Source organism: Halomonas daqiaonensis, from assembly GCF_900109725.1.
Classification (GTDB): domain Bacteria; phylum Pseudomonadota; class Gammaproteobacteria; order Pseudomonadales; family Halomonadaceae; genus Halomonas; species Halomonas daqiaonensis.
Genome location: NZ_FOBC01000006.1, coordinates 170288 through 212923, shown reverse-complemented (window position 1 = coordinate 212923; position 42636 = coordinate 170288). Strand labels below are relative to the sequence as shown.

37 protein-coding genes and 2 pseudogenes (1 of these 39 running past the window's edge) are annotated in these 42636 nt (G+C 65.4%); 13 read left to right on the top strand and 26 right to left on the bottom strand.

Features of this window, described 5'->3' with window-relative positions:
* A pseudogene (locus BMY30_RS17965) lies at positions 1-270 on the top strand (IS1634 family transposase); the annotation flags it as partial.
* A 66-nt stretch (positions 271-336) separates the two neighbouring features.
* Here the strand turns inward: BMY30_RS17965 and BMY30_RS06930 are convergent.
* Positions 337-495: pseudogene (locus BMY30_RS06930) on the bottom strand (IS5/IS1182 family transposase); the annotation flags it as partial.
* 247 nt (positions 496-742) lie between these two features.
* Between BMY30_RS06930 and BMY30_RS06925 the strand changes: the two are divergent.
* Together BMY30_RS06925 and BMY30_RS06920 are read left to right on the top strand one after the other, a co-directional pair.
* Positions 743-973, top strand: coding sequence for a hypothetical protein (locus tag BMY30_RS06925; RefSeq protein ID WP_089711924.1), 231 nt, complete (start codon positions 743-745; stop codon positions 971-973).
* A 161-nt stretch (positions 974-1134) separates the two neighbouring features.
* Positions 1135-1350: a hypothetical protein gene (locus tag BMY30_RS06920; RefSeq protein WP_139195488.1), complete on the top strand. Its 216-nt coding sequence runs from the start codon at positions 1135-1137 to the stop codon at positions 1348-1350.
* 104 nt (positions 1351-1454) lie between these two features.
* Here the strand turns inward: BMY30_RS06920 and BMY30_RS06915 are convergent, their stop codons facing one another.
* From BMY30_RS06915 to BMY30_RS06885, 7 genes are all read right to left on the bottom strand, one after another.
* On the bottom strand, positions 1455-2483 hold the full coding sequence (locus tag BMY30_RS06915; protein ID WP_089711921.1) for a hypothetical protein: 1029 nt from the start codon (positions 2481-2483) through the stop codon (positions 1455-1457).
* 91 nt (positions 2484-2574) lie between these two features.
* Positions 2575-3660, bottom strand: coding sequence for a porin (locus BMY30_RS06910; RefSeq protein ID WP_089711919.1), 1086 nt, complete (start codon positions 3658-3660; stop codon positions 2575-2577).
* A 407-nt stretch (positions 3661-4067) separates the two neighbouring features.
* On the bottom strand, positions 4068-5195 hold the full coding sequence (locus BMY30_RS06905) for a ProQ/FINO family protein (RefSeq protein WP_244516139.1): 1128 nt from the start codon (positions 5193-5195) through the stop codon (positions 4068-4070).
* A gap of 93 nt (positions 5196-5288) precedes the next feature.
* Positions 5289-5822, bottom strand: coding sequence for a dihydrofolate reductase (locus tag BMY30_RS06900; RefSeq protein ID WP_425283425.1), 534 nt, complete (start codon positions 5820-5822; stop codon positions 5289-5291).
* Between the two features lie 14 nt (positions 5823-5836).
* On the bottom strand, positions 5837-6610 hold the full coding sequence (locus BMY30_RS06895; RefSeq protein WP_244516142.1) for a thymidylate synthase: 774 nt from the start codon (positions 6608-6610) through the stop codon (positions 5837-5839).
* 169 nt (positions 6611-6779) lie between these two features.
* Positions 6780-7568 carry a prolipoprotein diacylglyceryl transferase gene (lgt, locus tag BMY30_RS06890; protein ID WP_089711914.1) on the bottom strand — a complete coding sequence of 263 codons (789 nt, stop codon included), beginning with the start codon at positions 7566-7568 and terminating at the stop codon, positions 6780-6782.
* Between the two features lie 17 nt (positions 7569-7585).
* Entirely contained in the window at positions 7586-8725 is a 1140-nt protein-coding gene (locus BMY30_RS06885; RefSeq protein ID WP_170840092.1) for a response regulator, read from the bottom strand.
* Between the two features lie 105 nt (positions 8726-8830).
* Between BMY30_RS06885 and BMY30_RS06880 the strand changes: the two genes are divergently transcribed.
* The gene (locus BMY30_RS06880) at positions 8831-9592 is read left to right on the top strand and encodes an NRDE family protein (RefSeq protein ID WP_089711910.1); all 762 of its coding nucleotides are present in this window, start codon (positions 8831-8833) and stop codon (positions 9590-9592) included.
* Positions 9593-9676: 84 nt separating this feature from the next.
* Here BMY30_RS06880 and ptsP read toward each other — a convergent pair whose 3' ends face one another.
* Positions 9677-11938, bottom strand: a complete 2262-nt coding sequence (gene ptsP / locus BMY30_RS06875; protein ID WP_089711908.1) for a phosphoenolpyruvate--protein phosphotransferase — start codon at positions 11936-11938, stop codon at positions 9677-9679.
* 83 nt (positions 11939-12021) lie between these two features.
* Positions 12022-12513 carry an RNA pyrophosphohydrolase gene (locus BMY30_RS06870; protein ID WP_089711970.1) on the bottom strand — a complete coding sequence of 164 codons (492 nt, stop codon included), beginning with the start codon at positions 12511-12513 and terminating at the stop codon, positions 12022-12024.
* A 201-nt stretch (positions 12514-12714) separates the two neighbouring features.
* Here BMY30_RS06870 and BMY30_RS06865 point away from each other — a divergent pair, with 201 nt between their 5' ends.
* The gene (locus tag BMY30_RS06865; protein WP_089711906.1) at positions 12715-13371 is read left to right on the top strand and encodes a histidinol-phosphatase; all 657 of its coding nucleotides are present in this window, start codon (positions 12715-12717) and stop codon (positions 13369-13371) included.
* Between the two features lie 238 nt (positions 13372-13609).
* Here the strand turns inward: BMY30_RS06865 and BMY30_RS06860 are convergent, their stop codons facing one another.
* Positions 13610-14584 carry a malate dehydrogenase gene (locus tag BMY30_RS06860; protein ID WP_089711904.1) on the bottom strand — a complete coding sequence of 325 codons (975 nt, stop codon included), beginning with the start codon at positions 14582-14584 and terminating at the stop codon, positions 13610-13612.
* Between the two features lie 228 nt (positions 14585-14812).
* Between BMY30_RS06860 and BMY30_RS06855 the strand changes: the two genes are divergently transcribed.
* Together BMY30_RS06855 and BMY30_RS06850 are read left to right on the top strand one after the other, a co-directional pair.
* Positions 14813-15934, top strand: a complete 1122-nt coding sequence (locus tag BMY30_RS06855) for an efflux RND transporter periplasmic adaptor subunit (protein WP_089711902.1) — start codon at positions 14813-14815, stop codon at positions 15932-15934.
* A gap of 1 nt (position 15935) precedes the next feature.
* The gene (locus BMY30_RS06850) at positions 15936-18989 is read left to right on the top strand and encodes an efflux RND transporter permease subunit (protein WP_089711900.1); all 3054 of its coding nucleotides are present in this window, start codon (positions 15936-15938) and stop codon (positions 18987-18989) included.
* Between the two features lie 83 nt (positions 18990-19072).
* Here the strand turns inward: BMY30_RS06850 and rsd are convergent, their stop codons facing one another.
* Positions 19073-19573, bottom strand: coding sequence for a sigma D regulator (rsd, locus tag BMY30_RS06845; RefSeq protein ID WP_089711898.1), 501 nt, complete (start codon positions 19571-19573; stop codon positions 19073-19075).
* Positions 19574-19857: 284 nt separating this feature from the next.
* On the opposite strand from rsd, the gene BMY30_RS06840 reads away from it, so the two are divergent.
* The 5 genes from BMY30_RS06840 to BMY30_RS06820 all read left to right on the top strand — a co-directional run bounded on the left by BMY30_RS06840 (position 19858) and on the right by BMY30_RS06820 (position 24429).
* Complete coding sequence (locus tag BMY30_RS06840; protein ID WP_089711896.1) at positions 19858-21000, top strand: ABC transporter substrate-binding protein; 1143 nt, start codon at positions 19858-19860, stop codon at positions 20998-21000.
* Positions 21001-21069: 69 nt separating this feature from the next.
* Complete coding sequence (locus tag BMY30_RS06835; RefSeq protein WP_089711894.1) at positions 21070-21990, top strand: branched-chain amino acid ABC transporter permease; 921 nt, start codon at positions 21070-21072, stop codon at positions 21988-21990.
* A complete protein-coding gene (locus BMY30_RS06830) occupies positions 21983-23011 on the top strand; it encodes a branched-chain amino acid ABC transporter permease (RefSeq protein ID WP_089711893.1) in 1029 nt (342 codons plus the stop codon). Before BMY30_RS06835 ends, BMY30_RS06830 begins: the two co-directional genes overlap by 8 nt.
* A complete protein-coding gene (locus BMY30_RS06825) occupies positions 23004-23747 on the top strand; it encodes an ABC transporter ATP-binding protein (RefSeq protein WP_089711891.1) in 744 nt (247 codons plus the stop codon). The genes BMY30_RS06830 and BMY30_RS06825 overlap by 8 nt, the downstream gene beginning before the upstream one ends.
* 1 nt (position 23748) lies before the next feature.
* The gene (locus BMY30_RS06820; protein WP_089711890.1) at positions 23749-24429 is read left to right on the top strand and encodes an ABC transporter ATP-binding protein; all 681 of its coding nucleotides are present in this window, start codon (positions 23749-23751) and stop codon (positions 24427-24429) included.
* Positions 24430-24598: 169 nt separating this feature from the next.
* Here the strand turns inward: BMY30_RS06820 and BMY30_RS06815 are convergent, their stop codons facing one another.
* From BMY30_RS06815 to yrfG, 9 genes are all read right to left on the bottom strand, one after another.
* Positions 24599-25498, bottom strand: a complete 900-nt coding sequence (locus tag BMY30_RS06815; RefSeq protein WP_089711888.1) for an alpha/beta hydrolase — start codon at positions 25496-25498, stop codon at positions 24599-24601.
* A 9-nt stretch (positions 25499-25507) separates the two neighbouring features.
* Entirely contained in the window at positions 25508-26044 is a 537-nt protein-coding gene (locus BMY30_RS06810; RefSeq protein WP_089711886.1) for a disulfide bond formation protein B, read from the bottom strand.
* Positions 26041-27672 (bottom strand): glutamate--cysteine ligase, encoded by a 1632-nt coding sequence (gene gshA, locus BMY30_RS06805; protein WP_425283424.1) that lies wholly within the window; start codon positions 27670-27672, stop codon positions 26041-26043. Before gshA ends, BMY30_RS06810 begins: the two co-directional genes overlap by 4 nt.
* Before the next feature lie 75 nt (positions 27673-27747).
* Positions 27748-30141, bottom strand: coding sequence for a Tex family protein (locus BMY30_RS06800; protein ID WP_089711884.1), 2394 nt, complete (start codon positions 30139-30141; stop codon positions 27748-27750).
* A gap of 80 nt (positions 30142-30221) precedes the next feature.
* The gene (gene msrB / locus BMY30_RS06795; RefSeq protein ID WP_089711883.1) at positions 30222-30719 is read right to left on the bottom strand and encodes a peptide-methionine (R)-S-oxide reductase MsrB; all 498 of its coding nucleotides are present in this window, start codon (positions 30717-30719) and stop codon (positions 30222-30224) included.
* A 148-nt stretch (positions 30720-30867) separates the two neighbouring features.
* Positions 30868-32436 carry a phosphoenolpyruvate carboxykinase gene (locus BMY30_RS06790; protein ID WP_089711881.1) on the bottom strand — a complete coding sequence of 523 codons (1569 nt, stop codon included), beginning with the start codon at positions 32434-32436 and terminating at the stop codon, positions 30868-30870.
* Positions 32437-32706: 270 nt separating this feature from the next.
* The gene (gene hslO / locus BMY30_RS06785) at positions 32707-33582 is read right to left on the bottom strand and encodes an Hsp33 family molecular chaperone HslO (protein ID WP_089711879.1); all 876 of its coding nucleotides are present in this window, start codon (positions 33580-33582) and stop codon (positions 32707-32709) included.
* 66 nt (positions 33583-33648) lie between these two features.
* Positions 33649-34035: a ribosome-associated heat shock protein Hsp15 gene (gene hslR, locus BMY30_RS06780; RefSeq protein ID WP_089711877.1), complete on the bottom strand. Its 387-nt coding sequence runs from the start codon at positions 34033-34035 to the stop codon at positions 33649-33651.
* Entirely contained in the window at positions 34028-34744 is a 717-nt protein-coding gene (gene yrfG, locus BMY30_RS06775; protein ID WP_089711875.1) for a GMP/IMP nucleotidase, read from the bottom strand. The genes hslR and yrfG overlap by 8 nt, the downstream gene beginning before the upstream one ends.
* Positions 34745-34905: 161 nt before the next feature.
* On the opposite strand from yrfG, the gene nudE reads away from it, so the two are divergent.
* The gene (gene nudE / locus BMY30_RS06770) at positions 34906-35511 is read left to right on the top strand and encodes an ADP compounds hydrolase NudE (RefSeq protein WP_089711873.1); all 606 of its coding nucleotides are present in this window, start codon (positions 34906-34908) and stop codon (positions 35509-35511) included.
* 27 nt (positions 35512-35538) lie between these two features.
* On the opposite strand, the gene BMY30_RS06765 is transcribed toward nudE, so the two are convergent.
* From BMY30_RS06765 to BMY30_RS06745, 5 genes are all read right to left on the bottom strand, one after another.
* Complete coding sequence (locus BMY30_RS06765) at positions 35539-36627, bottom strand: oxidoreductase (RefSeq protein WP_089711871.1); 1089 nt, start codon at positions 36625-36627, stop codon at positions 35539-35541.
* Positions 36628-36700: 73 nt separating this feature from the next.
* Positions 36701-38545, bottom strand: coding sequence for a dihydroxy-acid dehydratase (ilvD, locus tag BMY30_RS06760; RefSeq protein ID WP_089711869.1), 1845 nt, complete (start codon positions 38543-38545; stop codon positions 36701-36703).
* Between the two features lie 110 nt (positions 38546-38655).
* Positions 38656-41088 (bottom strand): endopeptidase La, encoded by a 2433-nt coding sequence (gene lon, locus BMY30_RS06755; RefSeq protein ID WP_089711867.1) that lies wholly within the window; start codon positions 41086-41088, stop codon positions 38656-38658.
* A gap of 86 nt (positions 41089-41174) precedes the next feature.
* Positions 41175-42437 (bottom strand): DUF945 family protein, encoded by a 1263-nt coding sequence (locus tag BMY30_RS06750; protein WP_342027775.1) that lies wholly within the window; start codon positions 42435-42437, stop codon positions 41175-41177.
* Between the two features lie 75 nt (positions 42438-42512).
* Positions 42513-42636: the 3' portion of a phosphatidylglycerophosphatase A family protein gene (locus BMY30_RS06745; protein WP_089711865.1), read on the bottom strand. 350 nt of this gene lie beyond the right edge of the window; the window shows 124 of its 474 coding nt (coding positions 351-474); its start codon lies off the right edge, out of view — the gene reads right to left on this strand; its stop codon occupies positions 42513-42515.

Here is a 42636-nt window from a genome sequence, read left to right as displayed (position 1 = left end):
GTGTATCACCGGCTACCGGATCGCATCCGCGCCCACGCGCTGATTTGCTTCCTCGCCCTGGTGCTTTACCGCGTGCTGCGAATGCGCTTGAAGGCCAGTGATAACCCACTGTCACCGACGCGGGCGCTGGAAATTGCCCGCAAGATCCAGTTCCACCAGGTCCTGCTTCACCGTCGCGAGACGGCGAGCGGCCTAACCAAATTGAAGCCTGAACAACGCGACCTTTTCGAGGCGATTGGGCTACCGGCACCTGCCGCATCCCGCTTGTAGTGCCAATTTTCGAAATGCGTATCCAGGCTAATCAATAGTTTACGCTTCTATCTGTCGAACTCGGGGGCCCCGCTTGCCTGCCGAATTCGGAAAGTAGGACGGCGACAGTGCGTCGATCAGTCGTTGCCATGGCACCAGGGCATTCATCTGGGCCAGGAACCGCTCTCGGCGGGTAACCTTCTTCTTGTTCTGGTGCTCAGCCTGGGCGAACGAGATCTGCTTCATCGGGTGGCTCTGTCAGAGGGTGGCAGGAGGGTCAGATTATACCCCGCCGGTACCCATCAGGCAGCTGCGGCGAGATTTGTGCAGCGTTTCCCTAAAGCCCCGTCTCACGCATTCAAGACGGCATGCCGGCCAGCGCGCTACATAACCCGGTCACTAGATATGTAAGTTTTCCTTGCCTCGTACCACCAAACTCTAGACCTGACGGCAGGTCTCGACGACCCACAAGACGGTATTTCGAGGTGAAAACATGAATATGAAGCTGATGAGCGCCGGCTTGTTCGCTGGCTTGATGATGGCAGGTTCCGCCTTGGCCATGGACTCCGCTGTCGTAAAAGAGCATATGGAAAAGATCAACGAGGACTACATCAAGACGTCCGAAGAGGAAGGGAAGGTCCAGGCGCTTGAGGAGAGAATCAAAGAACTCGAGGAAATGATCCAATCATTTTCGAGGACCATGAATCCTAAACAATATCAGTAGCTTGGTTGATTTCAGCGAGACTACCTAACAACTAAATGTGCGGTAGCGCACAGACGACTTGTTGATTTGCTTCCATAGTGGATAAAGTTTCCACGCACAGGGAACTGCACTCTAGACCCGAGAGGGTCCAATAGCTTGCCGTTAACCGAGGAGAAACAATGATGAAAAAATTGCTTACTGCCGGCCTGCTCGCCAGCCTGATGATGACCGGTTCAGCCTTGGCTATGGAATCCCAAGCCATCGAGGAACACAGGAACAAGATTCAGGAAAACTACATCAAAACGGCTGAAAAGGAAGGTAAAGTCGAGGCGCTTGAGGAGAGAGTCGAGGCAATAGAGGAAATGATCCTGATGATTGTTAAGGAACAGGAATCTTAATAGCCACCAGGTCATTGATACCTTAAAGCTAGCCCCCGGCGTATTCGCGCCGGGGGCTCGTCGTATCGTGGCCTCACTCACCACCCACACCGACCAGCGCAGGCTTAGCGTTGATTAAGCTGCTGCACCTTGAGTTCGTAGTTATTGACGCCAGTCATGGATGACCCGAACTTCTGGCCCTGCACGCGAATGCGATAGCGGCCCGGCGCCAGTTCGGTTGTCATGTCGACGTCACCATCGAACCCCTGGCCAGCGCCTTCGGCGACTACTCGACCGTTTTCGTCGAGCACGTCGAGTTCGACCCGGTAGGTATCCTCGTACCCGGTGGGATAAGTCGAGGTGGTGATGGCGATGGTGCCGCGCTCAGCGACCTCGAAGGTCAGCACTTCCCCGCTCGCCCGGATCTTGACATCGGTGACGATGGTCTCGAAACGGCGGGGCGACGCATCCTCTGACTGGATCCGGGGCTCTTGTGCCGCCTGGACCGTGGATCCCGCTGCCTCGGACGCCACTTCTGCGGCAGCTGCAGCGCCTGTCGCCGCCTCTCCGCTCGGCGCGCCAATGGTGGCCACCTCGTTTTCGCTGCGCACGAAGACACTGCGACTGCCCTCACGCCCGCTACCGATGAAGGCCAGCCCTTGGCCGTCGCTTACGCCGTCTTCAAGGCGGCGGCCCTGGTCATCCAGGCCCGAGACGGTGATATAGAAGCTGCTGCCCGCCTTACTGCGGGTGCCGAACTTGCGGCCTTCCACGCGCAGCGTGTAGTCACCCGGCTGAAGGCGTTGACGCATGGCCAGCCCACCGTTCTGCCCCAGCGCTTCGCCGCGGGCGATCTCTCTTCCCTGGTCGTCCAGCAGGACAGCGGCCACACGGTAATCCTCGGAAAACCCGCCCGGCACGCGGCTCTCGAAGAGATACTGTCCAGCCTCGGTGACCGTGAAGTCATGCTCGTGGGGGCTGCCGTAGAGGAAGCTGCGGCTGCGGGCATCGTTATCGGACTGCAGGAAGCCGGTGAGATCGAGCTGCTTGCCCTCCTCGCGGAAACGTTCCTCCCTTTCGCTGGCCAGCAACGGCGTAATACCGAGGGAGAGACCCAGCACCAATAGGCTGACGGTGATAATCGGCTGTTTCATGGAACCTCGCATCAGACAATGAAAAAAGCCGACCCCTGAGGATCGGCTTTCGGTGTTCCACCCTTCAAGCAGGAGAGCCCTGCGAGAGGATTTAGAACAGGTAAGTCACACCGACGCCGACGCCGTCGCCATCGTCACCTTCGCGATCATACCAGGCCGCCTCGGTCCAGACATACATGGCATCGGAGATGTTGTAGTTGGCGCCGAGGATGACCTCGTTGTAGGTCTCGCTACGATCCTGCTCGTCCTGGAGAGTCTCATCCAGCTCGGACAGGAAGGTACCCGCACCCACGTCGACGTACTGGTAAGCGGCGTAGATATCGCCGTTACCGTAGCCGTAACGCGCACCCAAGCCATAGAAGTTGGTGCTGTCGCCATCGGTGATTTCGGAATCGAAGCGCTCGAGCTTCAGGGCCACGCGCAGGGTATCGACGGTGTACTGGGCGGTCACGCCATACTGGTCACCCACGCTATCGACATCACCATTGCCGTCGATGTACTGGACGTTGTCTAGGTTGTCGTAGACGGCAGCGATGGAGAAGGGACCAGCGGTATACTTGGCGCCACCGAAGAAGGAAGCGTTTCCGGAGTCCTCAAGGTTCTCAATCTCGGAATCACCCTTGTACTGAGTACCCACGGCGAACTGCATGCCGCTGAAGGAGGGCGAGGTATAGGTCACCTTGTCGGTTTCCTGATTGGCACCGCCACCGTGGGCACGGGTGGAGTCGGAGACGTCGAAGCCTTCGTTGCTGGTGACAGGATCCTGGATCCAGTCGTCAATCAACTGGTCGTAGGAACCCAGTCGCACATCACCGAAGTTGCCCTTAAGACCGACATAGGCCTGGTCACCGGAATCGGTGGCATCAGAAGCCGTCTTCATCTCGTCGGCCTTGATGTCGTCAAACTCGAGCTTCATGTAACCGGTCAGGCCGTCGTAGATGACGTGCTCGGCGGCGAAACCAAAGGTGGTGCCGTTATCGGCAATTTGGTCGGCGGAATCAGTACCTGTCAGTGTGCCGTCGTTATCAAAGACAGCAGAATCGGTGTTGAAGTAGGCAATCTGGATATTGCCGTAGATGTCGAGCTTGGTGCCGTCCTGGTTGTAAACGGTGGCGGCCTGGGCGCCGGAAGCGGCCATGGCACCGGCGATAGCAGTCGCTAACAGTGTCTTTTTCATTGCGATGGTTCCTTATTGACTAGTTTGCTGTTTCGATCGTGACTGCCCGTTCTTGATGAGCGGGTCAGCGGACTTGGCCGGTCTTGGTGCCGGTTCTCGTTCCTGCGCGCCCCCTCCCGGGAGGTGGCAGGACGCGAGCCAGACCTCGGCAAAGCCTTGTTATAGTCCAATGCTCGCAGGAGGAACTCTATACCGGGATATACGGGAACGCAACAAGAAAAAAACACTGTTTTCCTTCGCTGCGTCCTGCCCTCCCTGGCGCTTCCCCCTGCCCTTGCGATTCGGGCGCCATCCCGGCGAGTCCGGTGCCCGTTCGGCCGGCCATGACGATCCAACAAGCGAATCGGCCACCTGACGATGAGCGGCTACATCATGCCCCGCGAATATGACGAAGACAAGTCAGCAGATCAATGCTGGTTGTGCTTGGAGAGTAGCGCGGAAAGCTTCTCCTCCAGGGTGGCAGGCTCCCTGCCTGGCGGGACGCCAAGCCCGGCACTTTCGGCCGGGGCGGGTTCCGGGCGCGAAGAGGCGGTGGCCTTCCTGGCGGCGTCGTGCCGTGTCGCATCGGCCCTGGGTTTGCCGCCCTTGGCGGTATCGCCCTTCTTTCCGCTGTTCTGCCGCGCCGGACGGCCCTTCTGCCGGCGGTCGGCCTGCAGCCGATCGAGCTTCTTGCGGGCATGCTCGGCAGCTGCGGCATCTACAAGTCCGGCAGGCTCGCCAGTCAGGTCGAGCCGCTCGGCTCGCTCGCGCACCGACTTGAGGTAGCGTGGCAGATTGACATAGCAGGCCAATGCTCGGCGCACCAGCTTCTCAGGCCAGGGTTCAAGTTGGGCCAGCTCCTCATGGATACCGACCTTGAGCGGCCGGGTATGGCCCTTGAAGAAGGTCGAGGAGTAGCGCTGGTACCACTGGTCGAGCAGCGCCTGGGGCGATGGGGCGTCTTCGGGTGCGGTCTCTTCAACAGAGGCCTCTGCAGCGGGGGGCTCGCTCGGCACGTTGGCTTGCGGGACTGGCTCGGCGGCCTCCAGAGATGGTTCAGGCACTGAGAGGGCGTTCGGCGCCGCCGAGGCAGGTGGCTCGTGGGCAGCCTCAGCATCTTCCGGTTGCCTGGGGCGATGACCGATCAGCGCAGAGAGTCCCTGGGCGCGGCGAGCCTGGCGATGAAAGAGCGCTCCCCCGGCCTCGGCGGGTTCGCGCTCGAGAAGGCGACGGTTGTGCGCCTCGAGCTCACGGTTCTGCTCGTCGAGCTCACGGTTCTCCTCGGCGAGCTCCAGGCGGGTGGCCTCCAGCTCGGCGAGACGCGCCTCGAGTATCCCGCAACGCTCCGCCAGAGCCGCCCTGCCGGCCTGCTCCTCGCGCATCTCGGCGGCCAGCTCGGCATTGCTCGCCTCCAGTTCGACGCGACGGCTTTCCAGCTCGGCCAGCCGAGTGTGCAGGGCATCCTGCTGGACGCGGGATTCCCGCAATGCGGCCAGCAGTGCAGCGGCGCGGCGCTCCAGCTGTTCCAGCAGGCGGGTTGAGCGTTCCTCGATCACGTCCTGGTCCTCCAGTGCGCCTTCCCGGTGATTGCTAGACTCAGTCTGTGCCAGGCGTGGCGTGGTGACAAATGTCGCCGGCCGGCGACGCTTTCAGCGTCGAGCCTCTGAACATCGGTGGTACTGCACGAAATGGTAGGCCGGCTGGCCTTCGGCGGTTTCGCCGGGCACACGCTGTACCTCCTGCCATTCGGCCATGTCGAGCTCGGGGAAGCGGGCGTCGCCCTCCACCTCGATATCGACCTCAGTGAGGTAGAGCCGGCTGGAGTAGGGCAGCGCCTGAGTGTAGATCTGCGCGCCGCCCATCACCATGATCTCCTCGACGCCGTCGATGGTGGCCTGCTGGTCGGCCAAGCGCAGGGCAGACTCGAGATCATGACAGACGCGGATGCCGTCATGCTGGAAGCGGGGGTCTCGAGTCGCCACGATGTTGAGCCGCCCGGGCAGCGGCCGTCCGATCGACTCGAAGGTCTTGCGCCCCATCACCAGCGGCTTGGCCTGGGTCATGCGCTTGAAGAACTTTAGATCCTCCGGCAGGTACCAGGGCAACTGGTTGTCCACGCCGATCACCCGATTGCGGGACATGGCGGCGATCATGGCCACGGGGATGAGGGTTTCGTCGGTCATGTCATCGGCTTCGCTCATACCGCCACCTCGGCCTTGATATGGGGATGCGGATCATAGCCTTCGATGGCGATATGCTCGAAGCGGAAATCGAAGAGGTCGTCCACGTCCGGGTCGAGCGCCAGCCGCGGGGCGGCGCGCGGCGAACGCGAGAGCTGCTCTTCGGCCTGCTCGAGGTGGTTCAGGTAGAGGTGGGCATCACCCAGGGTATGCACGAAATCGCCGGGCTCGAGACCCGAGACCTGAGCAATCATCTGGGTGAGCAGCGCGTAGCTGGCGATATTGAAGGGCACACCCAGGAAGATGTCGGCGCTGCGCTGGTAGAGCTGGCAGGAGAGCCGCCCCTCGGCCACGTAGAACTGGAAGAGGCAGTGACACGGCGGCAGGGCCATCTCGTCCACCAGCGCCGGGTTCCAGGCAGAGACGATCAGCCGCCGCGAGCGCGGGTTGGTGCGGATCTGCTCGAGCACCTTGGCGATCTGGTCGACGTGACCGCCGCGCGGGTCTGGCCAGCTACGCCACTGATAGCCGTAGACCGGACCGAGATCGCCGTTCTCGTCGGCCCACTCGTCCCAGATGCGCACCCCGTTCTCCTTGAGGTAGGCGATGTTGGTGTCACCGGCCAGGAACCACAGCAGCTCGTGGATGATCGAGCGCAGGTGCAATTTCTTGGTGGTAACCAGCGGGAAACCGCGGGAGAGATCGAAGCGCATCTGGTGACCGAACAGCGAGCGCGTGCCGACACCGGTGCGATCGTCAAGCTCCACGCCGCGGTCAAGCACCTGGCGCATCAGGTCGAGATAGGGCTGTTCGAGGGCGGGCAAGGAATCGTCGGTCACGGCATCGCCTGGCTGAGGGCTGGGATAGAGGGGACGAGAATTCTACACACCCATCGACATCGAGCCAACGCGATGCAGCCCACTACAAAATAGACTAGTTACGCTCCTCACTCTTCACCACTCACACTTCCGCATCCACCGGCTGGCGACGCGACCAGGCGATCAGCGCGATACCGGCGGCGATCATCGGCAGGGTCAGCAGCATGCCCATGGTCACCCAGCCGAAGGCCAGGTAGCCGATATGGGCGTCGGGCAGGCGCACGAACTCCACCAGGAAGCGAAAGGTACCGTAGAGCACGAGGAAGAGCCCGGAGACCAGCCCGCGACGTCGGGGCCGGGCCGAGACCCACCACAGCACCACGAAGAGCACCGCACCTTCCAGCAGCGCCTCGTAGAGCGACGAGGGGTGGCGCGGCTCCGGGCCCATGTGGGGAAAGGGCATGCCCCAGGGCAGGCCAGTAATGCGGCCCGGAAGCTCGTGATTGATGAAGTTGCCGATGCGCCCGGCCCCCAGGCCGATGGGCACCAGGGGAGCGACGAAGTCGGTCAAGGTGATGAAGGCGAGCCCTTTCTTCCTGGCGAACCAGAGCGCGGCGAGCAGCACCCCGACCAGGCCGCCGTGAAAGCTCATGCCACCGTCCCAGACGCGGAAGATCCATAGCGGGTCGGCGAGCCATTGGGACATACCATAGAAGAGCGCATAACCCAGCCGGCCACCGACCACCACGCCGATGGCGGCATAGAAGATCAGATCTCCGATATCATCCCGGGTCAGGCCGATGCGCTCGGCACGCCGGCGCCCCAGGAACAAGGCGGCAACGAAGCCGACGACATACATCAGGCCGTACCAGTGAACCTGGAAGGGGCCGAGGGAGATGGCCACGGGGTCGATATCGGGATAGGAAAGCATAAGAGTCCTCTAAAGCGTCAATCGCGCGATGAATCGCGCTCCTGCAAGACCAGGGGCAGCCAGCGGCGCACCAGGTCGACCAGCTCTTGGGGGCGATAGGGCTTGGCCAGGTAATCATCCATGCCGGCCCCGTGAAAGCGGCGACGATCCTCGTCCCCGGCGTTGGCCGTCAGCGCCACCAGGATGCTGCGCTGGTGAGTGGCCTTGTCAGACTCTCGGTCACGCCAGTGACGGCTGGTCTCCACGCCATCCATGCCGGGCATGAAGATGTCCATCAGCACCAGGTCGAAGGGAGCGCTCTCCAGCTGTGAAAGGGCCTCCTCGCCGCTGGTGGCAGTCTCGACGTCGAGCCCCTGGCGCTCCAGCACCTGACGCGCCAGGGTCAGATTCACCGGGCCATCATCGACGATCAGCACCCGCCCTTTCACGGAAGGAACCGGACGCGGAGACGTCACGGACGTGCCGGCGGACTCGCCGAGATTCTCCAGCAGCACCACGGCATCGGCCAGGCGCTCGCGTAACGCCAGTGCGGCGGCATGGTCGCGCTCGCCGCCGCACTGGCGCAGGGCATCGCTCTCGAGCACCTCGGACAGGGAGCTCATCAGCGGACCCAGCGACTGCTGCAAGTGGGAAAGGTAGTCGGACTTGAGGCTCGATTCCTCGCGGGCCCGCACCCGGCCGGCCTCCAACCGCTCGAGCTGGCCTCGGCTGGCCTGGAGATCGCTGGCCAGGTCTCGCTCTGCAGCTCGACTCTTCTCGAACTCGCGTTGCCACCCCTCGACCAAGGCCTCGCAGGCGGCCGACAGGGCCTCGAGACGCTGGGGTAACGGCAGCTCATCGCCGGGCTGGGGGCGGTGGTGGTGGGCCAACCAGGTCTCGATGCCGACCAGGGCATCATTGACATCGCGTTGGATGCCGCTCAGGCGCTGGCGCAGCAGCGTCAGGAAGACCGCCACATTCAGGCTGCTGCCCAGCAGCAGCGCCAGGAGCAACCAGAAGGTGGTGCTCCAGGAGGCATGGGAGGGCACCAACGACCATAGCGTGACCCCGACCACCAGGCAGAGCACCACCAGGGCGATTTGAGCAAGCAACACCGGCCAGAGAATCGGCCAGATCAGGCGCGACCAGAGGCGGTCCAGGCGAATTTCGTCCTGCATTGTCATCCCTGTGCAAGCACGATAGTGAACAGAGTGTACGTGGCCGGACCGAGACTGTCATGACGGTGCCTTCCCCCCGGTCGGCCAGCCCGCTAAGCTGGCCCCATGTGCCTGATCGCCTTCGACCATCGCCCCGGCAGCGCCTGCCCGCTGCGCCTGGTGGCCAATCGTGACGAATTCCATGCCCGCCCGGCTGCTCCCCTGGGCGCCTGGAACGATGCCCCCGAAATCGTCGGCGGCCGCGATCTCGAGGCCGGCGGCACCTGGTTGGCGGTTCACCGCCGTGGCCGCTTCGCCGCCGTTACCAATGTGCGCGAGCCTCGCCTGCAGGTACCGCCGGGAGCCCCCAGCCGTGGCGCCCTGGTACGCGAAGCCCTGGAATGCGACGACCTGCCGGCCTGGCTGGACCGACTGGCGGGTGAAGCCGCTCGCCACTACGCCGGTTTCAACCTGCTGGTCGGTGACGGGGAAACGCTCTGGCACCTTCACCGCGGGCTCGACGACATCCGCCTTAGGCACGTCCCGCCCGGACTTCACGGGCTTTCCAACGCCAGCCTGGACACTCCCTGGCCCAAGCTGATCGCCGCCCGCCAGGGGCTTGCCGCCAGCCTGCAGCATGGCCGTTGGCCCGAGGAGGCCCTGGCCGTGCTGGGTGACACCCGCCCCGCCGATGACGACCGGCTACCGGAAACCGGCGTGGGGCTGGAGCTGGAGCGCCAGCTGTCGCCCCCGTTCATCGCTGGAGAGGACTACGGCACGCGCGCCTCCACCTGGCTGACCTGGCAAGCTGACGGGCGAATCGAGATCGGCGAGCGGCGCTTCGGGCCGCAAGGCGTCAGGCTGGGAGAGAGCGTGGTGGAGCTGTGAGGGAGGTGAGCGCTTCGCTGGTGAGAGGTAACCCCTCAATCCTTACTCCTTACCACTCACCATTCACCATTCACTCTTCACCCTTCAATCACTCGGCGGCAGCAGGTGACCGAGGTCCCAGCCGCGCAGGCGTTCCGCAAGATGGCGGCGCACCTCAGCAGGCGAGTCAAGCCTGAGGGTTTCCGTGACCAGCTCGCGGGCGCCGTCGAGGGATACCCGGCGGATCGCCGCCCTCACCCGCGGCAGGCTGGGGGCGTTCATCGACAGGGCATCGAAGCCCATGCCCATCAGCAGCAGCGCGCCGGCAGGGTCGCCGGCCATCTCGCCGCACACCGAGGTGGGCATGTCCAGGCGTCGGGTATCTTCGGCGAGCCGGGTCATGGCCGAGAGCACGGCGGGATGACAGGCATCGTAGAGGTCGGCGACCCGCGGGTTGTTGCGATCCACCGCCAACAGGTACTGCGTCAGGTCGTTACTGCCCACCGAGAAGAAATCGACCCGACAGGCCAGAGCATCGAGCTGGTAGAGGGTTGCCGGCACCTCTAGCATCACGCCCACGGGGGGCCGGTTTACCGGCACTCCCTCCTCGCCGAGTTCGAGGATGGCGCGGTCGAGCAGCCGCAGCGCATCGTCGACCTCCTCGACATTGGTGACCATCGGCAGCAGCACCTGGAGGTTGTCCAGCCCCTGGGAGGCGCGCAGCATGGCGCGCAGCTGCACCATCAGCACCTCGGGGTGGTCGAGGGTGACCCGGATGCCGCGCCAGCCCAGGAAGGGGTTGGCCTCTTCGATGGGGAAGTAGGGCAGGTCCTTGTCTCCGCCGATATCCAGAGTGCGCATCACCACCGGCAGCGGGTCGAAGCTCTCGAGCTGGTCACGATAGAGGCGGGTCTGTTCCTGCTCGCCGGGAAAGCGCTCGGTGATCATGAAGGGGACTTCGGTGCGATAGAGCCCTACCCCGCCGATCCGCGACTTGAGCGAGGCTACGGTGTCCACCGCCAGCCCGGTATTGACCATCAGCGGCATATCGTGGCCATCGGGTGTGCGGCTCGGCAGATCCTGCTCGTGCTCCAGCACCTCCATCAGCGCCCGCTCCTCGTCGATCAGGCTCTGGTAGTGGCTCTCGAGTTCCGGCGTGGGTCGCACGAAGAGGCGCCCACGGTGGCCATCCAGTACCACCCGGTTGCCGCCGAGGCGCGGCAGCGGCAGGTCGACCATGCCGAGCACGGTGGGAATGCCCATGGCCCGGGCGAGGATGGCCACGTGTGAGGTGCTGGAGCCGCGCACCGAGACCAGGCCGGCCAGCTTCTCGCGGGGCACTTCGCCGAGCATCGCCACGCTGATCTCGTCGCCCACCAGGATGGTGCTGTCGGGATAGACCGCCGGGGTCTGGGGGCTCGCCTCCTGCAGGTGGGCCAGCACGCGTCGACCCAGGTCTCGGACGTCGGCAGCGCGCTCGCGCAGGTAGTTGTCGTCGACCCGCTCGAGGTACTGAACGTGGCGACGCACCACATCGGCCAGAGCACCGGGGGCCCACTGGCCCTCACGGATGCGCTTCTCGACCTCCTGGGAGAGCGCCGCCTCGCCGAGCATCTGCTGGTAGACGTCGAACAGTGCCAGTTCCTGGGCGGAGATGCGGCTGGCCAGTCGCTCGCCGGCGGCGCGGATCTCGTTTTGCACCCGGCCTATGGCCTCTCTGAGGCGGGCGATCTCGTACTCGACATCGGTGGGAATCAGGTCCGGCACACTGTTGAGGTCCGCCGGTGCGGCGGTCACTACCGCCTCGCCGATGGCCATGCCGGGCGAGGCCGCCACACCGATGAAGCGAGCCTGCCCTCCCGGCATGCTCGGCCGGTTCAGCCCGCCCGTGGCCAAGGCGTGGGCCAGCACGCCCGCCAGCTGGGCCGCCATGGTGACCAGGAAGGCTTCGTCTTCTTCATCGAAGCGGCGCTTATCGGACTGCTGCACCACCAGCACCCCCAGCATGCGGCGCTGGTGGATGATGGGTACGCCGAGAAAGCTCGAGTAGCGCTCCTCTCCGGTGGCCTCGAAGTAGAGAAATTGAGGGTGGGACTGGGCGTTTTCCAGGTTCAGTGGCTCCTCGCGCTTGGCCACCAGGCCCACCAGGCCCTCACCCACCTCCAGGCTCACCCGCCCCACGGCCTGGGAGCGCAGGCCGATGGTTTCCATCAGCACCAGCCGATCGATCTCGGGGTCGAAGAGATAGAAGGAACATACGTCGGTTCGCATCGCCTTGCGGATGCGACGCACCATGGTAGCCAGGGCCGCTTCCAGATTACGGGCTCCGTTGACCTCTTGGATGATGCGTCGCAACACCTCGAGCATCGGCGTCTTCTTTTCCATCGTGGTTGTCTCTCGCCTCGCTGAGGAATGCCGCCGCCGTCAGGCGCTCGGCTCATCCATGGCGCTTATCCATGGCCAAGGGCCAGCCGTTGCGCTCGGGGGGAGAGCTCGCGCAGGGCGCGGCGGTAAACCTCCCGCTTGAAGGGCACGACCTGCCCGAGAGGGTACCAGTAGCTGACCCATCGCCAGCCGTCGAATTCCGGCTTGCCGGACATGTCCATGCAGATTCGGCTCTCCTGGCAGCAGATCCTCAGCAGGAACCACTTCTGCTTCTGGCCGATGCACACCGGCCTCGAATTGGTACGAACCATGCGTCGCGGCAGGCGATAGCGTAGCCAGCCCCGGGTGCAGGCAAGGATCTCGACGTCATCGGCGGTCAGGCCGATTTCCTCGTGCAGCTCACGAAATAGTGCCTGTTGCGGAGTCTCGTTAGCTTGGATGCCTCCCTGGGGAAACTGCCACGCATTCTGTCCTACCCGACGCGCCCAAAGCAGCTGCCCCTGCTCGTTGGCGATGATGATGCCAACGTTGGGGCGAAAGCCGTCAGCGTCGATCACGGACTTCACCTTATGATTCCAGTATTGCCGTCATTCTTCCACAAGGCCGCAAAGGGCATCAATACGACCAAGCAGCTAGCCATGGATGCGTCGTTACCGGTGCCGGCCTGACGCTCGAAGCCCGACGGCGCTTCTGCCATAATCGCCGACCATTTCACGACCATGAAACGCGCTCGATCACCAACACACGAGGGGAATGCAGTGAGCCTGGCCATCTTCGACCTGGACAACACCCTGCTGTCGACCGACAGCGACCATGCCTGGGGAGAGTTCCTGCTGGAACAGGGCGCCGTGGACCCGGTGGCCTACCGCGAGGCCAACGATCGCTTCCTGGCCGACTATGAGGCCGGCATCCTGGATATACAGGCCTTCCTGGAAGTGGCGCTGCGACCGCTCACGGAGCACAGCCCGGAGCAGCTCGCTGCCTGGCACCAGCAGTTCATGGCCAGCAAGATCGAGCCGCATATCCTGTCCAAGGGCGAGGAACTGGTGGCCCGCCATCGCACCCGCGGCGACACCCTGCTGATCGTCACCGCCACCAATCGCTTCATCACCGGCCCCATCGCCGAGCGCCTGGGCATCGACGAGCTGATCGCGGTGGAGCCCGAGGTGGTCGATGGCCGTTACACCGGTCGCGCCAGTGGCGTCCCCAGCTTCCGTGAGGGCAAGGTCGAGCGTCTGGAAGCATGGCTGGCCGACAAGGACCTGACCCTGGACGGCAGCTGGTTCTACAGCGACTCCCACAACGACCTGGCGCTTCTGGAGCAGGTCGACCATCCGGTAGCGGTGGACCCCGACCCCAGCCTGCGCGAGGTCGCCGAAGCCCGCGGGTGGAAGATCATCAGCTTGAGGGACTGAGCGGCCAAGCGGCCAAGCGGCCAAGCGGCCAAGCGGCCAAGCGGCCAAGCGGCCAAGCGGCCAAGCGGCCATCAGTGTGTGGCTCCCCAACGAAAGCAAACCCCGAGGTCATGGCCTCAGGGTTTGCTTTTAGCTCGGCGCTTTTAGCTCGGCGCTTTTAGCTCGGCGCTTTTAGCTCGGCGCTTTTAGCTCGGCGCTTTTAGCTCGGCGCTTTTAGCTCGGCGCTTGGCGCTAGCGATCAGCCCAGCAGATGCTCGACGGCGGCGCGCTCTTCGCGCAGCTCGTCTTCGGTGGCCTTCATGCGGCCGCGGCTGAACTCGTCGACCTCGAGACCCTGGACGATCTCGTACTTGCCACCCTTACAGGTGACCGGGTAGGAGTACATGATGCCGGGCTCCACGCCATAGCTGCCGTCGGCGGGAATGCCCATGCTCACCACTTCATCGGTTCCCAGCGCCCAGTCGCGCATGTGGTCGATGGCGGCGGAGGCCGCGGAGGCCGCGGAGGAGGCGCCACGCGCCTTGATGATGGCGGCACCGCGCTGCTGCACGGTGGGGATGAAGTCGCTCTCGTACCAGTCGCGCTCGACCAGGTCGAAGGCCGGCTTGCCCGCCACCTTGCAGTGGGCCAGGTCGGGGTACTGGGTCGCACTGTGGTTGCCCCAGACGATCATCTGCTCGACGTCGTTGACGTGCTTGCCGGCCTTTTGGGCCAGCTGGGTCTTGGCGCGGTTGTGGTCCAGACGCATCATTGCAGTGAACTGGCCGGCGTCCAGGTCCGGCGCGTTGCAGGAGGCGATCAGGGCGTTGGTGTTGGCCGGGTTGCCCACCACCAGCACGCGCACATCACGGCTGGCGTTGTCGTTGATGGCCTTGCCCTGCACGGAGAAGATCGCCGCATTGGCTTCCAGCAGGTCCTTGCGCTCCATGCCAGGGCCGCGCGGACGAGCGCCGACCAGCAGGGCGAAGTCGGCGTCCTTGAAGGCGACATTGGCATCGTCGGTGGCGACGATGTCCTGAAGCAGCGGGAAGGCGCAGTCGTTGAGCTCCATCACCACGCCGTTGAGGGCGTCCATGGCCGGCGGAATCTCCAGCAGTTGCAGGATAACCGGCTGGTCCTTGCCCAGCATGTCGCCGGAGGCGATACGGAAGGCGAGCGAATAGCTGATCTGACCGGCAGCACCGGTGATGGCAATACGGACGGGGTCTTTCATGGTGGCTCCTTGGGTTTTCAACGCGCGGGTTGTCGCCGTGAGGATGAGCCGGGCAGGCACGCCGCCTGCCCCGGCCGCAATTCGAGTCGAAAAGATGGTATGCCTGCAGTGCACAAAACTCAATTCGACCTAGGGAGAGGAGGGGGCGAGTGCGGCAAACAACTGTATGAGAGAGCCTGACGAGGATAGTATGCTCACACTCTCATGCTCGCTGATGGACCACATTGCATGTCCCGCCGTCGTCTCCCCCCACTCTCCGTCCTGCTCGCCATCGGGCTAACCTGCCTGCTGCTGGTCTGGCTGGCTTTGGGTGATATCGAGGGATTCCGCGACACCCCGCCCGAGGGAGATGAAGCCGAGGAACAGGCGCTGACCCGCGTCGAGGTCGTGGAGCGTCAGGCACAGGCCTACTCGCCCCAACTGGTGCTGCAGGGCCAGTTGGAGGCCCACCGCGAGGTGGATCTGCGCGCTCGACAGTCGGGCCGGGTTGAAGCGTTGCCGGTCGCTCTGGGCGGGCGGGTCAGCCGCGGCGAGACGCTGCTGGCCCTGGCCCGCGAGGAGCTTCCCGCGCGACTCGAGCAGGCCGAGGCCGAATTGGCCCTGGCGCGAGCCGAGCTCGCCGGCGCCGAGCAGCTGCGCCGGCGCGAGCTGATCTCCAACCCCGACTACCTGCGCCGGCAGAGCGGTGTCAGCCAGGCTCTGGCCGAGGTCGCCAGCCTGCGTCGCCAGCTCGACGACACCCGCCCCGAGGCCCCTTTCGAGGGGGTGCTGGATCGCCTCGAGGTCGAGCTCGGGGACCTGGTCCAGGTCGGCGAGACCTGGGGCCGGCTGATCGACGACTCGCGGCTCACCGCGCTGGCCGCGGCGCCCCAACGGGACGCCCTGTCGCTGTCCCCCGGACTACCCGCCGAGATCCAGCTGCTCGACGGTACACGTCTCTCAGGCGAGCTGAGCCACGTGGCCAGCCGTGCCAACGACAGCACCCGCAGCTTCCCCGTCGAAGCCACGTTGGCCAATCCCGAGGGACGCCGCCTGGCCGGTGCCAGTGCCACGCTGGTCATTCGCCTGCCAGAGCGCCGGGTGCATCGGCTCTCCCCTGCCCTGCTCGAGCTCGATGGCGAGGGGCAGCTGGCGGTAAAGCACCTCGACGCCGACGACAGGGTGCTGCTTACCCCGATCGAGCTGGTCAGTGCCGATACCGAAACCGCCCGAGTGGCAGGGCTGCCCGAACGGGTCCGGCTGATCACCCTGGGTGGTGGCTTCGTGGAGGCTGGCGAGCGGGTAGCGGCCGTCCCCGTGGAGAAGGCCACTCCACAGGCAGACACCGACGTTCCCGGGGAAGCGCGCTGACATGCGCACCCTGATCGAGGCGGCGCTGGATCGCTCGCGCACCACCGTGCTGCTGCTGGTCGCGCTGCTGCTGGCGGGGCTGGGCGCCTGGCAGGCGATCCCCAAGGAGGCCAACCCCGACGTCACCATCCCCATCATCTATGTGGCGATGTCGTTGGAGGGCGTAAGCCCCGAGGATGGCGAACGACTGCTGGTGCGTCCCATGGAGCAGGAACTGCGCAGCATCGAGGGGCTGCGCAAGATGACCGCCCAGGCAAGCGAGGGCCGTGCCGCCGTCACCCTTGAGTTCGATCCCGGCTTCGACCCCGACCAGGCACTGACCGATGTGCGCGAGAAGGTCGACATCGCCCGCGCCGAACTGCCTGCCGAGGCCGACGAGCCGCGCGTCATGGAGGTCAACGTGGCGCTCTTCCCGGTGCTATCGATCGGCCTTTCGGGGCCGCTGGAGGAGCGCCGGCGACTGGCCGTAGCACGCCGCCTGCAGCAGGAAATCGAGGGCATTCCGGCGGTGCTCGAGGTAGACATCGGTGGTGACCGCGAGAACCTGCTGGAGGTCGTCGTCGACCCCCTGGTGCTCGACAGCTACGGGGTCGACTTCGACACCTTGTTCAACCTGTTCAACCGCAACAACCGCCTGGTGGCGGCGGGCAGCCTGGACACCGGGGCCGGACGCCAGGCGCTCAAGGTGCCGGGGATCATCGAGCGCCTCGAGGACGTCATGTCGATGCCGGTGAAGGTCGACGGCGACCGGGTGGTGACCTTCGGCGACGTGGCCTGGATACGTCCCACCTTCAAGGACCCGCAAGGCTTCGCCCGCATCGACGGCCAGCCGGCCCTGGTGCTGGAGATCTCCAAGCGGGCCGGAGCCAACATCATCGCCACCGTGGCCCAGGTGCAGGGGCTGCTCGACGAGGCCGCCGAGTTGATGCCCGAGGAGCTGGAGGTCACCACCATCCTCGACCAGTCCGAGACCGTGCGCGACATCCTCTCGGAACTGCTCAACAATGTGGTCACCGCGGTGGTGCTGGTGCTGGTGCTGATCCTGGCCGCCATGGGTCTGCGCTCGGCGCTGATGGTGGGCCTGACCATTCCCGGCGCCTTCCTCACCGGCATCCTGCTGATCTGGGCCCTCGGTTACACCCTCAACATCGTGGTGATGTTCGCGCTGATCCTGGTCGCCGGCATGCTGGTGGACGGCGCCATCGTGGTCAGCGAACTGGCCGACCGCCACCAGCGCCAGGGCCGGCCGCCCCGGGAGGCCTGGATCCAGGCCGCCACACGCATGAGCTGGCCGGTGATCGCCTCCACCGCCACCACCCTGGCGGTCTTCGTGCCGCTGCTGTTCTGGCCCGGCGTGGTCGGGCAGTTCATGAAATACCTGCCCATCACGGTGATCCTCTGCCTGCTGGCGTCGCTGGCCATGGCGCTGGTGTTCCTGCCCACCCTGGGCGGCGTGTTCAGCGTGCGGCGTACCGCCGTCAGCGGCGACACCGAGCTGATCACCGCCGGCGGCCGGCTCTACCGGGCCTTGCTGGCCCGCCTGCTCGCCTGGCCGGGCCTCACACTGTTGGTCGCCCTGCTGCTGATGGCGCTGATCTACACCGGCTACGCCCGCTTCAACCACGGCGTCGAATTCTTCCCCAGCGTCGAACCCGACACCGCCCAGGTGCTGGTACGCGCACGGGGCGACTTCTCTGCCGTGGAGACCGATGCCGTGGTACGACGGGTCGAGGCGCGGCTCACCGGCATGAGCGAGGTCCAGGCGCTCTATGCGCGCTCCTTTGCCGTACCGGACCAGCAACTCGGCAGCGACGTGGTGGGGGTGCTGCAGTTCCAACTGATCGACTGGCAGCAGCGCCGCCCGGCCAGCGCGATCCTGGCCGAGATGGCCGAGCGCACCCGCGATCTGCCTGGCATCCAGCTGGAATTCCGCGAACAGGAATCGGGACCGGCCGGCGGCAAGCCCATCGTGCTGGAGATCAGCGCCGAGGACCCGGCCCTGGCCGATCAGGTCGTCACCTCGCTGCGCCGGACCATGGGCGAGCTGGGCGGCTTTCGCGACATCGAGGACAACCGCAGCCTGCCGGGCGTGGAGTGGCGGGTGAAGGTGGACCGCGAGGCCGCCGCCCGTTTCGGCACCGACGTGGCGACCGTGGGCAGTGCCGTACAACTGATCACCACCGGGCTGCAGGTAGCGAGCTACCGCCCCTCCGGGGTCAACGACGAGGTAGATATCCGAGTACGCCTGCCGCGGGGTGCCCGCTCGCTGGACCAGCTGGGCCGCCTGACGCTGAACACGAGTCGCGGACAGGTACCTATCTCGCACTTCGTCTCGCTGGAACCCGCTCCCAAGGTGGGCACCCTGCACCGCATCGACGGGCGCCGGGCCATCACCCTGGAGGCCGACGTCACCGCCGAGCACCGCCCCGACGAGCGCCTGGCGGCACTGAGGGCGGCCATGGAGGAGCCTCCCGAGGGGGTGAGAGTCAACGTGGCCGGCGAGCAAGAGGACCAGCAGGAGGCGATGCAGTTCCTGGCCACGGCCTTCCTGGTGGCGATCTGCCTGATGGCGCTGATCCTCGTCACCCAGTTCAACAGCCTCTACCAGGCGGCACTCGTGCTTTCGGCCATTGTCTTCTCCACCGCCGGCGTGCTGCTCGGCCTGCTCGCGAATGCCCAGCCCTTCGGCATCGTCATGGTAGGCATGGGCATCATCGCCCTGGCGGGCATCGTGGTGAACAACAACATCGTGTTGATCGATACCTACAACCAGTTGCGTGGCGAGGGACATTCTCCCAGGGAAGCGGCACTCGAGGCCGGCGGCCTGCGCCTGCGGCCGGTATTGCTCACCGCCGTGACCACAGTGCTGGGGCTCATGCCCATGGTGCTGGGCGTCAACGTCGACCTGCTCACCCCGAGCCTGGGGCTGGGCGCGCCCTCGACCCAGTGGTGGACCCAGCTCTCCAGCGCCATCGCCGGTGGCCTGACCTTCGCCACCGGCCTGACCCTGCTGCTCACGCCCTGCATGCTGGTGCTGGGGCCTAAGGGGCGGTGAGGAGTGAGCAGAACCAAGGCGTAGGAGCCGGCTTTATCCGGCGATTGATGGTACCGCGGCAGATCGTGCGATAAATCGCGCTCCTACAGCTCCGAGCGCAGCTCGGCACCAGCGGAATCCGGCGTATGGGCCGCATGCAGGCGGGCGATCAGTTGGTCCTCGAGGCTGAAGCGTTCGCTGAGCCCTCGGCTCAGGCGATCGAGCCAGGCGGGAAGTCGACGCAGGTGATGTTCAGCGCGAGCGGGGCTGTCGTAGTCGCGGTCGAAGGAGAGCACCAGTTCGGTGGACATCTCCAGGCGCTCCAGCAGGCGGTCGGCGAGTTCCAGGGCCTGGTGATCAGCGAAGGCTTTCGCTTCTTCCCGCAACTGCGGGTAGATCTCGAAATGGCCAGCGCTGATATAATCCATCAGCAGTTCGCTGAAGGTGTTGACGCTCTTCGAGCTCACCGTCTCGAGCTCGGCATCGCAGGCCTGCTTCAGCGCGGCGAAGTGGATCAGCAGCTCACGGCGCTCGTGAAGCCAGCGATCGATCAGCTCGTGAACGCCGCCCCAGCGCTCCAGGGCATTCTTGCAGTCTTCCAGCATGGGTGCCTCCCTAGCCCGATGCGTCCAGCCACTCGGGTAACTCGAACCGCGAAATGCCAGACTCGCGCCTGCCGGGCCCGCTGTCAATCCTGCTGCCGTGGCATTGCCGAAGTGGCGCTTGAGTCGCCGCGGCCTGGCCGCGAGGATAGTCAAAGCGTGCACCGCGAGGGGAGCGTGGAGAGCTCGACGGGGCATTCATAGTACGTTACATCGGTATTTTGACTGCGCGGTCGCCATCACGGTGCAGCCGCCATGACACCAACCGGACTCTGGAGAGGATTTCCATGAACAAGCTGACCCGCGCCGGCCTCGGCCTGCTGATGACGACCGCCGTAGCCACAGCCCAGGCCGAGGACGTCAAGATCGGCATGATCACCACCCTCTCGGGGGGCGGCTCCCATCTCGGTGTCGATGTCCGCGACGGCTTCATGCTCGCCATGGACCAGGCGGATCGCGACGACATCGAGGTCCTGATCCAGGATGACGCCCGCCGCCCCGACCTCGCCAAGTCACTGTCCAACGAATTCATGCAGCGCGACGAGGTCGATATCCTGACCGGCATCATCTGGTCCAACCTGGCTATGGCCGTGGTGCCCTCGGTGGTCCGCCAGGGAACCTTCTACCTCTCGCCCAATGCCGGCCCCTCGGCTCTCGCCGGCAAGATGTGCCACGAGAACTACTTCAACGTGGCCTATCAGAACGACAACCTGCACGGCGCAATGGGTGCCTACATGCGCGAGCAGGGCTTCGAGAATCCGCTGCTGATGGCGCCGAACTACCCTGCCGGCACCGATGCACTGGCCGGCTTCAAGCATCTCTTCGAGGGCGAGGTCGCCGATGAGATCTATACCCAGCTCGGCCAGACCGACTATGCCGCCGAGATCGCCAGGATCCGCGCCAGCGATGCCGACAGCCTGTTCTTCTTTCTTCCCGGCGGCATGGGTATCTCCTTCATGAAGCAGTGGGAGAATTCGGGGGTGGAGATGCCGGTATTCGGGGCGGCCTTCTCGTTTGACGAGACGATCATCAAGGCGGTGGGCAGCGCCGCGATCGGCGCCATGAACACCTCGCAGTGGGCCTATGACCTGGAAAATGCAGCCAACCAGGCCTTCGTCGAAGGCTTCCAGGACGCCTACGACCGCATGCCGACCCTCTATGCGGCCCAGGGCTACGATACCGCCCGCCTGATCCTCAGCGCCCTGGAGAAGGCCCATCCGAGCGACCAGGATGCCTTCCGCGAGGCGCTGCGCGAGGCGGACTTCGACTCGGTGCGCGGCGAGTTCCGCTTCGGCCCGAACCACCACCCGATCCAGGACATTTATGTCCGCGAGGTGGTCGAGGGCGAAGACGGCGAACCGACCAACCGCCTGGTCGGCATCGCCGTCGAGGATATCCAGGACGTCTATGCCGAGCAGTGCCGGATGTAATCGCCACGGTGCCGGGCCAGGCATCGGCCCGGCACCGCCTCTTCCTTCGTTCCGCCAAGGATGCCTGACGTGTCCGTTACCCTGCTGATCGAGCAACTGATCAACGGCCTGCAACTCGGTACCATGCTGTTCCTGATGGCCAGCGGCCTGACCCTGGTGTTCGGCGTCATGGGATTGATCAACCTGGCCCATGGCTCCTTCTACATGGTCGGGGCCTATGTCACCGCCCTGGCTACCGTCTCGACCGGCTCCTTCCTGCTGGGACTGGTCGCCGGCGTGCTGGCGGCCGCGGCAGCGGGCGCCATCGTCGAATTGCTGGTGATACGCCGTCTCTACCATCGCCAGCACCTCGATCAGGTCCTCGCGACCTTCGCGCTGATCCTGATCTTCTCCGAGGGCACCCGCTGGCTGTTCGGCTCCTCGCCGTTGTGGCTCAGCCCGCCCGAGGCGCTGTCCGGATCGGTGGCCCTGCCCGGCGGTTCGCGCTATCCCGTCTATCGACTGGTGATCATCGCCGTGGGGGTGGTCGTCGCCGCGGGCCTCTACCTGCTGATCGCACATACCCGGCTGGGCATGCGCATCCGCGCCGGCGAGAGCGACCGGGAGATGATCGGTGCCCTGGGGGTCAACATCCGGCGGCTCTACACACTGGTATTCGCCCTGGGTGCCGCCCTGGCGGGCCTGGCCGGATCACTGGTCGGCGCCCTCCAGTCGGTGCAGGTGGGCATGGGGGAGCCGGTGTTGATCCTGGCCTTCGTGGTGATCGTGATCGGCGGCATCGGCTCGATCAAGGGCGCCCTGCTCGGCGCCCTGCTGGTCGGCATGGTGGATACCCTGGGCCGGGTCTTCCTGCCTGCCCTGTTCGGCCAGTTCATGAGCCCTTCGGACGCCGCCGGTACCGGGACTGCCCTGGCCGCCATGCTGATCTACATCCTCATGGCGGTGATTCTCGCCTTCAAGCCAAAGGGGCTCTTTGCCGCCCATGACTAGGCTCCATCCTGCGACAACCCCCGAAGCGAGCCCGTCAGAATCGAGAAGCTGGCTGGAACGCCGACACCTGGTACACGGCGTGCTGCTGGCGGTGATGCTGCTGGCGCCCGTCGCCGCCCACCTGATGGGCGAGATCTACTACGTGAATCTCGCCTCCCGCGTCGCCCTGGTCGCAATGGCTGCCGTGGGTCTCAACCTGGCCATCGGCTACGGTGGCATGATCAGCTTCGGCCATGCCGCCTACTTCGGCCTGGGTGGCTACGTGACCGGCATCAGCGCCTTTCATGCATTCGACGGCAGCCTGGTGATGGGCCTGCCCGGCAGCGACAACATGCTGGCGATCTGGCTGGCTGCCGTGCTGCTCTGTGGCCTGCTCGCCCTGGCGATCGGCGCCATCTCGCTGCGCACTACCGGCGTCTACTTCATCATGATCACCCTAGCCTTCGCCCAGATGGCCTACTATTTCGCCAACTCCTGGCCGGACTACGGTGGCCAGGATGGCCTGCCGATCTACCTGCGAAACACCCTGCCAGGAATCGATACCAACGACGCCCTGAGCTTCTTCCTGATCTGCTTCACGGCACTGGTACTCTCCATGGCGCTCACCTCGCGACTGATGAGGTCACGCTTCGGGGCCGCCCTGACCATGGCACGTCTCAATGAGACCCGCCTCGCCACTGCCGGTATCTCCCCCTTCCCCATCCGCCTGGTAGCCTTCGTCATCTCGGCGATGATCACTGGCCTGGCCGGTGCCCTCTACGCCGATCTGAACGGGTTCGTTAGCCCCTCCATGCTGAGCTGGCACCTCTCCGGCGAGCTGATGGTGATCGTCATCCTGGGCGGTGTCGGCCGCCTCTACGGGCCACTCGCGGGGGCCATCCTCTTCGTGATGATGGAGACCCTGCTGGGGGGGCTGACCGAATACTGGCAGTTCTTCCTCGGCCTGGTGCTGCTGGGTGTGGTGCTGTTCGCCAAGCAGGGCGTGATCGGCTGGCTGGCCGGGAGGCAGCAGCATGAGTGAGAGCGTGCTGTCGATATCCGGCCTGCACAAGCGCTTCGGCGCCCTTCAGGCCACCGACGACGTGTCGCTGGAGCTGAAAGCCGGCGAGATCCACACCCTGATCGGGCCCAACGGCGCCGGCAAGTCGACCCTGATCGCGCAGATCGCCGGCAGCCTCAGGCCTGATAGCGGCCAGATCCACCTGGGAGCGCACGACATCACCGCCCTGGGAGTCGCCCGCCGGGCCCGCCTCGGCCTGGGCCGCAGCTTCCAGGTCTCGTGCCTGGCCGAGCCGCTCAGCGTGCTGCGTAACGTGATGATCGGCGCCCAGGCGCTGCAGGGGCACAGCTTCCGCTTCTGGCAGCCCGTCGATCGAGACCCTAGCCTGCTGGCCCCCGCCCGCGCGGCGCTGGAGCGCATGCACCTGGCTCACCGTGCCGACACGCCGGTCGCGGAGCTCTCCCACGGCGAGCGCCGCCAGGTGGAAGTGGCCTGTGCGCTGGTCCTGAAGCCCCGGGCCCTGCTGCTGGACGAGCCCATGGCGGGCCTCGGCCCCGAGGGAACGGCGCGGCTCACCGAACTGCTCGAGACGCTGAAACACGAGGTCCCCATCCTGCTGATCGAGCATGACATGGACGCGGTGTTCCGGCTTGCGGACCGCATCTCCGTGCTGGTGGCGGGAAGCATCATCGCCCATGGCGACAGCGCGACCATCCGTCGCGACCCGCGCGTTCGCGACGCCTACCTGGGAGACTGAGATGCTCGAGATCACCGACATCGAGACCTTCTACGGGCCCTCTCAGGCGCTGTTCGGCGTCAACCTGCGGGTCGAGGCCGGCCAGATGGTCGCCCTCATGGGACGCAACGGCATGGGCAAGACCACCACCATCCGCTCGCTGTTCGGCCTGACCCCGGCCCGTCGCGGCCGCATCCTGTTCGAGTCACGCGACCTGCGGCGACTGCCGGCCTACCGCATCGCCCAATGCGGCCTGGGACTGGTGCCGGAGGGGCGCCGCTGCTTTCCCAATCTCTCGGTGCGCGAGAACCTGGTCGTCACCGCGCGCCCCGGATCCTGGAACCGGGAGCGGGTCGAAGGGCTCTTCCCTCGTCTGGCCGAGCGGCGCCGCCAGATGGCGGCCACCCTCTCCGGCGGCGAACAGCAGATGCTCGCCATCGGTCGCGCCCTGATGACCAACCCGCGCCTCCTGGTGCTCGACGAGGCGACCGAGGGCCTGGCCCCGGTGATCCGCCAGGAGATCTGGTCGGCGCTGCGTCTGATCAAGGCGCAGGGCCAGTCGACGCTGATCATCGACAAGTCGCTCGGCGAACTGCTGCCTGTGGTGGACCGCTGCACCATCCTGGAGAAGGGTCGCACGGCGTGGACGGGGCCGCCCGAGGCGCTGGACACCGGTATCCGCGACCGCTATCTGGGGGTCTGACTGCCCTTTGGATGGTCGAAGTTGGGCATGACGAGGGCGCCGGGGACAAGCCGAAGAGGAGGTCCTACGCCAGGGAAGGCGTCGGTAGCTTACAGGGAGGTATTCACAGCGCCTCCTCGATGGTCCGGCACTCCGGGACTTGTCGACGGATCAGCCCCGAGTGATATCGCTATCTGCGAAAGCCCTGGGAATGGAAGGCGGTGATTCCTTTGACGAAGCGCCCGCCGGGACGATAGTGGTCGAGCAGCGAGAAGTGGTCATCGCCTTCCAGCACGGCCGACTCGACGCTGATGCCCTGCCCGCGCAAATGCTCGGCGAAGGCCTGCATCTGGCGGGCGAACTCGCTGGACTCCTCGCCGCCGGCCACCAACTTCACCCCGGCCGGGACGTGGCAGGGCAACAGCACGGGGCTGTAGTCGGCCACATCACGACCGGTGAGCTGGAGCTTGGGTTGCAACCATGACCAGGGAAAGGGGCCGAGGTCATACAAGCCACTGACGCACAAGGCTCCCCTGATCAGGTCGTTGGGCAGGCCATACTCCCTTTCCCAGTCGGTAGCCAACAGCATGCCGCACAGATGTCCGCCAGCGGAGTGCCCCGAGATGCTGAGTTGGCGAGGGTCGACATTCACTGATGCCGCATTGCGATGGACCCAGGCCAGGGCCGCCCGGGCCTGGCGTACCACCTCGCCGAAGCGTACGGCAGGACACAGAGCGTAGTTGACCACCGCCACCGTGATCCCCGACGCCACCAGTCCATTCGCCACGAAGCCGAACTCCTTGTGGCTGAGCGAGCGCCAGTAGCCGCCGTGGAAGAAGAGGTGACAGGGGGCAGGCTTGCCCTCCTCTCCCCCCTCCGTTCTCTCCTCCCCCCTGCCCTCGGCATGGAAGATATCCATGCACTCGGCAAGCGTTGGCCCGTAGGCCGCATCGAGCGTTACCCGATGGCGCCCGCGGGAGGTCGCGCTGCGCGCCCGCCAGCCCTCGAGCAGGGGAACCGAATCACGCCCCCGCATGGGATCGTAGGCGCGGTCGATTTCCTCCTGGGAGGCCAGGTCACGATAGCGCATGGTCCGAGCCTAGCCCTGCCAGCGATAACCGCGACGCGGGCGATTGGCTGCCAGCAGCAGGCCCAACGGCGCCAGCGCGAGCACCAGGAAGCCGACCAGGGTCCAACCAGGAAGCGAGATGCCGAACAGCAGGAAGTCGATCTCGGCGCACTCCCCCGAGCCGGAGAGCACCTGGGCCAGTACCTGCTGCAAGGGCAGGATATCCATCATGTAATCGAGCCCCGGCCCGCAGCTCGGCACCTTATCGGCCGGCAGCGACTGCAGCCACAGGTGGCGCCCCACCACGGCGATGCCGCCGCCCACGGCAGCCAGCGACAGCAGGCCATAGATCACCGCCCCCGCACGCCCCACCGGGTCGTGGATCGCCGCGACGAGGAATACGGCGGCGGCAGACAGTACGGCCACGCGCTGGAGGATGCACAGCGGACAGGGCTCCAGCCCGACGAGGTGCTCGAGCCCCAGGGCCACGGCCATCATCAGCGCACAGAACGACAGGCCTGCAAGGCTCCAGTCGCGGACCGAGAGGCGCCGCAGGTCATCGATCATGAGGTTTCTCCTGTCCGTAGCGGCGTGACGCTGCGTACCTCGCGGGCACGCTCGAAGTAGCGGGCCAGGAAGTCGTCGAAGTCTTCTGTGTCCCGCGCCTCCAAGTCGTCCTGCTGGGCCAGTGACGTCGCCACCAGCTCGTCGAACAGGGCTTCCCGGGCCGGATCCATGGGGGTATCACGAAAGCCATGGGCCTGTTTCCGAGCGAGGCCAAGCATGGCCTCGACAAAGGATTCACCGGTCGACTCGAGGTGCGCCAACAGGCGAGCCGAGGGCGTCAGGGCGGGATCTTCGAGGCGTGGCGAGAGGGCCGCCAGTGCCTCGCCATGGGGCTCTCCCTCCTCCAGGCGGTCGAGCAGTTCCGCCACCGCCACCATCTCGGCGACTATCTCGCCGCCCCAGTCGGCAATCGAGCGATGCCGGCCATCCTGCAACAGGCGCAGCTCGGGATCCCGGCCGCGCTCGACCACCAGGCGCCGGTTGTCGTCCAGCCGGTCGCACTCCTCGTCGGGGATCCAGGGGCTCTCACTGAGCAGGCACCACATCAAGAAGGTATCAATGAAGCGTATCTGGGGCTCGTCCACCCCCAGCGGCAGGAAGGGATTGAGGTCCAGACAGCGCACCTCGATGTACTCCACACCGCGGGCTTCCAACGCCTGGCTGGGGGTCTCGTCGTGGCGGGCCACCCGCTTGGGGCGGATGTCACTGTAGTATTCGTTCTCGATCTGCAAGATGTTGGCGTTGAGCTGGCGCCACTCGTCACCCTCCTTCACGCCGAGCTTCTGGTAGTCCTCCCAGGGGGTGGCGATGGCATGGCGCAGGGTATTGACGTAGTTGGAGAGCGAGTTGAAGCAGATCTTTAGCTGCTCCTGGACCTTGTTCTGGTAGCCCAGGTCCGACATGCGCAGGCTAGTGGCGTAGCGTGACACCAGGGTGTCCTCGCCATGCCGCTGCAGCTTCTCGGGCAACTCACCGCTGGGCAGGAAGCTGCGATCCAGCGCCGACGAGGCGCCGAACAGGTAGAGCAGCAGCCAGCTGTGGCGCCGGAAGTTGCGGATCAGTCCGAAATAGCGCGCCGAGCGGTAGTCGCGAAGCGAGGTGTCCACGTCACCCTCGAGCTCACGCAGCAGCTCCCAGAGGTCCTCGGGCAGCGAGACGTTGTAGTGCACGCCGGCGATGGACTGCATGATCCGCCCGTAGCGCAGGTCCAGCCCCTTGCGGTAGACCTTCTTCATGAGGCCCACATTGGAGCGGCCATAGTCGGCGATGGCCACGCTGTCGTTGCCATCCAGCCGCGATGGCATGCTGGCCGGCCAAATCAGCTCGTCGTCCAGCTGGCTATAGCTGAAGCGGTGCAGGTCAGCGAGGAAGGTCATGGCATCGCCCGGCCGACAGGTGACCGGGGTGATGTATTCCAGCAACGCCTCGGAGTAGTCGGTGGTGATGTGCGGATGGGTCAGCTTGGAGCCCAGGGCGGCGGGATGCGGGGTGGCGGCAATGCGCCCCTCGCCGTCGACCCGCAACCCCTCCTTCTCGATGCCGCGGCGCAGGCGTCCGACCCGCCCCTGGTCGGCCAGGGTCTTGAGTCGATCGACGCGGCTGGTGAACGATTCGGACAAGATGGTCACCCCACAGGTGTAAAGGCGGGCGCTCTGGCGCCCGGCAAACGTCAGATTATGGCGCCGCCTGGCGGCGCTTCAAGGTCAGCGATTTTTCTTCGCCTGCAGCAGGGCCGCCCCGAGGGAGCCCATCTGGCCGGCCTGCTCGAGTGCCTTGTTGCTGCCGTCGGCCTTGCCGGGCTTCTGGCCATGGGCATTGCCACGCTCCTGGCGCGGCTGGTTACCACTCCTTTGGCCGCTCTTTTTGCCACCCCGGTCGCTACGCTGCTCATCCGGCTGGTCACCGAGGCGCATGGTAAGACCGATGCGCGAGCGCGCGAGATCCACGCTCATCACCTTGACTCGCACGATGTCGCCGGCCTTGACCACAGTGCGCGGATCCTCGATGAACTTCTCGGAGAGCGCCGATATATGCACCAGGCCATCCTGGTGGACGCCGATGTCGACGAAGGCGCCGAAGTGGGTAACGTTGGTCACGCTGCCCTCGAGGATCATGCCGGGCTCGAGGTCCTTGAGTGTCTCTACCCCCTCGCGAAACTCGGCTGCCTTGAATTCGGGGCGCGGGTCACGACCCGGCTTGTCGAGCTCGGCGAGGATATCGGTGACAGTGGGCACGCCGAAACGCTCGTCGGCGAATTCGGCGGGCTCGAGCGACCTGAGGGTGGCGCTGTCGCCAATCAATCCGGCCAGCGGACGCCCGCTGCGCTGGGCGATACGCTCTACCAGCGGATAGGCCTCGGGATGCACAGCGCTGGCGTCCAGCGGGTTGGCACCCTTCATGATGCGCAAGAAGCCGGCGCACTGCTCGAAGGTCTTGGGTCCCAGGCGACTGACGTCGAGCAGTGCCCGGCGGCTGGTGAAGGCGCCCTCCGCGTTGCGACGGGCGACGATATTGTCGGCCAGGGTCGCGTTGAGGCCGGCGACCCGCGACAGCAGCGCGCTGGACGCCGTGTTGAGATCCACCCCCACGGCGTTCACGCAGTCCTCGATCACCGCCTCCAGGCTCCGAGAGAGCTGCAGCTGCGAGACATCATGCTGGTACTGACCCACGCCGATGGACTTGGGCTCGATCTTGACCAGTTCGGCCAGCGGGTCCTGCAGCCGTCGGGCGATGGAGACCGCCCCCCGAATAGTAACGTCGAGATCCGGCAGTTCCTGGGAGGCGTACTCCGAGGCGGAATAGACCGAGGCACCCGCCTCGCTCACCATTACCTTGGCAAGTGGACGCTTGCCCGCCAGCCGTTTCACCAGATCGCCGGCCAGTCGGTCGGTCTCGCGGCTGGCGGTACCGTTGCCCACGGCGATCAGCGCCACGTCGTGCTTTTCGACGAGCTTCGCCAGCTCGGCAAGCGAGGCGTCCCAGTGGTTCTGGGGTGCATGGGGATAGATGGTCGCGTGCTCGAGGAACTGGCCGGTGGCATCCACCACTGCGACCTTGCAGCCGGTGCGCAGACCCGGGTCGATGGCCAGCGTCGATTTCTGGCCCGCCGGCGCGGCCAGCAGCAGGTCCTTGAGGTTGGCGGCGAACACCTCGATGGCCTCCAGCTCGGCCCGCTCGCGCAACCGCCCCATCAGCTCGGTTTCCAGGTGCGTATAGAGCTTGACCCGCCAGGTCCAGCGCACCACCTCGGCCAGCCACTTGTCCGCGGGACGTCCCTGGTCGCCGCTCCCGTTGAAAATATCGAAATGCCTGGCAATGGCCACCTGGGCCGGATGGAGCGGAGCCTCGTCTTCGCCGGGCAGACGCAAGGCCAGCGCCAGCACGCCCTCATTACGGCCACGGAACATGGCCAGCGCACGATGCGAGGGCACCTTCGAGAGCGCCTCATCGTGCTCGAAGTAGTCGGAGAACTTGGCCCCCTCCTGCTCCTTGCCGGCGATCATCCTGGAGGAGAGTTGCCCCTCGCACCATAGCCGCTCGCGAAGCCGCCCGACCAGTTCGGGGTCCTCGGCGAAGCGCTCCATAAGGATCTGCTTGGCGCCATCCAGGGCCGCCTTGGCATCCTCGACAGCGGGGATGTCACCCTCGGCAGCGCGAAGATAACGGGCCGCCTCGGTCTCGGGATCGAGAGTCGGGTCGGCGAGCAAGGCATCCGCCAGCGGCTCGAGCCCCGCCTCCCGGGCGATCTGCGCCTTGGTGCGCCGCTTCTTCTTGTAGGGCAGGTAGAGGTCTTCGAGGCGCTGCTTGGTGTCTGCGGCGCGAATACTGGCGGCCAGAGTGTCGGTGAGCTTGCCCTGCTCGTCGATGGCGGCGAGCACCGCCTCTCGGCGCTCCTCCAGTTCGCGGAGGTAGGCGAGGCGCTCGTGGAGCTGACGCAGTTGGATGTCATCTAGCCCGCCGGTGACTTCCTTGCGGTAGCGGGCGATGAAGGGCACGGTGGCCCCGCCGTCGAGCAGTTCCACCGTCGCCTTGATCTGCGGCGGGCGAACGGCAAGTTCCTCGGCGAGGCGACTGATGATCTTGTGGTGTGCGTCCATGAAATCCTTGGCAATCAAACGTCCAGACGATCGCGACAAGGTACCACAAGCCCGGCTTCACCGGGAGCCGTAAGCCGCGGCTATGCGGGGTGAAAGCTCAACGCAATGCCGTTATTGCACCAGCGTAGGCCGGTGGGCTCGGGGCCGTCGTCGAAGACATGACCCTGGTGGCCGCCGCAGCGCGCGCAGTGGTACTCGGTGCGCGGAAACACCAGGAAATAGTCGACACTGGTCAGCAGGTGCCCCTCGACATGCTCGAAGAAGCTCGGCCAGCCGGTCCCCGAGTCATACTTCATGGCACTGGTGAAGAGCAGCAGGTCACAGCCAGCACAGCGGTATTCGCCTTCGCGGGTCTCCTTGTCGAGAGGGCTCGAGAAGGCCGGCTCGGTGCCCTCCTCGCGCAGCACCTCGAACTCCTCCTCGCTCAGGCGCTCCCGCCACTCGGCCTCGGAGAGCTCCAGCGTCTCGAGCCCCTCGGCACGGGTCAGATCGGGCTTGGGCCTGGCCGCGGCCAGCCCCGGCAGCAGGCCGGCGAGGCTGCCGGCTCCCAGCACGCCAAGAAAATGCCGTCGTTTCATGGTCTCTCTCCGTTGATGGTCTGACCTGGGCGCCACTCTCCCGGAACACTACGCCAAGACGCAACCGGGGGAAGGCGCTGCGTCCTTCCCCCGGTCAGACCGTCGATATCATCGACGGTTCGCTAGCCTACTATCCTCAGGTCAGGCCTCAGGTCAGGCTGGGACCTGCCTTGACGATGGCCTCGTTGACGCCGTCGAACTTTTTGAAGTTATCGACGAACTTGGCGGCCAGCTCCTGAAGCTTGCGGTCATAGGCCGTCTTGTCTTCCCAGGTTTCGCGCGGCTCGAGCAGACTGGAGTCGACGCCCGGCACGGCGGTGGGCACGGCCAGGTTCAGGCCCTCGACCTGGCGCGTCTCGACGTCGCGCAGCACGCCGGACTGGATGGCGCTGATGATGGCGCGGGTGGTGGGAATGGAAAAGCGCGCACCACCCTCACCGTAGGCGCCCCCGGTCCAACCGGTATTGACCAGATAGACCTGAGCGTCCTTCTCGTCCACGCGCTTGATCAGCAAATCGGCGTATTCGCGCGCCGGACGCGGGAAGAAAGGAGCACCGAAGCAGGTGGAGAAGGTTGCCTCGAGGCCGGCGGAGGAGCCCATCTCGGTGGAGCCCACCTTGGCGGTGTATCCAGAAAGGAAATGATAGGCGGCGGCTTCCTTGGAAAGTACCGAGACCGGCGGCAGCACGCCTGACATGTCACAGGTCAGAAAGACGATGGCATTGGGCTCGCCGGCCCGGTTCTCGAGCACGCGCTTCTCGACATGCTCCAGCGGGTAGGCGGCTCGCGAGTTCTGGGTCAGGCTGTCGTCGGCATAGCCCGGCTCGCGGCGATCATCGAGGACCACGTTTTCCAGCACGGTACCGAACTTGATGGCCTGCCAGATGATCGGCTCGTTCTTCTCGGAGAGGTCGATGCACTTGGCGTAGCAGCCGCCCTCGATATTGAAGACGGTGCCTGGCCCCCAGCCGTGCTCGTCGTCACCGATCAGATAGCGCGCCGGGTCGGCGGAGAGCGTGGTCTTGCCGGTGCCGGAGAGCCCGAAGAACAGCGTGGTCTCGCCATCCTCACCGACGTTGGCGGAACAGTGCATGGGCAATACATCGGCGCCCGGCAGCAGGAAATTCTGTACCGAGAACATCGCCTTCTTCATCTCCCCGGCATAGCGCATACCGGCGATCAGCACCTTCTTCTGGGCGAAATTGAGGATCACGCAGCCCTCGGAGTTGGTGCCGTCCCGGGCCGGATCGCACTCGAAGAAAGGGGCATTGAGGATGGTCCACTCATCCTTCACGGACGGATTGTAGGCCTGGGGGCGCACGAACATGGTGCGGCCGAAGAGACCGTGCCAGGCAGTCTGGGTGGTGACACGCACCGGCAGGTAGTGGACCGGATCACTCCCCACGTGGAGCTCGGACACATAGTGCTCGTCGCTGGCCAGGTATGCATCGACGCGAGCCCAGAGCGCGTCGAACTTCTCGGCATCGAACGGGCGGTTGACACTGCCCCAGTCGATCTGGCCACTGGTACTCGGCTCGTCGACGATGAAGCGATCCTTGGGCGAACGGCCGGTGCGCATGCCGGTGTTCACCACCAGGGCGCCGTTGGCGGCCAGACGCCCTTCCCCACTGGCCACCGCCCGCTCGATCAGCTCGGCGCTACAGAGGTTGACGTGGGAAATGGCGGCTTGCTGGGGGGCGGCTTGAGTCGTGGTCATGTCGTTTCCTGGGCCTTGCGGCCGCTTCTCTCTCGTGTGCCGGGCGTCGGTGACGCAACGTGGGTCATGCCATGATTGCCGTGTGCGGGTCATTCCCGTCTCGTGGCTGGGCGATCGGACCGGAAAAACGGCGTCATTATGGCAAAAAGCCGGCCACCGGGAAACGCTGTTCTTCGGCGAAGTTCTTGTAGTTTTACTACTACATCGACGCTATTGACCACAGCTCGCTCGAAAACACATGTTGCCATGCAGCACGGGGGCACGACGGCCTCAGTGGAGGGTCGGTGGCGCTCCCTCGGGGTCGTCGAGCATCGCCTCGACTTCAGCCACCGTGAAGTGGTAGCGGGTATGGCAGAAGTGGCACTGGGTGTCGATGCCGCCCTGCTCGACCAGCACCTCGCGAAGTTCCTGCTCGCCCAGGGTCATCAGCGCAGAGGCGATGCGTTCGCGCGAGCAGGTGCAACCGAAGCGCAGCGCCTTGGGGTCGAAGACTCGTACCGTCTCCTCATGGTAGAGCCGGCGCAGCACCTCGAGCGGCTCGAGGCCGAGCAGTTCCTCGTCCTTCACGGTATCGGCGAGGTGCACGGTGCGATCCCAAGCGTCGACATCCTGGTGGCGGGACTCGTCGGGCAGGCGTTGCAGCAGCAGGCCGCCGGCACGCCGCCCGTCGGCGGCCAGCCATAGTCGCGTCGGCAGCTGCTCGGACTGGGCGAAATAGGCAGCCAAGCAGCCGGCCAGGCTGTCGTGCTCGAGGGCCACAATGCCCTGATAGCGATGGCCGTCGGTGGGATCCAGGGTGATCATGATCTTGCCCTCCCCCACCAGGTCGCGGAAGCTGGTGTCCGCACCGGGAATCGCCGCGTCCTCGGCCAGCCGAGCGATGGCTCGCAGCTCACCACCGGGATTCGACTCGGCCATCAGCAAGGCCAGCGCACCCTGGCCGCGCACCTCGATGCTCAGGGTGCCGTCGAGCTTGACGGTATCAGTGAGCAGGGCCACTGCGGCAAGCAGCTCGCCGAGCAGGTGGTTCACCGCGGGGGGATAGTCGTGACGCTCGAGCACCTCGCCGTAGGCCCGCTCGAGGGTGACGAGCTCGCCGCGCACGTTAGTGTCGTCGAAGAGGAAACGCTGGATCTGGTCGGTCATAGGGGATCTGTAAGCGGTGAGGAGTGTGTGGTGGGGAGTGAATCGTGAGTGGCGAAGCGTCAGGTACTAGTCCTCATTGCCCTCCTTGAAACGTCGGATGTCCCGACGCTGCTTCTTGTCGGGTCGCTTGAGCGGGTGTTGCATGACCTGGTTGGTGAGGCGGCGCGCCTCGGCCTCTCGCTCGCGACGCGCAACGCTCTCCTCGGTCTCGCGGTAGAGCGCGCGCGCCTCGGGGGCGCCGCGACGCTGGTCGGAGAGCGCCAACACCTCCACCTCCAGGATGTCCCAGCCCTGGGGGACCCGGATCAAGGCACCAACCTCGACGGTCTTGCTGGTCTTGGCCCGGCCGCCGTTGTAGTGGACCTTGCCGCCTTCGATGGCCTGCTTGGCCAGGGCCCGGGTCTTGAAGAAGCGCGCCGCCCATAGCCACTTGTCGAGCCTGACGCTATCCATGGGCACCCTTCTCCTTCTCTTCACCAGCCGCACGCGCTTCGCCGGCGGCAGACGGCAGGTTATCGGGCAGAATACTGGCAAAGCGATCCAGGGCGATGAACTCCTCGAGTTCCTTCTCGGGCCGACGACTGTCGGGCTGCTTGATGCCCAACAGATGGCGGATGCCGAACTCCCGGGCACTCTCCAGCACCGAGGCGTTGTCGTCGATGAAGAGGGTACGCTGCGGGTCGAAAGGCTCAACCTCCTGCAGGGCAAACCAGAAGGCCTGCTCTTCCTTGGGGACGCCGAAATCCGCCGAGGAGACGATGGCATCCAGGTACGCCTCCAGCCCGGTGAGCGGCAGCTTGAGCTCCAGGCTCGCCCGGTCGGCATTGGTGGCCAGTACCACGCGGGGATGTGCTGCCTTGAGCCAGCGCAGGAAGTCGAGGGCGTCACTGCGCAGGCCGATCAGGTGCTGCACCTCGCGCTTGAGCGCCACCACATCGACGCCCAGTTCACGACTCCAGTAGGCCAGGCTGTACCAGTTGAGGGTGCCCTGCTCGCGGATGATCCGGGCACGCAGTGCCTCCTGGGTCGCCTGGTCGAGGCGATGCAGTTCCACATAGCGTCGCGGCAGGTGTTCGAGCCAGAAGTGGCTGTCGAAATGCAGGTCCAGCAGGGTGCCGTCCATGTCCAGCAGGACGGTATCGATGGCGCGCCAGTCGATCATCACTACTCCGGGGATGAGTCAGAGTCCGTTGGGACATAGTATTGGGCCGTTGAGAACTAGTATTGTATCGAATCGCCATGCGGGGCGCACAGCGCCCGTCCGGCCTCAGCGTCATGTCCATATCGCTCTCCCCTTTCGCTCGCCAACAGGGAATCCCGCCCATGTCCGACCAGCACGACGCCTCCCGACCCTGGCCCGTCAAGCCACACATCCTCGACCGGCGCAGCGTGGCACGAAGTCGGCTCTTTCACGTCGAGGAGATGGACCTGCGCTTCTCCAACGGTGCCGAGCGCACCTTCGAGCGGCTCACCGGGACCGGCCAGGGCATCGGCGCGGTAATGATCGTGGCCATGCCCGACCCGGAACATGTGCTGCTCATCCGCGAATATGCTGCCGGCTTCGAGGACTATGTGCTGACACTGCCCAAGGGGCTCGTCGATCCGGGCGAGGACATCGTCACCGCGGCCAATCGCGAGCTGATGGAGGAGTGCGGCTTCGGCGCCCATCGCATCGAGCCGCTGGTGGAGCTGTCACTGGCCCCCAACTACATGCGCCACCGCATGCAGGTACTGCTGGCCAGCGACCTCTACCCAAAGCGCCTGCCCGGCGACGAGCCGGAGCCGCTGATCGTCGAGACCCACGCCATCGACGAACTCTCGGCCCTGCTGGCACGGGAGGATTTCCACGAAGCTCGCGCCATCGCCGCGCTGTTCATCGCCAGGGACAAGCTGCGCAGCGAGGCGCCCGTCGATGCCGGGCTCTGGTGAGCCCGGCCCACCCCAGGCCTATTCCGTTCACCCGGAGTGCAGCCGCCGCAGTGCGCTGCTGCCATCCTTGAGCTTCACCCAGCGGCCCTGCCGATAGCTGTCGAGTCCGGTCTCCAGCAGAGTCATCACCTCCAGGGCCGACTCGCTGGTCACCGGCGGCGACGCGCCCTCAAGCAGGGCCAGGGCGATGCCGGCATAGAAGGCGGGGTAGTCCCCCGGCATGACCGGTGCCTCGCGCACCGTCATGGCCACCGTGTCGCCCTCCCCCTCGTCGAGGGTCAGTTTGCCGGGCGTGGTATCCAGGCCCCAGCCCGACGACGGCGCCTGCCCCGCCTTGAGCCAGTCTTCCTGAGGATCGAGCCCGTACTTCACGAAGCTGCCCCGGGTGCCGTGGACCCGGAAGCGTGGGGTCGGCTCGGCCACCAGGGAGCTGGCCTGCAGGCTCACCCGCAGGTGGTCGTACTCCAACAGCGCCAGGAAGTCATCGTCCACCTCGGCCCCCTCCCGAGAGGTGGCGAGTTCCAGCATGATCACCTTGGGCATGCCGAAGAGCTGCAGGGCCTGGTCTAGCAGGTGCGGCCCGAGGTCGTACCAGATGCCACCGCCCGGCTTGTGATGGTCGCGCCAGCGATCGGTGACGCCGGGGCGGAATCGGTCGAAACGCGACTCCAGCGTCACCACCCGCCCCAGGGTGCCGTCATCAAGCAGCGCCTTGAGGGTCAGGAAGTCGCTGTCCCAGCGACGATTGTGGAAGACGCTCAGCAGACGCTCGGCGCCATCGGCCTGAGCCTTGAGCAGGCGGGCCTCGGAGGCGCTGACGCCCAAGGGCGTGTCGACCACCACGTGCTTGCCGGCCGCCAGCGCTGCCTTGGCCAGCGGGAAATGGGTGTCGTTGGGGGTGGCAATCACGACCAGGTCGATGTCGCGCCGCGCGAGCAGTAGTGCTGCCTTGGGCAGCACCTCGACCTCGGGGTAATCGGCCTGGACCCGTTCGGCATTGCTACTGACCACGGCGGACAGCTCCAGGCCGGGGGCGGCCTGGATCAGCGGGGCGTGGAAGGTGCGTCCGGCCATGCCATAGCCGAGCAGGCCGACGTTGAGGGTCTTTGTCTTCATCGTGCGGGCTTCCCTGCAGGAGTCATGGGCTTGGCCGGGACTCGCGTGGCCCCGCGTTCGGCCGAATCTCGGACTAGTCGAGCCGGGCCAGGTCGCGCACGGCGCCCCTGTCGGCTGAGGTCGCCAGCAGCGCATAGGCCTTGAGCGCCGCCGAGACCTTGCGGTCGCGCACGATGCTCGGTTTCCAGGCCTCAGCGCCCCTCGCCTCCTCCGCTTCGCGGCGACTGGCGAGCTCCTCATCGGAGAGTTTCACATCGATGCGACGGTCGGGGATGTCGATACGGATGATGTCGCCACTCTCCACCAGGCCGATGGCGCCGCCGGCCGCCGCTTCCGGCGAGGCGTGGCCAATGGAGAGACCCGAGGTGCCGCCGGAGAAGCGCCCGTCGGTGAGCAGTGCACAGGCCTTGCCTAGCCCCTTGGACTTGAGATAGCTGGTCGGGTAGAGCATCTCCTGCATGCCGGGGCCACCCCTGGGCCCCTCGTAGCGAATGATGACGACCTCGCCCTCCTTCACCTGGCCACTGAGAATATGCTCCACCGCCTGGTCCTGGGACTCCACCACATGGGCCGGGCCCTCGAAGACCAGAATCGAGTCGTCGACGCCGGCGGTCTTCACCACGCAGCCATCCTCGGCGATGTTGCCCATGAGCACGGCCAGTCCACCCTCGTGGGAGAAGGCGTGCTCGAGATCGCGGATGCAGCCGTTGGCCCGGTCGCCGTCGAGACTCGGCCAGCGGGCGGCCTGGGAGAAGGCCTCCTGGGTGGGGACGCCACCGGGACCGGCCTTGTAGAACTCCACCACCTCGGGGCTCGGCGAGCGCATGATGTCCCACTCGTCCAAAGCATCCTTCAGGCTATCGCCATAGACGGTCGGCACTCGGGTATCCAGCACCCCGGCGCGATCGAGCTCGCCGAGGATGGCCATGATGCCGCCGGCGCGATGGCAGTCCTCGATATGGTACTGCTGGGTGTTGGGCGCCAGCTTGCAGAGCTGCGGCACCTCCCGCGACAGCCGGTCGATGTCGGCCATGGTGAAGTCGACTTCTCCCTCCTGGGCGGCAGCCAGGAGGTGCAGGATGGTGTTGGTGGAGCCGCCCATGGCGATGTCCAGGGTCATGGCGTTGCGGAAGGCAGCCTTCGAGCCGATGGCCCGCGGCAGCAGGTGGGCCTCCTCGCCCTCGTAGACGCGCTTCGCCAGGTCGACGATGCGGCTTCCCGCCTCCTCGAACAGTCGGCGGCGGTCGGCGTGGGTGGCCAGCACCGTGCCGTTGCCCGGCAGCGCCAGGCCCAGCGCTTCCATCAGACAGTTCATGGAATTGGCGGTGAACATGCCCGAGCAGCTTCCGCAGGTCGGGCAGGCACTGCGCTCGATTTCCTCGATCTCCGCGGCGCTGTACTTGTCGTCGGCGGCGGAGATCATCGCATCGATCAGGTCGATACCGTGGTCGAGCAGCTTGGTCTTGCCTGCCTCCATGGGGCCGCCGGAAACGAAGATCACCGGGATGTTCAGGCGCATGGCGGCGTTGAGCATTCCCGGGGTGATCTTGTCGCAGTTGGAGATGCACACCAGAGCGTCCGCGCAGTGAGCGTTGACCATGTACTCGACGCTGTCGGCAATCAGGTCGCGGCTCGGCAACGAGTAGAGCATGCCGTCATGACCCATGGCGATGCCATCGTCCACGGCGATGGTATTGAACTCCTTGGCCACTCCGCCGGCCTTCTCGATCTCGCGAGCCACCAGCTGCCCCACGTCCTTCAGGTGCACGTGCCCCGGCACGAACTGGGTGAAGGAGTTTGCCACGGCGACGATCGGCTTGTGGAAGTCGTCATCCTTCATGCCGGTGGCGCGCCACAGGGCGCGGGCGCCGGCCATGTTGCGACCCGCGGTGGTGGTACGGGAGCGATACTCGGGCATGCTGTCCTCTTCTTTTTCGTACGGTTACCAGATTGCACTCGATTCTGGCACGCGCCCGACCGCCAGACCAGCGACTCAGTCGGCGGACAGCAGAGCGGTGGGCATACCGATCAGTCGAACACCACCTTGGCCACGTCACGGTAGTGGCCTGCGAAATGCACCGTCATGCCCTCCTTGAGATAGTCGGGCAACTCGTTGTAGTCACGACGGTTGGCATCCGGCAGGATCAGCTCGAAGATATCGCTGCGACGAGCGGCGATCACCTTCTCGCGAATGCCGCCCACCGGCAGCACCTGGCCGGTCAGGGTCAGTTCGCCGGTCATCGCCATCGGCCGGTCGATGGCCTGGTGCCTGGCAAGCGACAGCAGGGCCGTGCTGATGGTCACCCCGGCGGAGGGACCATCCTTGGGCGTGGCGCCTTCCGGCACGTGCAGGTGGACGAAGGCGGAATCGAAGAAATCTGTATCGGCGCCGTACTCGCCCAGATGGCCGAGCACGTAGCTGTAGGCGATATTGGCCGACTCCTTCATGACGTCGCCGAGCTGGCCGGTGAGCTTGAAGCCGCGGTCCAGGGCATGCACCTTGCCGGCCTCGACGGAGAGCGTGGCGCCGCCCATGGCAGTCCAGGCCAGGCCGGTGACCACGCCCTCGCCCTTCATCACCTGCTCCTTGCGGAAGATCGGTGGTCCCAGATAGTCCTCGAGGTTGGTCACCGAGACCCGCACCGACTGCTGGTCATTCTCCAGCAGCTTCACGGCCGCCTTGCGCACGATACGATGCAGCTGTTTCTCGAGCTGGCGCACCCCCGCCTCGCGGGCGTAGCCCTCGATCACCTGGCGCAGGGCCGCTGCGGTGAGGTTGATACGCTTCTTGGGGATGCGATCGCGCTTGAGCAGCTTGGGCCAGAGGTGGTGCTTGGCGATGTCCATCTTCTCCTGGGCGATGTAGCCGGAGAGGCGAATCTGCTCCATGCGGTCCAGCAGTGCCGGGGGAATCGCATCCAGGGTATTGGCGGTGCACACGAACAACACCTTGGAGAGATCCAGGCGCACATCCAGGTAGTGGTCGAGGAAATCGACATTCTGCTCCGGGTCGAGCACCTCGAGCAGTGCCGAGGCCGGGTCGCCCTGGAAGGACTGTCCCATCTTGTCGATCTCGTCGAGCATGATCACCGGGTTCTCGACCTCGACCTCCTTGAGGGCCTGGGCCAGCTTGCCGGGCATGGCACCGATGTAGGTGCGACGGTGCCCCTTGATCTCGGCCTCGTCGCGCATGCCGCCCACCGAAAAGCGATAGAATTCGCGGCCCAAGGCCTCGGCGATGGAGCGCCCCACCGAGGTCTTGCCGACGCCCGGGGGACCGACCAGCAGCAGGATGGAGCCGCCCACGTCGCCCTTGAACGTCCCCTCGGCGAGGAACTCGACGATCCGCTCCTTGACGTCCTTAAGACCGTCGTGATCGCGGTCCAGCACCTGCCGGGCATGGGCCAGGTCGAGCTGGTCCTGGCTGCGCACCCCCCAAGGCATGCTGGTCAGCCAGTCCAGGTAGTTGCGCGTAGTGCCGTATTCCGGCGAGCCGGTCTCCAGTACCGACAGCTTGTCGAGCTCTTCGTCGATGCGTTCCATGACCCGCTCCGGCACCACGCAGCCCTCGAGACGGGCACGGAAGGTGTCGACATCGTTCTCGCGGTCATCCTTGGAGATGCCCAGCTCACGCTGGATCACCTTGAGCTGCTCGCGCAGGAAGAACTCCCGCTGGCGCTCCTGCATCTGGGCATTGACCTGGTCGCTGATCTCGCTCTGCAGCTGGGCGACCTCGATCTCCTTGCGCAGCAGCGGCAGTACCTTCTGCATACGGGCCATCACCGGCAGGGTCTCCAGCACATCCTGCAGCTCGGGGCCCTTGGCCGAGGTAATGGCCGCGGCGAAGTCGGTCAGCGGGCCTGGCTCGTGGGGGCTGAAGCGGTTGAGGTAGTGCTTGAGCTCCTCGCCGTAGAGAGGATTGATCGGCAGCAGTTCCTTGATGCCGTTGATCAGCGCCATGGCATAGGCACGGGTTTCTTCATCCTCGGCGTTCACCGGCTCGCGGGGATAGGTCACCTCCACCAGGTAGGGTGGCTTGCGGGAGAGCCAACGCTGGATGCGAAAACGGCGTACACCCTGGGCGATGAACTGGATCTGCTGCTCCTCACCCTGCAGCTTGTGTATCTTCACAGCGGCACCGATCTCAGGGAAATCCTCGCCGCCGAGTTCCTCGACACCGGTCTCACCGACGAAGGCAAGGCCCACAGTATGGTGAGGCGTATTGCCGACGCGCTGGATGGTCTCTTCCCAACGCTCACGATTGATCACCAGCGGCTGGACCTGGGCGGGAAAGAAGGGCCGGTTGTGGATCGGCAGCAAATAGATGCGCTCCGGCAGGGAGTCACTGGCGGGCACAACCGCGTGATGGTTGCCCTCATCCGGCCTCTCGTCATCTTGAGAATCGTCGGCATTGGCCTGGATCCAGTCCAGGCCATCCTGCGCTTCATGGTCGTCGCTCATGCGTTCCTCGTCCTGGATCGTCGGGATGGGTTCCCGGGTCTGCCTCAGGGATGCGGGCACTGGTGCCCGACTTCAAGTCAATGAAGTCACTGGAGCCGTTCGAGGGCCGGCGGCAGCGGGCGACCATTGATCCGGACCCGGCCACGTACCACGTCGATCTCGAGGTCCTCGGTATCCAGCGGCAAGCCGAGCCACAAGGCCACCACCTTGGGCACCTGATACCAGATGAGGTCACCGTAGAGCCGCGCCCGCCAGCGGGCCTGTTCGTGAGCCTGTTCGTGAGGGTTCGCGAGCGCGACCAGGCTGAGCTCCGATAGCTGGCGCGAATCGAAGAACAGCGCCCCGTTGCCCCGGGCCTCCAGCCCTAGCATCGGGCTGTCGAGGTCGATGGCATGGATATCCAGCCGGGGTGAATCCTGAAGCAAGGCCAGCAACTGCGTCTCCAGCCTCGCGAGCAGGTCGCGGCCTCCCTGGGCGGCATCGCCTCGAGCCGCCTCGTCACGCAGCACGGCCAGCACGCTGCGCAGGGCATCAGCGTTGATCCGCGACAGCTCCAGGGCAACGCGGCCGCTGAGCAGCACCTGCTCCGCCGTCATCAGCCGATCCAGGGTCAGCTCGCTCTCTACGCGCAACTCCTGTTCGTCGAGAACCGTGCGGCTGTGCAGGATCAGCCCACGCGCATCCAGTTCGAGGTCCGGCTGCTGCAAGGCCAGTCGCTCCACCTTGAGAAGGTCCTGCTGGGTGAAGTGGTAGGCGGCATCGGTATAGGCATAACGACTCTCCAGGGTGGTCGGTCCCAGCTCCAGGGTGGCCGGGCCATCGCTGAGGCGCCAGGGCTCGAGCCTGACCTGCAACCGCCAGTCCCCATAGACCCCGCCGAAGCCGATCCGCCCACCGCGGAAGTCAAGTTCGCGCCCCTCCTGACTAACGATGAAGGGTGCCAGTTGGAGATGCCCCCGGAGAGTGGCGCCGAGTGTGCGGTAGCGGGCCTGCCAGGTAGGCGGCACCGAGGGCAAGGCATCACCGAACAGGCGACGATTGTCAGCTCCTAGGTACGGCCGCAGCTCGCCATTGATGCGGGTGCTGAGTACACCGTGGCGCGCCACATAGGGCAGTTCGAGGTGCCAAGCCTGGCCGAAGCGGGGAGTCAGGTGGATAGTGCCGCGGGACTCGAGCCAGCCAGGGGTGACGTCGGTTCGCTTCACCGCCAGCTCGCCCCGGGCGGCGAGATCCTCGAGGGCGCGGGCCAATTCGCGCTCGAAGAGCACGCTGGAGAGATACTGGGCGACGCCCCAGAGCAACGCCAGGCCCACCACCACCGGGACGATCAGTCGTTCCTTGCGAATCATGGCATTCCTTATCCGCGCCTTGTCCGTACCCTTCTTATGTCGGCGAGACAGTGGAAAACTTTCAATGAAGCCGGATCAGTGGAGCCAGAACCACAGGTGCATGGTACTCCAGGCATAGGCGGCGGCGAGGACATCATCGATCATAATACCGAAGCCACCAGCGACCCGCCGGTCCGCCCAGCGGATCGGCCAGGGCTTG

Bases quoted from the DNA above. Each gene is read 5' to 3' on its own strand.
- BMY30_RS06925 (WP_089711924.1), top strand. From the start codon at position 743: ATGAATATGAAGCTGATGAGCGCCGGCTTGTTCGCTGGCTTGATGATG.
- BMY30_RS06920 (WP_139195488.1), top strand. From the start codon at position 1,135: ATGAAAAAATTGCTTACTGCCGGCCTGCTCGCCAGCCTGATGATGACC.
- BMY30_RS06915 (WP_089711921.1), bottom strand. From the start codon at position 2,483: ATGAAACAGCCGATTATCACCGTCAGCCTATTGGTGCTGGGTCTCTCC.
- BMY30_RS06910 (WP_089711919.1), bottom strand. From the start codon at position 3,660: ATGAAAAAGACACTGTTAGCGACTGCTATCGCCGGTGCCATGGCCGCT.
- BMY30_RS06900 (WP_425283425.1), bottom strand. From the start codon at position 5,822: ATGACCGACGAAACCCTCATCCCCGTGGCCATGATCGCCGCCATGTCC.
- BMY30_RS06895 (WP_244516142.1), bottom strand. From the start codon at position 6,610: ATGCGCCAGGTGCTTGACCGCGGCGTGGAGCTTGACGATCGCACCGGT.
- lgt (WP_089711914.1), bottom strand. From the start codon at position 7,568: ATGCTTTCCTATCCCGATATCGACCCCGTGGCCATCTCCCTCGGCCCC.
- BMY30_RS06885 (WP_170840092.1), bottom strand. From the start codon at position 8,725: ATGCAGGACGAAATTCGCCTGGACCGCCTCTGGTCGCGCCTGATCTGG.
- BMY30_RS06880 (WP_089711910.1), top strand. From the start codon at position 8,831: ATGTGCCTGATCGCCTTCGACCATCGCCCCGGCAGCGCCTGCCCGCTG.
- ptsP (WP_089711908.1), bottom strand. From the start codon at position 11,938: ATGCTCGAGGTGTTGCGACGCATCATCCAAGAGGTCAACGGAGCCCGT.
- BMY30_RS06860 (WP_089711904.1), bottom strand. From the start codon at position 14,584: ATGAAAGACCCCGTCCGTATTGCCATCACCGGTGCTGCCGGTCAGATC.
- BMY30_RS06855 (WP_089711902.1), top strand. From the start codon at position 14,813: ATGTCCCGCCGTCGTCTCCCCCCACTCTCCGTCCTGCTCGCCATCGGG.
- BMY30_RS06850 (WP_089711900.1), top strand. From the start codon at position 15,936: ATGCGCACCCTGATCGAGGCGGCGCTGGATCGCTCGCGCACCACCGTG.
- rsd (WP_089711898.1), bottom strand. From the start codon at position 19,573: ATGCTGGAAGACTGCAAGAATGCCCTGGAGCGCTGGGGCGGCGTTCAC.
- BMY30_RS06840 (WP_089711896.1), top strand. From the start codon at position 19,858: ATGAACAAGCTGACCCGCGCCGGCCTCGGCCTGCTGATGACGACCGCC.
- BMY30_RS06830 (WP_089711893.1), top strand. From the start codon at position 21,983: ATGACTAGGCTCCATCCTGCGACAACCCCCGAAGCGAGCCCGTCAGAA.
- BMY30_RS06825 (WP_089711891.1), top strand. From the start codon at position 23,004: ATGAGTGAGAGCGTGCTGTCGATATCCGGCCTGCACAAGCGCTTCGGC.
- BMY30_RS06820 (WP_089711890.1), top strand. From the start codon at position 23,749: ATGCTCGAGATCACCGACATCGAGACCTTCTACGGGCCCTCTCAGGCG.
- BMY30_RS06815 (WP_089711888.1), bottom strand. From the start codon at position 25,498: ATGCGCTATCGTGACCTGGCCTCCCAGGAGGAAATCGACCGCGCCTAC.
- BMY30_RS06810 (WP_089711886.1), bottom strand. From the start codon at position 26,044: ATGATCGATGACCTGCGGCGCCTCTCGGTCCGCGACTGGAGCCTTGCA.
- BMY30_RS06800 (WP_089711884.1), bottom strand. From the start codon at position 30,141: ATGGACGCACACCACAAGATCATCAGTCGCCTCGCCGAGGAACTTGCC.
- msrB (WP_089711883.1), bottom strand. From the start codon at position 30,719: ATGAAACGACGGCATTTTCTTGGCGTGCTGGGAGCCGGCAGCCTCGCC.
- BMY30_RS06790 (WP_089711881.1), bottom strand. From the start codon at position 32,436: ATGACCACGACTCAAGCCGCCCCCCAGCAAGCCGCCATTTCCCACGTC.
- hslO (WP_089711879.1), bottom strand. From the start codon at position 33,582: ATGACCGACCAGATCCAGCGTTTCCTCTTCGACGACACTAACGTGCGC.
- hslR (WP_089711877.1), bottom strand. From the start codon at position 34,035: ATGGATAGCGTCAGGCTCGACAAGTGGCTATGGGCGGCGCGCTTCTTC.
- yrfG (WP_089711875.1), bottom strand. From the start codon at position 34,744: ATGATCGACTGGCGCGCCATCGATACCGTCCTGCTGGACATGGACGGC.
- nudE (WP_089711873.1), top strand. From the start codon at position 34,906: ATGTCCGACCAGCACGACGCCTCCCGACCCTGGCCCGTCAAGCCACAC.
- BMY30_RS06765 (WP_089711871.1), bottom strand. From the start codon at position 36,627: ATGAAGACAAAGACCCTCAACGTCGGCCTGCTCGGCTATGGCATGGCC.
- ilvD (WP_089711869.1), bottom strand. From the start codon at position 38,545: ATGCCCGAGTATCGCTCCCGTACCACCACCGCGGGTCGCAACATGGCC.
- lon (WP_089711867.1), bottom strand. From the start codon at position 41,088: ATGAGCGACGACCATGAAGCGCAGGATGGCCTGGACTGGATCCAGGCC.
- BMY30_RS06750 (WP_342027775.1), bottom strand. From the start codon at position 42,437: ATGATTCGCAAGGAACGACTGATCGTCCCGGTGGTGGTGGGCCTGGCG.